Source organism: Streptomyces sp. NPDC058685 (genome assembly GCF_042714725.1).
In the GTDB taxonomy this organism is placed as follows: domain Bacteria; phylum Actinomycetota; class Actinomycetes; order Streptomycetales; family Streptomycetaceae; genus Streptomyces.
Genome location: NZ_JBHXSL010000042.1, coordinates 1 through 57671, shown reverse-complemented (window position 1 = coordinate 57671; position 57671 = coordinate 1). Strand labels below are relative to the sequence as shown.

General features: G+C 71.3%; 45 protein-coding genes (1 of these 45 running past the window's edge). 33 read left to right on the top strand and 12 right to left on the bottom strand.

Annotated elements, in window-relative coordinates:
- Positions 1–467 carry the 3' end of a cation diffusion facilitator family transporter gene (locus ACFWU3_RS27475; protein ID WP_384442996.1) on the top strand. Its footprint begins 673 nt before the window's first position, so the window shows 467 of its 1140 coding nt (coding positions 674–1140); its start codon lies off the left edge, out of view; the stop codon is at positions 465–467.
- Positions 468–928: 461 nt separating this feature from the next.
- On the opposite strand, the gene ACFWU3_RS27470 is transcribed toward ACFWU3_RS27475, so the two are convergent.
- Positions 929–1735, bottom strand: a complete 807-nt coding sequence (locus ACFWU3_RS27470) for an SDR family NAD(P)-dependent oxidoreductase (RefSeq protein WP_384442966.1) — start codon at positions 1733–1735, stop codon at positions 929–931.
- Positions 1736–1884: 149 nt separating this feature from the next.
- On the opposite strand from ACFWU3_RS27470, the gene ACFWU3_RS27465 reads away from it, so the two are divergent.
- From ACFWU3_RS27465 to ACFWU3_RS27455, 3 genes are all read left to right on the top strand, one after another.
- Positions 1885–2811, top strand: a complete 927-nt coding sequence (locus ACFWU3_RS27465) for an oxygenase MpaB family protein (protein WP_384442963.1) — start codon at positions 1885–1887, stop codon at positions 2809–2811.
- Positions 2793–5027: a tetratricopeptide repeat protein gene (locus ACFWU3_RS27460; protein ID WP_384442960.1), complete on the top strand. Its 2235-nt coding sequence runs from the start codon at positions 2793–2795 to the stop codon at positions 5025–5027. Before ACFWU3_RS27465 ends, ACFWU3_RS27460 begins: the two co-directional genes overlap by 19 nt.
- A 115-nt stretch (positions 5028–5142) precedes the next feature.
- Entirely contained in the window at positions 5143–6675 is a 1533-nt protein-coding gene (locus ACFWU3_RS27455; RefSeq protein WP_384442957.1) for a phytoene desaturase family protein, read from the top strand.
- 7 nt (positions 6676–6682) lie between these two features.
- Here ACFWU3_RS27455 and ACFWU3_RS27450 read toward each other — a convergent pair whose 3' ends face one another.
- On the bottom strand, positions 6683–8521 hold the full coding sequence (locus ACFWU3_RS27450; protein WP_384442954.1) for a serine hydrolase: 1839 nt from the start codon (positions 8519–8521) through the stop codon (positions 6683–6685).
- A gap of 155 nt (positions 8522–8676) precedes the next feature.
- Here ACFWU3_RS27450 and ACFWU3_RS27445 point away from each other — a divergent pair, with 155 nt between their 5' ends.
- From ACFWU3_RS27445 to ACFWU3_RS27435, 3 genes are all read left to right on the top strand, one after another.
- A complete protein-coding gene (locus ACFWU3_RS27445; RefSeq protein WP_384442951.1) occupies positions 8677–9783 on the top strand; it encodes a nitronate monooxygenase in 1107 nt (368 codons plus the stop codon).
- Complete coding sequence (locus ACFWU3_RS27440) at positions 9783–11324, top strand: acyl-CoA synthetase (protein WP_384442948.1); 1542 nt, start codon at positions 9783–9785, stop codon at positions 11322–11324. Before ACFWU3_RS27445 ends, ACFWU3_RS27440 begins: the two co-directional genes overlap by 1 nt.
- Positions 11325–11511: 187 nt before the next feature.
- Entirely contained in the window at positions 11512–12612 is a 1101-nt protein-coding gene (locus tag ACFWU3_RS27435) for a calcium:proton antiporter (RefSeq protein WP_384442945.1), read from the top strand.
- A gap of 28 nt (positions 12613–12640) precedes the next feature.
- Here ACFWU3_RS27435 and ACFWU3_RS27430 read toward each other — a convergent pair whose 3' ends face one another.
- Positions 12641–15022, bottom strand: coding sequence for a penicillin acylase family protein (locus tag ACFWU3_RS27430; RefSeq protein WP_384442942.1), 2382 nt, complete (start codon positions 15020–15022; stop codon positions 12641–12643).
- 148 nt (positions 15023–15170) lie between these two features.
- Here ACFWU3_RS27430 and ACFWU3_RS27425 point away from each other — a divergent pair, with 148 nt between their 5' ends.
- Complete coding sequence (locus ACFWU3_RS27425; RefSeq protein WP_384442939.1) at positions 15171–16670, top strand: acyl-CoA synthetase; 1500 nt, start codon at positions 15171–15173, stop codon at positions 16668–16670.
- A gap of 77 nt (positions 16671–16747) precedes the next feature.
- Here the strand turns inward: ACFWU3_RS27425 and ACFWU3_RS27420 are convergent, their stop codons facing one another.
- On the bottom strand, positions 16748–17542 hold the full coding sequence (locus ACFWU3_RS27420) for a PIG-L deacetylase family protein (protein ID WP_384442936.1): 795 nt from the start codon (positions 17540–17542) through the stop codon (positions 16748–16750).
- A 63-nt stretch (positions 17543–17605) separates the two neighbouring features.
- Positions 17606–18886 carry a phenylacetate--CoA ligase PaaK gene (gene paaK / locus ACFWU3_RS27415; protein ID WP_384442933.1) on the bottom strand — a complete coding sequence of 427 codons (1281 nt, stop codon included), beginning with the start codon at positions 18884–18886 and terminating at the stop codon, positions 17606–17608.
- Between the two features lie 244 nt (positions 18887–19130).
- Between paaK and ACFWU3_RS27410 the strand changes: the two genes are divergently transcribed.
- Entirely contained in the window at positions 19131–19661 is a 531-nt protein-coding gene (locus ACFWU3_RS27410) for a VOC family protein (protein WP_384442930.1), read from the top strand.
- A gap of 283 nt (positions 19662–19944) precedes the next feature.
- Here ACFWU3_RS27410 and ACFWU3_RS27405 read toward each other — a convergent pair whose 3' ends face one another.
- Complete coding sequence (locus tag ACFWU3_RS27405; RefSeq protein ID WP_384442927.1) at positions 19945–21567, bottom strand: acyl-CoA synthetase; 1623 nt, start codon at positions 21565–21567, stop codon at positions 19945–19947.
- A gap of 176 nt (positions 21568–21743) precedes the next feature.
- Between ACFWU3_RS27405 and ACFWU3_RS27400 the strand changes: the two genes are divergently transcribed.
- The 8 genes from ACFWU3_RS27400 to ACFWU3_RS27365 all read left to right on the top strand — a co-directional run bounded on the left by ACFWU3_RS27400 (position 21744) and on the right by ACFWU3_RS27365 (position 30622).
- Positions 21744–22553, top strand: coding sequence for a crotonase/enoyl-CoA hydratase family protein (locus ACFWU3_RS27400; RefSeq protein ID WP_384442924.1), 810 nt, complete (start codon positions 21744–21746; stop codon positions 22551–22553).
- Positions 22554–22571: 18 nt separating this feature from the next.
- Positions 22572–23516: a Zn-ribbon domain-containing OB-fold protein gene (locus ACFWU3_RS27395; protein ID WP_384442921.1), complete on the top strand. Its 945-nt coding sequence runs from the start codon at positions 22572–22574 to the stop codon at positions 23514–23516.
- The gene (locus ACFWU3_RS27390) at positions 23513–24565 is read left to right on the top strand and encodes a thiolase domain-containing protein (protein ID WP_384442918.1); all 1053 of its coding nucleotides are present in this window, start codon (positions 23513–23515) and stop codon (positions 24563–24565) included. Before ACFWU3_RS27395 ends, ACFWU3_RS27390 begins: the two co-directional genes overlap by 4 nt.
- Complete coding sequence (locus ACFWU3_RS27385) at positions 24558–25739, top strand: thiolase domain-containing protein (protein WP_384442915.1); 1182 nt, start codon at positions 24558–24560, stop codon at positions 25737–25739. The genes ACFWU3_RS27390 and ACFWU3_RS27385 overlap by 8 nt, the downstream gene beginning before the upstream one ends.
- A gap of 132 nt (positions 25740–25871) precedes the next feature.
- The gene (locus ACFWU3_RS27380; protein ID WP_383240041.1) at positions 25872–26087 is read left to right on the top strand and encodes a DUF397 domain-containing protein; all 216 of its coding nucleotides are present in this window, start codon (positions 25872–25874) and stop codon (positions 26085–26087) included.
- A 453-nt stretch (positions 26088–26540) separates the two neighbouring features.
- Positions 26541–26885 carry a hypothetical protein gene (locus tag ACFWU3_RS27375; protein WP_384442913.1) on the top strand — a complete coding sequence of 115 codons (345 nt, stop codon included), beginning with the start codon at positions 26541–26543 and terminating at the stop codon, positions 26883–26885.
- A 252-nt stretch (positions 26886–27137) separates the two neighbouring features.
- Positions 27138–30053 (top strand): ATP-binding protein, encoded by a 2916-nt coding sequence (locus tag ACFWU3_RS27370; RefSeq protein ID WP_384442910.1) that lies wholly within the window; start codon positions 27138–27140, stop codon positions 30051–30053.
- 68 nt (positions 30054–30121) lie between these two features.
- Complete coding sequence (locus ACFWU3_RS27365) at positions 30122–30622, top strand: hypothetical protein (protein ID WP_313948055.1); 501 nt, start codon at positions 30122–30124, stop codon at positions 30620–30622.
- Between the two features lie 145 nt (positions 30623–30767).
- Here ACFWU3_RS27365 and ACFWU3_RS27360 read toward each other — a convergent pair whose 3' ends face one another.
- From ACFWU3_RS27360 to ACFWU3_RS27350, 3 genes are all read right to left on the bottom strand, one after another.
- Positions 30768–32954: a germacradienol/geosmin synthase gene (locus ACFWU3_RS27360; protein WP_384442907.1), complete on the bottom strand. Its 2187-nt coding sequence runs from the start codon at positions 32952–32954 to the stop codon at positions 30768–30770.
- A 165-nt stretch (positions 32955–33119) separates the two neighbouring features.
- Complete coding sequence (locus ACFWU3_RS27355; protein ID WP_384442904.1) at positions 33120–35045, bottom strand: N-acetylmuramoyl-L-alanine amidase; 1926 nt, start codon at positions 35043–35045, stop codon at positions 33120–33122.
- A 733-nt stretch (positions 35046–35778) separates the two neighbouring features.
- Positions 35779–36903 carry an aminoglycoside phosphotransferase family protein gene (locus tag ACFWU3_RS27350; protein ID WP_384442901.1) on the bottom strand — a complete coding sequence of 375 codons (1125 nt, stop codon included), beginning with the start codon at positions 36901–36903 and terminating at the stop codon, positions 35779–35781.
- Positions 36904–37136: 233 nt separating this feature from the next.
- Between ACFWU3_RS27350 and ACFWU3_RS27345 the strand changes: the two genes are divergently transcribed.
- The gene (locus tag ACFWU3_RS27345) at positions 37137–38633 is read left to right on the top strand and encodes a hypothetical protein (RefSeq protein WP_384442898.1); all 1497 of its coding nucleotides are present in this window, start codon (positions 37137–37139) and stop codon (positions 38631–38633) included.
- 160 nt (positions 38634–38793) lie between these two features.
- Here the strand turns inward: ACFWU3_RS27345 and ACFWU3_RS27340 are convergent, their stop codons facing one another.
- Both ACFWU3_RS27340 and ACFWU3_RS27335 read right to left on the bottom strand, forming a co-directional pair.
- Positions 38794–40230: a PP2C family protein-serine/threonine phosphatase gene (locus tag ACFWU3_RS27340; RefSeq protein WP_384442895.1), complete on the bottom strand. Its 1437-nt coding sequence runs from the start codon at positions 40228–40230 to the stop codon at positions 38794–38796.
- Positions 40231–40361: 131 nt separating this feature from the next.
- The gene (locus ACFWU3_RS27335; protein ID WP_384442892.1) at positions 40362–41225 is read right to left on the bottom strand and encodes a DedA family protein; all 864 of its coding nucleotides are present in this window, start codon (positions 41223–41225) and stop codon (positions 40362–40364) included.
- 117 nt (positions 41226–41342) lie between these two features.
- Here ACFWU3_RS27335 and ligA point away from each other — a divergent pair, with 117 nt between their 5' ends.
- The 9 genes from ligA (at position 41343) to ACFWU3_RS27290 (ending at position 51113) form a co-directional block, all read left to right on the top strand.
- The gene (gene ligA, locus ACFWU3_RS27330) at positions 41343–43475 is read left to right on the top strand and encodes an NAD-dependent DNA ligase LigA (protein ID WP_384442890.1); all 2133 of its coding nucleotides are present in this window, start codon (positions 41343–41345) and stop codon (positions 43473–43475) included.
- Between the two features lie 376 nt (positions 43476–43851).
- Complete coding sequence (locus ACFWU3_RS27325; protein ID WP_384442887.1) at positions 43852–44934, top strand: hydrogenase expression protein HypE; 1083 nt, start codon at positions 43852–43854, stop codon at positions 44932–44934.
- A 49-nt stretch (positions 44935–44983) separates the two neighbouring features.
- Complete coding sequence (locus ACFWU3_RS27320; protein ID WP_313948064.1) at positions 44984–46771, top strand: nickel-dependent hydrogenase large subunit; 1788 nt, start codon at positions 44984–44986, stop codon at positions 46769–46771.
- A gap of 22 nt (positions 46772–46793) precedes the next feature.
- Positions 46794–47726, top strand: coding sequence for a NifU family protein (locus ACFWU3_RS27315; protein WP_384442883.1), 933 nt, complete (start codon positions 46794–46796; stop codon positions 47724–47726).
- Positions 47723–48406 carry a DUF5947 family protein gene (locus ACFWU3_RS27310; RefSeq protein ID WP_384442880.1) on the top strand — a complete coding sequence of 228 codons (684 nt, stop codon included), beginning with the start codon at positions 47723–47725 and terminating at the stop codon, positions 48404–48406. Before ACFWU3_RS27315 ends, ACFWU3_RS27310 begins: the two co-directional genes overlap by 4 nt.
- Positions 48403–49044, top strand: a complete 642-nt coding sequence (locus tag ACFWU3_RS27305; RefSeq protein WP_328859656.1) for a DUF6084 family protein — start codon at positions 48403–48405, stop codon at positions 49042–49044. Before ACFWU3_RS27310 ends, ACFWU3_RS27305 begins: the two co-directional genes overlap by 4 nt.
- A gap of 1 nt (position 49045) precedes the next feature.
- Positions 49046–50467: a hypothetical protein gene (locus ACFWU3_RS27300; protein WP_384442877.1), complete on the top strand. Its 1422-nt coding sequence runs from the start codon at positions 49046–49048 to the stop codon at positions 50465–50467.
- Positions 50464–50988, top strand: coding sequence for a hydrogenase maturation protease (locus ACFWU3_RS27295; protein WP_384442874.1), 525 nt, complete (start codon positions 50464–50466; stop codon positions 50986–50988). Before ACFWU3_RS27300 ends, ACFWU3_RS27295 begins: the two co-directional genes overlap by 4 nt.
- 5 nt (positions 50989–50993) lie before the next feature.
- Positions 50994–51113 carry a DUF6893 family small protein gene (locus ACFWU3_RS27290; protein WP_384442871.1) on the top strand — a complete coding sequence of 40 codons (120 nt, stop codon included), beginning with the start codon at positions 50994–50996 and terminating at the stop codon, positions 51111–51113.
- On the opposite strand, the gene ACFWU3_RS27285 is transcribed toward ACFWU3_RS27290, so the two are convergent.
- A complete protein-coding gene (locus tag ACFWU3_RS27285; protein WP_313948071.1) occupies positions 51089–51499 on the bottom strand; it encodes a helix-turn-helix transcriptional regulator in 411 nt (136 codons plus the stop codon). The two genes, ACFWU3_RS27290 and ACFWU3_RS27285, sit on opposite strands and share 25 nt — an antisense overlap.
- A gap of 77 nt (positions 51500–51576) precedes the next feature.
- Between ACFWU3_RS27285 and ACFWU3_RS27280 the strand changes: the two genes are divergently transcribed.
- The 6 genes from ACFWU3_RS27280 to hypE all read left to right on the top strand — a co-directional run bounded on the left by ACFWU3_RS27280 (position 51577) and on the right by hypE (position 57632).
- Positions 51577–51993, top strand: a complete 417-nt coding sequence (locus ACFWU3_RS27280; RefSeq protein ID WP_384442868.1) for a hydrogenase maturation nickel metallochaperone HypA — start codon at positions 51577–51579, stop codon at positions 51991–51993.
- On the top strand, positions 51977–52726 hold the full coding sequence (gene hypB / locus ACFWU3_RS27275) for a hydrogenase nickel incorporation protein HypB (RefSeq protein WP_384442865.1): 750 nt from the start codon (positions 51977–51979) through the stop codon (positions 52724–52726). The genes ACFWU3_RS27280 and hypB overlap by 17 nt, the downstream gene beginning before the upstream one ends.
- The gene (hypF, locus tag ACFWU3_RS27270) at positions 52723–55086 is read left to right on the top strand and encodes a carbamoyltransferase HypF (protein WP_384442862.1); all 2364 of its coding nucleotides are present in this window, start codon (positions 52723–52725) and stop codon (positions 55084–55086) included. The genes hypB and hypF overlap by 4 nt, the downstream gene beginning before the upstream one ends.
- Before the next feature lie 14 nt (positions 55087–55100).
- The gene (locus ACFWU3_RS27265) at positions 55101–55454 is read left to right on the top strand and encodes a HypC/HybG/HupF family hydrogenase formation chaperone (protein ID WP_384442859.1); all 354 of its coding nucleotides are present in this window, start codon (positions 55101–55103) and stop codon (positions 55452–55454) included.
- Positions 55451–56569 (top strand): hydrogenase formation protein HypD, encoded by a 1119-nt coding sequence (gene hypD, locus ACFWU3_RS27260; protein WP_313948076.1) that lies wholly within the window; start codon positions 55451–55453, stop codon positions 56567–56569. Before ACFWU3_RS27265 ends, hypD begins: the two co-directional genes overlap by 4 nt.
- A 73-nt stretch (positions 56570–56642) precedes the next feature.
- Positions 56643–57632, top strand: a complete 990-nt coding sequence (hypE, locus tag ACFWU3_RS27255) for a hydrogenase expression/formation protein HypE (RefSeq protein WP_384442993.1) — start codon at positions 56643–56645, stop codon at positions 57630–57632.
- The last annotated feature ends 39 nt before the right edge of the window (positions 57633–57671 follow it).

Below are 57671 nucleotides of genomic sequence, written 5' to 3'. Positions count from 1 at the left end.
CCGTGCTGTTGGGCGCGGGCTGCGCCGCGCTCGGCCTGCGCCTGGCGGATCCGGTCATCGGCCTGTTGATCACCGCCGCGATCCTGTTCGTCCTCAAGGACGCTGCCCGCGAGGTGTACCGGCGTCTGCTGGACAGCGTCGATCCCCGTCTCATCGAGACCGCGGAGACCGCGCTGCACGCGGTGGACGGCCTGCGAGGCGTCGGACCGGTGCGGATGCGATGGATCGGCCATACCCTGCGCGCCGAGGCCGACATCGTGGTCGACCCGCACCTGACCGTCGTCCAGGCCCACCGGCTGGCCGTCGCCGCGGAACACGCACTGATCCACGCGGTACCCCGGCTGACCGCCGCGACCGTCCACACGGATCACACGCCGTCGGACGGCGACCCGCACGAGCCCCTCGCGCATCACCTGGGCCAGGTGGATGTGGCCGCGGCGGACCGCGCTGGTGCCGGAGCGCCGTGACGGGCCCCGATACCGCGTCAGCCGGTCGACGGTTCCCGCGGCTGTCGGGGACCGCACAGCAGGACAGCGGCGTCTACGACTCTCAACCCGTGGCCCGCCACTCGCTCGTGGATCCGGGGGAGTGCGGGCACGGCGCTCGTCGCCCCCCTCATGAGGATGACCACGTGGTCGGTCCCCACGCCGAGCAAATCCGAGAGCCAGGGCGGTCTCGGATCGTCGCCGCAGGGGAGGAACGCTGGTTACTCGTACCGCCGTTGCTCGTAGAACTCCATGATCCGGTCGTGGAACGCGCCCTCGTCGTGGTTCTCGGCGAGGCACCCGGGGGGCCACGGCCGGGTGGGCGGCCACACCTCACCGGCTTCGCCCGCGTATGTCCGGGCGCGGGTGCCGCGCGCCCACGGCCCCTCACGAAGCGCCGGCTCCGCGAGACGCCGTGGTGCACACCCGAGGTCAGCCGGACGTCATTCGGCCTTCGCCTGCGCCGAGATACCCCCGTCCACCGGCATCGCCGTCCCGGTGACGAAAGAGGCACGCCCACTGCACAGCCACGCGGCCGCCTCCGCTATCTCCCGCGGATCCGCCATGCGCTTCTGGATCTGCGGGGCGATGAAGGCCTGTTCCAGGTGCGGGAACTGGCGGACCGCCTCGCCGATCATCTCGCTGCGGGTCGTGCCGACCACGAGGGCGTTGACGCGGATGCCCTGCGCGCCGTACTCGGCCGCCGCCGCGCGCGTGATCCCGAGGATCGCGTGCTTGGCCGCCACGTACGGCACGGACGCGCCCGTCGCGTAACGCCCCGCCGTACTACTGGTGTTGACCACCGAGCCACCCCTGCCCGATGCCAGCATCACGGGCAACTGGTGCTTCATGCAGTTCCACACCCCGCGGACGTTGACGTCCATCGTGCGGTCGAAGACCTCGTCCTCGGTCTCGTGCAGCAGCGTCCCGACCGTGGCGTAGCCCGCGTTGTTGAAGGCGCAGTCGAGCCCGCCGAACTGTTCGACGGCCGCCTCCACCACCCGGCGGACGTCGCCGGAATCGGCGACGTCACCGGGAACGGCGAGCGCGCGGCCGCCCTTGGCGGTGATCTCCTCGGCGATGGCGCGCAGCTTCTCGGCACGGCGTGCCATCAGGACGACGGCGGCCCCTTCCTGCGCGAACAGATGCGCGGCAGCGGCGCCGATCCCGCTGGACGCGCCCGTGATCATCGCCACCTGGCCCGTGAGCATGCCCTGGTGGTTCCCCTGTGTGATCTCTTCTCCGGTCATCGGACGAGCATAGGGAGATCACGGGTGTCGTCGCATCGGTGTTCGACCCGCAGGCGTACTCCTCATGACGGCCGCTGTGGGGCTACCGTCGTCGGCAGAAGCGCACGTCGCGAACGCCGCATGGTCCCCACGAGAAATCCTGGTCACACATGAGCGATGCCGACCCGGGGCTGTTCGGGCCCGACTCCGTCACCTGGCACCTGCACGGCGACCCGATGATGTGGGTGGCGGGTGTCCGCGCCCTGTACCTCCAGGCGCTGCACCCCCGCGCGGTCCGTGGCGTCATGGAGAACTCCGACTTCCGCAAGGACGCCTGGGGCAGGCTCCTGCGTACCGCCGACTTCGTCGGCACCATCAGCTACGGCACCACCGAGGCGGCCGAGAAGGCGGGCGCCCGGGTGCGGCGGATCCACTCGCGGCTGAAGGCCACCGACCCCGCCACCGGCGAGCGGTACGGCGTCGACGAACCGGACCTGCTGCTCTGGGTGCACTGCGCCGAGATCGCCTCCTACCTCCAGGTCGCCCGCCGCTCCGGCTTCCCCCTCAGCGACGCCCAGGCCGACCGCTACATCGACGAACACCGCGAGAGCGCACGCCTCATCGGCCTCGACCCCGAGGCCGTCCCCGCCACGGCCGCCCACCTCGTCGAGTACTTCCGCACGACACGGCCGCAGCTCGTGGCCGGGCCCGACGCACGGGACGTGGACGACTTCCTCCGGCGCCCGCCGACGCCCGCCCTGCTCGTGCCCGCGCGGGAACTGCTGTGGAGACGCGTGGCGAACCTCGCGTACAACGCTCTGCCGCCGTTCGCCCATGAGTTGTACGGCCGTCCCGCGCCCCCGCCGCCGCGCGTCACCCGTCAGCTGGCCGCCACCGGGCACCTGTTGCGCTGCATCCCCTCGCGTGTCCGCTGGCAGCTTCCGCCGGGTCACATCCTGAAAGCAATGGCCCGGCTCGGACCGGACACCCGCCCCGCCCCGTACAAACTCCGCAGACAGGAGGCCATACTGAACAGGCCGGGTGGGGCGCAGCAGAGCGACGGGGGCGACAGCACGCGATGGCGGAATCCAGGCTGATCCAAGGCCGCTACCGGCTGCTCGAACGCATCGGGCGCGGCGGCATGGGCGAGGTGTGGCGAGCCGTCGACGAGGCGCTCGGGCGTCATGTCGCGGTCAAGTGCCTCAAGCCGATGGGTCCGCAGCACGACGCCGGCTTCGCCACGGTCCTGCGCGAGCGCTTCCGCCGCGAGGCCCGCGTCGCGGCCGCCCTCCAGCACCGCGGGGTCACCGTCGTCCACGACTTCGGCGAGTACGACGGCGTGCTCTACCTGGTCATGGAGCTGCTCGAGGGCCGCAACCTCAGCCAGTTGCTGGAGGAGAACAGCCAGCGCCCGCTGCCGGTGCGGGACGTGCTCGACATCGCCGAGCAGGTCTCCGACGCCCTCGCGTACACCCACGGGCAGGGCATCGTCCACCGGGACCTGAAGCCCGCGAACATCATGCGGCTCACCGACGGCGCGGTGAAGATCTGCGACTTCGGTATCGCCCGGCTCGGCGAGGACATCGGGTTCACCTCCCGTCTCACCGGTACGGGCATCGCCATGGGCACACCGCACTACATGTCGCCCGAGCAGATCAGCGGCGGCCATGTCGACCACCGCAGCGACCTGTACTCGCTCGGGTGCGTGCTCTACGAGATCGCCACGGGCGTCCCGCCGTTCGATCATGACGACGCCTGGGCCGTACTCGTCGGCCACCGCGACACGACGCCGGAGCCGCTGCGTACGCACCGGTCCGAGATCCCCGACTCCTTCCAGGAGATCGTGCTGGACCTGCTGGCCAAACCGCCGGAGGACCGGCCCACCGACGCCAAGCACCTCACCCTCAGGATCGGCGCCGCGGCGCGCCCGGGCGTGGCGCACTCCCCGCCGCCGCCCGGCCCGGCCGAGGAGCCGGCGCCCGCGCCCCGTCTGCCGTCCTGGACCCGCGGAATGACCACCGGGCACAAGGCCACCGCGACCTCGGTGACGCGGACCTCGCTGCCCGACCACACCGCCGGGCTGACGGGGGAGTGGACCACACTCACCGACCCGCGCGGCGCTGCGGTGCTGCCGGCGTCCGCCGGACCCGAGCGGCCCACTCCGCCGCCCGAGCTGGTCGCCGTCCTCGCCGGCCGGCACAGCGCGGGCCTGAGTCTCGGCCGTCTCGGCCGCTGGGAGGAGGCGGGCGAGGTGCACCGCGCGGTCGCCGCCGAGCGCGAACACGCGCTGGGTCCGGACCATCCGGACACCCTCGCCAGCCGCTACGAGGTCGCGTTCACACTCAGCAGGACCGGGCGGGCCGCGGACGCGCTGCGCGAGTTCGACCGGGTGGCCGAGGGGCGCGAGCGGACCATGGGCGCCGACCATCCCGAGGCGCTGGCCGCGCGGCAGGAGACGGCGTACGTCCTCGGGCAGCTGGGCCGCCACTTCGAGGCGCACGACGTCTACGCCTCCGTGCTGGCCGCCCGCGAGCGCACCACGGGGCCCGACCACCCCGACACACTGCGCTGCCGGCACAACCTCGCCTTCAACCTCAGCAGGCTGGGACGGCTGGAGGACTCGTTCCGCATGGCCCAGGACGTCGCGGCGGCCCGCGCCCGGGTCCTCGGCGCCGACCATCCCGACACCCTGGTCACGCAGTACGAGGTCGCCTACGCGCTCGGCCGCCTGGGCCGCTGGTCGGAGGCGCTCCAGACGTACCGCGAGGTGGCCGTCGCCCGCGCCCGGGCGCTCGGTCCCGACCATCCCGACACCCTCGCCGCCCGCTACGAGGTCGGCATCAGCCTCGGCCGGCTGGGCCACAGCGCCGAGGCGCTGGAGCTGTACCGCTCCCTCGTCGCGGACCGCACCCGCATCCAGGGCCCCACCGACCCGGAAACCCTGCGCGCCCGGCACGGCGTCGGGGTGAACCTGGGCAGGCTCGCGCGCTGGGAAGAGGCGCTCGCGGAGGCCCAGGACGTCAGCGCGCTGCGCGAACGTGTCCTCGGCGCCGACCACCCGGACACCCTCGTCAGCCACCGCGAAGTGGCCGTCGGCCTCGGCTGGCTCGGCCGCTGGGCGGACGCGCTCACCACCCACCGGCACGTCGCGACGACCCGCGAAAGCATCTTCGGCCCGGACCACCCCGACGCCCTGGCCAGCCGGAACGACGAGGCGCACTGCCTGGAGCAACTCGGCCGCCAGGAGGAGGCGGTGGAGCTCTACCGCACGGTGGCCGCGCTCCGGGAACGGCGGGGCACGCACGGGCGGTAGGTGTTCGCGGGGTGGGCACCCACCGCCGCCGGCGACTGTCGTACTGATCCCAACGAGTCGGACCGGGTGTCCACAGGGCAGGACCCCGGCCCCCATCAGGGGATATCGTCCGCCCATGTCCGCACACACTGCGTATGACGTCGTGATCGTCGGTGGAGGCCACAACGGCCTGGTCGCCGCCGCCTACCTCGCCCGCGCCGGTCGCTCGGTGCTCGTACTGGAGCGCCGGGGGAACACCGGGGGAGCGGCCGTCTCCACGCGGCCCTTCGCCGGGGTCGACGCGCGGCTCTCCCGCTACTCCTACCTCGTGTCGCTGCTGCCGGAGAAGATCGTGAGCGAGCTCGGCCTGCGCTTCTCCGTGCGCAAGCGCACCGTCTCCTCCTACACCCCCAAGGGCACCGGCGGGCTCCTCGTCGGCGCCGGCCGGACCCGGGAGTCGTTCGCCGCGCTCACCGGTGGCGAGGGCGAGTACGCCGCCTGGGAGGACTTCTACGGCATGACCGCCCGCCTCGCCGAGCGTGTCTTCCCCACCCTCACGGAACCCCTGCCGACCCGGGACGCGCTGCGGGCCCGTATCGACGACGAGACCGCCTGGCGGATCCTCTTCGAGGAGCCCATCGGGGAGGCGATCGAGAAGCGGTTCAGCGACGACCTCGTCCGCGGTGTCGTCCTCACCGACGCCCTGATCGGGACGTTCGCCGACGCCCATGATCCGGGCCTCGCCCAGAACCGCTGCTTCCTGTACCACGTGATCGGCGGCGGGACGGGCGACTGGGACGTGCCCGTCGGCGGGATGGGCGCGCTGACCGACGCCCTGGCCGCGGCCGCCCGGGACGCAGGCGCGAAGATCGTGACCCTGCACGAGGCGACCCGCATCGAGACGGACGGCGAGCACGCCACCGTCACCTACCGCTCGCACGACGCCGAGGGAACGGTCGACGCGGGGCATGTGCTGGTGAACGCCTCACCGCGGGAGCTGGCGGCGCTGCTCGGCGACGAGGCGCCCGAGCCGGCCGAGGGCGCGCAGCTCAAGGTGAACATGCTGCTGCGGCGTCTGCCGCGGCTCAGGGACCGCTCCGTCGACCCGCGCGACGCGTTCTCCGGGACGTTCCACGTCTCCGAGGGGTACGGCCAACTGGCCACCGCCTACCGGGAAGCGGCTTCGGGCAGGCTGCCCAGCGCGCCGCCGTCGGAGATCTACTGCCACTCCCTGACCGACCCCTCCATCCTCGGCCCCGAACTCGCCGCGCAGGGCTACCAGACCCTGACCCTGTTCGGACTGCACACCCCGGCCAGGCTGTTCACCGCCGACAACGACGCCGCGCGCACGGAGTTGCTCGCCGCCACGATCGCCGAACTGGACACCTATCTCGACGAGCCGCTCGCGCGCTGTCTGGCGCTCGACGAGAACGGCGAGCCGTGCATCGAGGCCAAGACGCCGCTCGATCTGGACCGCGAACTGCTGCTCCCCGGCGGGAACATCTTCCACCGCGACCTGTCCTTCCCCTACGCGACGGAGTCCACCGGCCGGTGGGGCGTCGAGACCGCGCACGCCAACGTCCTGCTCTGCGGTGCGGGCGCGGTGCGTGGCGGAGGCGTGAGCGGGGTGCCCGGCCACAACGCCGCCATGGCGGTGCTCGGCCGGTGACACCGCGTCAGTCCGCGGACGGCGTCCAGCCCGTGGCCTCGATCCGGGCTGCGTCCCGGGGCGTGCCGTCGTCGAAGACGGTACGGCCCCGGTCCGTGACCGTGATCGCGTCCACGTAGACGCCGCGGCCCACATAGAGCTGGTCGGTGGCGTAACGCCAGCGCAGCCGCAGGGTGGTGCCGCGCCAGGCGGCGAGGTCCGCGGTCAGCCGGTGCCAGCGGCGCCCCGACCAGCCGGTCGCGGTGCCCGCCGGGTGCGACTGGGGCGCCGCACCGTCCCGTGCGGTCGTGAACGGCACCGGCTGCCAGCTCGCGCCGTCGTCCGACGACGCTTCGAGGAACAGGCCGTCGGAGCCCGGCTCGGTGTCCCACCACAGGGAGCATCCGAGCCGGGCAGACCCGGACCCGGAGCCCGAGGCAGGCGGGGACGACAGCGCGAGCCCGGGCAGGGTGAGCGTCGCCGACGAGGCGGCGGCCATGCCCGCGAACCAGGCCCTGCGGCCGTGGTCGGGACGTACGGGGACGGCACGCGCGAGGTTGTTGGCCGCGGCGGCCCGTGGCGCACTCCCGCTCCGCCAACTGCGCACCGGATGGACGGAGTTGCCGAGCACGATCAGGAACGAGTCGGAGCCGGGGTCCAGGACCAGGCTGGTGCCCGTGAATCCGGTGTGCCCGGCGGTGCGCGGGGTGGCCATGGCTCCCATGTACCAGTGCTGGTAGAGCTCGAAGCCGAGGCCGTGCTCGTCGCCCGGGAAGGCGGTGTTGAAGTCGGTGAACATCAACTCGACGGAGGACGGGAGCAGGATGCGGGACCGCCCGTAGACACCGCCGTTGAGGAGCGTCCGGGCCAGGACCGCGAGGTCCCAGGCGCAGGAGAAGACGCCGGCGTGACCGGCGACGCCGCCGAAGCCGAAGGCGTTCTCGTCGTGCACCTCTCCCCATACGAGTCCGCGGTCCAGGCCCGACCAGGGCAGCCGGGCGTCCTCGGTGGCGGCGATCTTGGGCCGCCAGGAGGCGGGCGGATTGAAGCGCGTGCGGTGCATCCCGAGTGGAGCGGTGATCTCCTCGCGGAGCAGTAGATCCAGTGCGCGTCCGGTGATCTTCTCCAGGATCAGCTGGAGGGAGATCAGATTGAGGTCGGAGTACAGGTAGGCGGTGCCGGGCGGCGTGACCGGGACCTCGTTCCACAGCAGCCGGAGCTTGCCCTCACGGGTGGGCTCCCTGAAGAGCGGGATCCAGGCCCGCAGCCCCGAGGTGTGGGTGAGCAGTTGGCGGACGGTGATGTCCTGCTTCCCTCCGGCTGCGAAATCCGGCAGATACGCGGCGACCGCCGCCTCCAGCCGCAGCGTGCCCCGCTCGATCTGCTGCACGGCGAGCAGCGAGGTGAACAGCTTGGAGACGGACGCCAGATCGAAGACCGTGTCCTCGGCCATGGGGATCTGCCGCTCGGGCGGGAACTCCACTCCGGTGTCGGTCTTCTCGTCGTACGCGGCGTAGCGCACCGCCTTGCCGATCGGCCGGTGCAGCGCCACGGTGCCGCCGCGCCCCGCGAGCAGTACCGCCCCCGCGTACCAGGGGTGCTTCGGAGACGGGCCGAGGAACGTGCGTGCGTCGGTGACGAGTTGCTCCAGGTGGCGGGGGATCAGACCGGCCTGCTCCGGGCTGCCGCGCCGCAGGGTCGGCCGCCCGCCGGCCGGACTCGCGCCCCCGCCGGAAGCCCCACCGCTCTCGGCGGCCGCCGCGTCGGCGAACGGGATCGGCCCCAGCGCGAGCGCTCCGCCCAGGGCCAGCACTCCGCTGCCCAGTCTCCGTCGGCTGATCCCTCTGCCCTCCGCGCCCTGTGTCATCCGGAACCTACCCTCTCCTGAAAGTATCTTTCGGGATCACGATCAGCAGTGAAACTTTCTTGCGGGGCTCGGGCGGTGTCAACCACCTCAAAGAATCTGACACAGCATCAGAAAATCTCTTCCCTCGTCTGTCCGGCTGCGGCATCCTGCCGCCCATGGAGACGGAGCTGAGCAAGAGACTGGGGATCGAACACGCCATCTTCGGCTTCACGCCGTTCCCCGCGGTGGCCGCCGCCATCACCAGGGCCGGCGGGTTCGGCGTCCTCGGGGCCGTCCGCTACACCGCCCCCGACGACCTCAGACGCGATCTCGACTGGATGCAGGAGCACAGCGACGGCAAGCCGTACGGACTCGACGTCGTCATGCCCGCCAAGAAGGTCGAAGGCGTCACCGAAGCCGATGTCGAGGCGATGATCCCGGAGGGGCACCGGCAGTTCGTCCGCGACACCCTGGCCAAGCACGGGGTGCCCGAACTCGCCGAGGGGGAGGCGGCGGGGTGGCGCATCACCGGATGGATGGAAGAAGTCGCCCGCACCCAGCTCGACGTCGCCTTCCAGTACCCGATCGGACTGCTCGCCAACGCCCTCGGTTCCCCGCCGGGCGACGTCGTGCAGCGGGCGCACGGTCAGGACGTCCTGGTCGCCGCACTCGCCGGCAGCGCACGCCACGCCGAGCGCCATGCCGAGGCAGGCATCGACATCGTAGTCGCCCAGGGCTACGAGGCGGGCGGCCACACCGGCGAGATCGCCTCCATGGTGCTCACTCCCGAAGTGGTCGACGCCGTCGATCCGTTGCCCGTACTCGCCGCCGGCGGCATCGGCAGCGGTGCACAGATCGCCGCGGCACTCGCGCTCGGCGCGCAGGGAGCCTGGCTCGGTTCGCTCTGGCTCACCACCACGGAGGCCGACCTGCACTCCCGCGCACTGACGGCCAAACTCCTCGCCGCCGGCTCCGGCGACACCGTCCGCTCGCGCGCCCTGACCGGCAAGCCCGCGCGCCAACTGCGGACGGAATGGACCGACGCCTGGGACGGCCCGGACGGACCCGGCACCCTGCCGATGCCGCTCCAGGGCCTGCTCGTCGCGGAGGCCGTCTCGCGTATCCAGAAGCACGAGGTGGTGCCTCTGCTCGGCACACCGGTCGGCCAGATCGTCGGACGGATGACGTCCGAGCGTGCTGTGCAGACCGTCTTCGACGATCTGACCCGCGGCTTCGAACGGGCCGTGGACCGCATCAACCGCATCGCCGGAAGGAGTCAGTGATGCCCAACGGCTTCTGGGCCCAGGCGGCGGCCGACCCCGGTCGCACGATCCTGACCGCGCCCGACGGTACGGCCTGGACCGCGGGCCGGCTGCACGCCGTCGTCAACCAGCTCGTCCACGGGCTGCGCGCCGCGGGTCTCGAGCGCGGTGACGCCTTTGCCGTCGTGCTCCCCAACGGCGTCGAACTCCTCACCGCCTACCTCGCCGCGTCCCAGGCCGGGCTGTATCTCGTCCCCGTCAACCACCACCTCGTCGGCCCCGAGATCGCCTGGATCGTCGCCGACTCCGGCGCCAAGGTCCTCATCGCGCACGAGCGGTTCGGCGACGCGGCGACGGCGGCGGCCGACGAGGCGAAGCTGCCCGCGAGCCACCGGTATGCCGTCGGCGCCGTCGACGGCTTCCGCCCCTACGCCGAACTCCTCGACGGACAACGGGAGTCCGCCCCCGACGGCCGCACGCTCGGTTGGGTCATGAACTACACCTCGGGCACCACCGGACGGCCGCGCGGCATCCGCCGGCCGCTGTCCGGCAAGGCTCCGGAGGAGACCTATCTCGGCGGGTTCCTCGGCATCTTCGGCATCACGCCCTTCGACGGCAACGTCCATCTCGTCTGCTCCCCGCTGTACCACACGGCCGTGCTCCAGTTCGCCGGCGCGGCCCTGCACATCGGGCATCCGCTGGTCCTGATGGACAAGTGGACGCCCGAGGAGATGCTGCGGCTGATCGACCGACACAGGTGTACGCACACGCACATGGTGCCGACGCAGTTCCACCGGTTGCTCGCGCTGCCCGACGACGTCAAGGCGCGGTACGACGTGACGTCGATGCGGCACGCGATCCACGGTGCGGCCCCCTGCCCCGACCACGTGAAGCGGGCGATGATCGACTGGTGGGGGACCTGCGTCGAGGAGTACTACGCGGCGAGTGAGGGAGGCGGTGCCTTCGCCACCGCCGAGGACTGGCTGAAGAAGCCCGGAACCGTCGGCAAGGCCTGGCCCATCAGCGAACTCGCCGTCTTCGACGACGACGGCAACCGCCTGGAGCCCGGTGAACTGGGCACCGTCTACATGAAGATGTCCACCGGTGGCTTCAGCTACCACAAGGACGAGGCCAAGACGCGGAAGAACCGGATCGGCGACTTCTTCACGGTCGGCGACCTCGGCGTCCTCGACGAGGACGGCTATCTCTTCCTCCGTGACCGCAAGATCGACATGATCATCTCGGGCGGCGTCAACATCTACCCGGCCGAGATCGAATCCGCGCTGCTCACCCATCCGGCGGTCGCCGACGCGGCTGCCTTCGGGATACCGCACGCCGACTGGGGAGAAGAGGTCAAGGCCGTCGTCGAACCCGCCGACGGTCACGAGGCCGGCGACGCACTCGCCGCCGACATCCTCGACCACTGCGAGCAGCACCTCGCCGCGTACAAGCGGCCGAAGACGGTGGACTTCATCGAGGTCATGCCGCGGGACCCGAACGGCAAGCTCTACAAGCGCCGGCTGCGCGAGCCGTACTGGGAGGGCCACGAACGCGCGATGTGACGCGCCCGGCCGGGTGGTCGGCGTCCCGGCTTCTCCCGTGAGGTCTGCCGACCGGGTACCGGCGCTCGGCCGGTCGCGGGTCGGCGCACGCGCCACGTTCCCGGCGGGACTTGCCGGAAGGCGCGCCGGGACCCCGTTGGCGGAGCACCACGCGCGTCCCGCCCGTGCCCCTGGCAGCGTGGCCGTCATGAAGACCGGCACCGCACCGCTCGCGGCTCAGTGGACCACCTGGGTGCCGGTCGTCGCCGTGGTCGCGCTCGTACTGGCCTGGGGCCGCGAGCTGCCCGGGTTCGTCGTCGCCCTCGTCGGGCTCTGTCTGGTGGGGGCCGTCCTCGCCGCCGTGCACCACGCCGAGGTCATCGCGCACCGCGTCGGCGAACCCTTCGGCTCCCTGGTGCTCGCCGTGGCGGTCACTGTCATCGAGGTGGGACTGATCGTCACCCTCATGGCGGGCGGCGGGGACAAGGTGTCGACGTACGCCAGGGACACCGTCTTCGCCGCCGTCATGATCACCTGCAACGGCATCGTGGGACTGTGTGTGCTGGTCGGCGCTCTGCGCAACCGTGTCGTCGTCTTCAACGCCGAGGGCTCCGGCGGCGCTCTCGCGACCGTCTGCACCCTCGCGACCATGACCCTGGTGCTGCCCACGTTCACCACGAGTCAGCCGGGCCCGGAGTTCACCGGGGCGCAGCTGACCTTCGCCGCCGTCGCCTCGATCTGTCTGTACGGCATCTTCGTCGCCGTCCAGACCGTGCGGCACCGGGACTACTTCCTGCCCGTCGAACGCGACGGCCAGGAGCCCGCCGCCGACGAGCACGCGCCCCCGCCCACCGACAGGCAGACGGCGGCGAGCCTCGGCCTGCTGATGGTCGCGCTCGTCGCCGTCGTCGGAAACGCCAAGCTCGTCTCGCCGACCATCGAGAACGCCGTGGAGTCGGCCGGGCTCCCCACGGCGGTCGTCGGCGTCGTCATCGCCCTGATGGTGCTGGCGCCCGAGACCCTCGCCGCGGTCCGCGCCGCGCGCCGGAACCGGGTGCAGACGAGCCTGAACCTCGCGTACGGGTCCGCCATCGCCAGCATCGGTCTCACGATTCCGGCCATCGCGCTCGCGTCGATCTGGCTGTCCGGGCCCCTGGTCCTCGGTGAGGACGCCACCCATATGGTGCTCCTCGTGCTCACGGCGGTGGTGAGCGCGCTGACCGTGGTGCCCGGACGAGCCACTCTGCTCCAGGGCGGCGTCCATCTGGCGCTGTTCGCCGCGTTCGTCTTCCTCTCCTTCAGCCCGTGACGCGTTCAGCCCCTTCCTGTCAGTCCTGTCAGTGATCCCGTACCTTCACGATCCTCAGCTGCGGCGAGCGGAGGATGTCCTTCTCGCAGAACCGGGACGTCACCCACCGCTCGCCCGAGAACAGCACGGTCTGGTCGCTGTAGTGCTGCGATGTCGGATTCGACGACTGGGAGTACGTCAGCAGGGTGCGGGCCACCGGGCAGCGGCCGCCGTCCCAGCCGACCGCCTGGATGTGGCTGGAGCCCGTCGAGACCTCCGTGTAGCCGCCGCCGGCCGCGTTCCACACCGGCTCGACCTTGTTCCACACACCCAGCGCCTCCGTACCGCCGTGGACCGGGATGCGCTTGCCGTTGCGTACCACGAACTGGTGGGCACCGAGCGGGGCGTCGAGAGGGATGCCCGCGGCCCGCAGTTCGGCGACGGCGCCCGTCAGGGCCTTGGCGAAGCCGGGTGACGCCGTGTTGAGCGTGTTCGGCGTGTGCACCGGATCGGCCGCGGAGAACGGCACCTTCCACTGTTCGGCGAGCGGCAGCGTGGCGAACGCACGCCAGAAGCGATCGAACAGCAGCGCGCCGCGGCTGTCCGTGTCGGCCCGGCGGTCCCACGCCGCGAGCGCCGCGCATGCCGCGGTGTCACCGGGCAGTACGGCAGGGCAGGCGCGCGCCGCGTCGGTCGCCGCCAGATCGGCCGCGGGCACCCGGTTGGCGAACTGCTGCCGCTGGAGGTCGGCCACGGTCAGCCCACGCCGGTCGGCCATCGCCGCCACGTCCTGGATCGCGCCCCGGGTGCGCAGCGAACGTGGCGTGGCGAGGTTCCCGAAGACCCGTTCGTAGCCGGTCAGCGGACGGTCGGCGTTGGCGAGCCAGGCGCTGTCGTTGGAGTTCTCCGCGTACGGAGCGTCCCGGAGCGTCGGCATCCTCGACGGCCCGAAGATGCCGGGCTGCACGGCGTCCTTGTCCGAGCCGAGTGCGCAGTCCGTCCGCGAACCGTCCAGCACGGCCACACCCGAGGCCGGATAGGTGACCTTGCCCAGCGGGGTGGAACAGCGCTGTGCGAGGTCGTCCGTGATCCGGGGCAGCACCTGGGACTGGGTGAACAGCGAGTGTCCCTGGGCGTCGGCGGCGATGGTGTTGATCCAGGGCAGTCCCTGCGTTCGCCGCAGGGCTCGCACCATGTCGTCGGTCGAGCGGGCCTTGCCGAACGCGAGCGCGGTGTCGGACGCCCGCAGATTCGCGGCGTTGGGGTCGTTCAGCGCGTACGCGGTGGTCGCCGACCACGGCAGCGGCAGCGACGGACCGAGCGAGGTGACGACCGGTCCGTACCGGGTCCACCACTGCGTACGCGTCACGGGCTCCCCGCCCTTGACCCGTACGGTCACCGTCCGCTTCCGCATCCGCTCCGGACTGCCGTCCACCAGGTACGTCGTGGGATCGGCCGGGTCCAGGACGAGCTGGTGCAGATTGAGCGTGACGCCGGTCGCGACGGTGTGGCTCCAGGCCACCTTGTCGTTGAAACCGATGTTGACGACCGCGGTGCCCAGCAGGGAGGCGCCGGAGACGTTCAGCTCGCCGGGAATGGTCTGCTGCGACTGCCAGAAGCGGCGGCCGCCCTGCCACGGGTAGTGCGGGTTGCCGAGCAGCAGACCGCGCCTGTTCGCGGTCGTGGCGCCGCTGAACGCGACGGCGTTGGAGCCCATGGCGGCGCTGTCGGGGGAGAAGAGGTCGCGCGCCGCCCGCGCCGTAGCCGCGGCATCGGGGGCGGCGACCGGCGCGGCGCCCGGGGGCCCGGCCGCGATGATGCCCTCGATGCCACGGCCCTGACCGCCGAGCACCGAGACCGCGAAGCCGCGCCTGGCCACGTCCAGCGTGCTGACGGGCCGCACCCAGTCGGCGCCGCGGCAGGCCGGATCGGTGACGCGGTTCTGCTTCAGCCAGGCGTTGTAGCCGGCCGCCCAGCCGCGCATCAGCTCCTTGACCTGACGTCCGGGGCCCGCGGGTGCCGGGGTGGCCAGCAGCTTCTCCACGGTGCGGGCGTCCCGCACACCGGCGAAGTAGAGGTCGCTGGAGAGGTTCTTCGTCGCGGACGACAGTGAGCCGTCCGGGGCCGCGTCCGGTCCGAAGTGACGGGAGCGCTCCCCGCGCACCGTCACGAAGCCGTCGGCGAGGACGCAGACCTGGTCGGCGGCCTGCGCCCAGCCGGTGCCGAAGCCGAGATTCGCGTAGTCCTTGGCCACGATGTGCGGAATGCCGTGCTCGGTGTAGCGGACGACGGCGGAGAGCCCGCCGCCGGAGGGGTGCCGGTCGTGCCGGTCCCCGGAATCGGCGACGGCCGCCGACGGCAGCGCGGCCGCCGCGGTCACGAGCGCGACACCGGCGAGTCCGAGGCGTCTCAGGCGGGTGCGGAAGAGCAACGTGCCTCCCAACAAGGTCAGTTCGAACTCCCAACAGGGTCAGTTCGAAGCAGGATGGTCCATGCATTCAGTCGTGGCGCACGGTGTCAACATCCCGTTCGGTATCCGCGGACTTGACCGTCCATCGGGCACCGCACAGGATCGCGCCATGACAGCTGTACGCAGCAACACCGTCGACTCCGTCCTGCGGAGCAGCGCCCGGCGCACCCCCGATCGCACGGCCGTGCACTACGCGGACCGGACCTGGAGCTACGCGGAGCTGGACGCCGCGGTCACCACGGCGGCCGCCGTCCTGACCGGCCACGGTCTGCGGCCCGGGGACCGGGTCGCCTCCTACGGCCACAACTCCGACGCGTACCTCATCGCCTTCCTGGCCTGCTCGCGGGCGGGCTTCGTGCACGTACCGGTCAACCAGAACCTCACCGGCGACGATCTGACGTACATCATCGAGCAGTCGGGCAGCGCCCTCGTGCTGGCCGACCCCGACCTGGCGCCCCGGCTCCCGGACGGGCCCGCCGTCAGGTTCCTGCGCGACGCCGACGACTCGCTGCTGGCCGAGCTGTCCACGCCCCGCGACTTCACGCCCCAGCGGGAGCCGGAGACGGAGGACCTGGTCCAGCTGCTGTACACCTCCGGGACCACCGCGCTGCCCAAGGGCGCGATGATGACCCACCGGGCGCTGTCCCACGAGTACGTCAGCGCGATCGCGGCCCTCGATCTCAACGAGAACGACCGGCCGGTGCACTCGCTGCCGCTGTACCACTCCGCCCAGATGCATGTGTTCCTGCTGCCGTACCTCGCGGTCGGCGCGGAGAACATCATCCTGGACGGACCGGACGCCGCCGCGATCTTCGACCTGGTGGAGGCGGGCCGCGCGACCAGCCTCTTCGCCCCGCCGACCGTGTGGATCGCGCTGGCGAACCACCCGGACTTCGCCACCCGCGACCTCGGCGGGCTGCGCAAGGCGTTCTACGGCGCCTCGATCATGCCGGTGCCGGTCCTCGAACGGCTCCGGGAACACCTGCCCGACCTCGGCTTCTTCAACTGCTTCGGCCAGAGCGAGATCGGCCCGCTCGCCACCGTCCTCGGCCCGGCCGAACACGAGGGACGGATGGACTCCTGCGGTCGCCCGGTGCTGTTCGTGGACGCGAAGGTGGTCGACGAGGACGGCAAGGACGTCCCCGACGGCACGGCCGGCGAGGTCGTCTACCGCTCCCCGCAGCTGTGCGAGGGCTACTGGGACAAACCGGAGGAGACGGCCGAGGCGTTCCGCGACGGCTGGTTCCGCTCGGGCGACCTCGCCGTACGGGACGCCGAGGGCTACTTCACGGTCGTCGACCGGGTGAAGGACGTCATCAACTCCGGAGGCGTGCTGGTGGCTTCACGTCAGGTCGAGGACGCGCTCTACACCCACCCGGCCGTCGCGGAGACCGCGGTCATCGGCCTCCCGGACGACCGCTGGATCGAGGCGGTCACGGCGGTGGTGGTGACCCGGGACGAGGTCACGGAGACCGAGCTGATCGACCACGCACGCGAGAAGCTCCCCCACTTCAAGGCCCCGAAGAAGGTCCTGTTCGTGGAGGAACTCCCGCGCAACGCGAGCGGAAAGATCCTCAAGCGGGAACTGCGGGACCGGTTCGCCGAGTAGGCAGACCGCGGGCTCCCGCTTCCGGTGCGCCGGTCACACCCGCTTGCGGTGGCCGCTCACCCGGGCCGGCGCGCCCGTCACACCCACGGTGGCGGCCCCTGGGGGATCAGTTCGTGGACGTCCAGCAGCAGCGCCGCCTCCACGCCGAGTGCCGGACCGGCCGTCCTGGCCGTCCAGGTCAGGAACGGTCGCGGTTCGAAGCCGTTCGTCCCGAGGCCCTTGGTGTACTCCGCGTGGGCGGCGAGTGAGGCGATGCCCCTCTCCAGCGGATCACCCGTCACATCCACACCGTGGGTGGGTTCGGCGGCGCCGGCGAAGCACACGAGGCGCACCCCGCCCCACGGCTCCAGGCCCTCGTCGGCGAGTTCGGGGAAGATCCAGCGGTTGCCCGCGTCCCTTGCCGCGTCGAGCGCCGCGAGGCCCACCACCCGGTGGTCCGCCTGGTTGGTGAGGCCGCCGATCATGCGCACGGTGAACGCGCCCGACACGATGACCTCGGGCCGGTGCCGGCGGATCGCCCGGACGATGTCGCGGCGCAGCGCGGGGCCGTATTCGACGACGCCGTCGCGGTGGCCGAGGAACTCCACCACGTCCACGCCGACGGCGCGGGCGCCCGCGCGCTCCTCCGCCTCGCGCAGGAGGCCCGCCTGATCCGGATGCATCCCGTCGATGCCGGCCTCCCCGCGCGTGGCCAGGAGGTAGGTGAAGCTCTTGCCCTGCGCGGTCCAGCGTGCGACCGCCGAAGCCGCCCCGTACTCGATGTCGTCGGGGTGCGCCGCGATCGCCATGCCCCGCTGCCAGTCCTCGGGCAGCGGAGGCAGTTGAGCGGATCCTCTGCCGGTGTCGCCGTCTGTGTCCTCGAAGGAGCTCATGAGCTCATGATGGCCGCGCGGGGACCTCGCGGCAGCCGCAAGGACAGAACCGGCGGCAAGCGGTCAGCGGAGGTCGACGATGCGCTTGATCTTGCCGACCGAGCGCTCCAGTGTCTCCGGATCCACGACGTCGACCGAGACCGACACCCCGATGCCGTCCTTCACGGCCGCGGCGATCGCCCTGCCTGCCTCCGCCCGCTGGTCGGGAGTCGCTCCGTTGCGGGCCTCGGCGCGGACGGTGAGCGCGTCCAGCCGCCCGTCGCGGGTCAGCCGCAGCTGGAAGTGGGGAGCGACATGCGGTGTCCGCAGCACGATCTCCTCGATCTGGGTGGGGAAGAGGTTCACCCCGCGGAGGATCACCATGTCGTCGCTGCGGCCGGTCACCTTCTCCATCCGGCGGAACACCCGGGCCGTGCCCGGCAGGAGGCGGGTCAGGTCCCGGGTCCGGTACCGGATCACTGGCATGGCTTCCTTGGTGAGCGAGGTGAAGACCAGTTCCCCGGGTTCGCCGTCCGGCAGCACCTCGCCGGTGAACGGGTCGACGACCTCGGGATAGAAGTGGTCCTCCCAGATGTGCAGACCGTCCTTGGTCTCCACGCACTCCTGGGCCACGCCCGGCCCCATGACCTCGGAGAGCCCGTATATGTCGACGGCGTCGATGGCGAAGCGCTCCTCGATCTCCCGCCGCATCTCCTCCGTCCACGGCTCGGCGCCGAAGATCCCCACCTTCAGGGAGGTCGACCGCGGATCGACACCCTGCTTCTCGAACTCGTCGAGCAGCGTGAGCATGTAGGAGGGCGTCACCATGATGATCTCGGGACGGAAGTCCTGGATGAGCTGCACCTGACGGGCGGTCATGCCACCGGAGGCCGGGATGACGGTGCAGCCGAGGCGCTCGGCTCCGTAGTGCGCGCCGAGGCCGCCGGTGAACAGCCCGTATCCGTACGCCACATGCACCTTGTGACCGGGTCGGCCGCCGGCCGCACGGATCGAGCGGGCCACCACATCGGCCCAGGTGTCCAGGTCGCGCTCGGTGTAGCCGACGACGGTCGGACGGCCGGTGGTGCCGCTGGAGGCGTGGATGCGCCGGACCTCGGACTGCTCCACCGCGAACATGCCGAACGGGTAGTTGTCCCGCAGATCGGTCTTGGCGGTGAAGGGGAAGCGGCCGAGATCGGCGAGGCGGCGGCAGTCCTCGGGACGCAGACCTGCCTTGTCGAAGGAGCGGCGGTAGAAGTCCACATGGTCGTACGCATGACGCAGGGTCGCCCGCAGCCGTTCGAGCTGCAGCGCCTCGAGCTCATCGCGGCTCAGCCGCTCCGCCGCGTCCAGCAGGTCCGTCATGCCGGATTCTCCCGTCCCAAATCGGACGACCGATCATTCGGTCGTGGTGCGTCGGGATCAGTAATTCAGCCCCGCGGCCGGGCGTCAAGGGATGTGGATGGCTCGGACGGACGGCACGGGGATTCTCTGCGGTGGCTCGTCACCGGGTGAAGTGGAGGGGTGCCTCCGGGGTGATCGCGGCCGGACGGGGGAGGATGCGGGAAGGAAGTTGAATCCCGCATGCATCTTGACGAAGGAGACCGCGATGCCGCAGCCCGAGGGCGCCGAACTGGAAGCCGTGCAGGCACGCCGGGAACTGCTGAAGCAGCGGTATCTGCGCGCGCCGGAAGACCGGCCTCCGACGGCGGTCCGCGGCATCCACCACGTGGCCTTCATCTGCCGCGATGTCGAGGAGACCATCCGCTTCTACCAGGAGTTCCTGGGCTTCCCGCTGGTGGAGATCGTGGAGAACCGCGACTACCGCGGCTCCACCCACTTCTTCTTCGACATCGGCCACGGGAATCTGCTGGGATTCTTCGACTTCCCCGGACACGACCACCCGCCCATCGAGGAGACGATCGGCGGCGTACAGCATCTGGCGCTGTCCGTGGACGCGGAACGGTTCACCGCGGCACGCACGAGGTTCGACGACGCGGGCGTCGAGTATCTCGGCCCGGACCGCGGGGTCGAGGACAGCCTCTATCTCCGGGACCCCAACGGGGTTCCCCTGGAGCTCTATCAGGAGCGGCTCGGCGTCTTCAACGGTGAGCAGATCCTGGGGGCGGACCCCGCCTGAGGGCCGGCCCGCCTCCGGGGCCTGCGAACAGGGCCTGGCCCAGGCCGTCCTCGCCTCGCGCGGGGTGCCCGGACCGAGTGGTTCCGGCACGCCTGCGCCGAGGGCGAGTCGACCGAGTGGCTGACCCCGGCTGACGGACATGTCAGGCCGGGCGGACCGGCTGTACGTCCTGTTCAACGGCGGCCGCGGCGATGCGGCCGTCCGGGCCGCCGAGTCCATGAAGCGGCTTCTCGCCGGGGCGTCCTGAAGGAAGCGCCCCGGCGAGGCATCCGGGTCCGGGCGCTCACTGCCCGGCGGCCTCCGTCGCCACCGTGCGCGCCCAGCGGTAGTCCGCCTTGCCGCTCGGAGAACGCTGGATCTCCTTCGCGATCAGCAGCTGGCGCGGAATCTTGTAGCCGGCCAGCCGGGTGCGGCAGTGCGACTGGATCTCCTCCAGACCGGGTTCCGCCGCTCCCTCGCGCACCTGCACCACCGCGGCCACATGGTTTCCCCAGGTGGCGTCGGGCACCCCGGCCACCAGTGCGTCGTAGACATCGGGGTGGGACTTCAGCGCCTGCTCGACCTCTTCGGGATACACCTTCTCGCCACCGGTGTTGATGCACTGCGAGCCGCGGCCGAGGACGGTGACGATGCCCTCCTCGTCGACCGTCGCCATGTCACCGAGCAGGACCCAGCGTTCGTCGCCGCGCTGGAAGAAGGTCTCCGCGGTCTTCTCGGGGTCGTTGTAGTAGCCGAGGGGCACATGCCCGCGCTGGGCGATCCGCCCCGGCTCGCCCACCGCGACCGGTTCGTACGTCGCTGGGTCGACCACCTCCGTACGGGAGTTGACCCGGAGCCGGAAGCCCTTCTCGGGGCCGGAGTCCTCCGTCGCGGTGCCGTTGAAACCGGATTCGGACGAGCCGAAGTTGTTCAGCAGCATCACGTTCGGCGCGAGGGCGGTGAACTGCGCCCTCACCGTCTCGGACATGATCGCGCCGGACGAGGAGACGCTGAACAGCGCGGACAGGTCGGTGCCCTTCAGGGGCCCGTTCAGCGCGTCGATCAGCGGTCGCAGCATCGCGTCGCCGACCAGCGAGACGCTGGAGACCTTCTCCTTCTCGATCGTCCGGAGCACCTCCTCCGGCACGTACTTGCGGTGGACCACGATCCGCTGGCCGAAGTTGAAGCCGATGAACGCGGTGAGGGTGGACGTGCCGTGCATCAGCGGGGGAGTGGGGAAGAAGGTGATCCCCTCACCGCCCGCGGCCACCCGATCCGCGAGCTCCTCGGGCGAAGAGACCGGCTCGCCGGTCGGCGCACCGCCGCCCAGTCCGGAGAAGAACAGATCCTCCTGACGCCACATCACCCCCTTGGGCATACCGGTGGTGCCCCCGGTGTAGATGATGAACTGGTCGTCGGCGGAACGCTGTCCGAAGCCGCGCCCGGGTGACGCGCCGGCCGTCGCGTCGGCGAAGGACACGGCGTCCAGCGGCGGTGCGTCCTGCGGGGGCGTGCCCACGCGTACGAGATGCCGCAGCTTCTGCGTCTTCGGCAGCGCGGCCGCGACCCGGCGGGTGAACTCCGCGTCGAAGACCAGGGCCGCGAGGTCGGCGTCGCGGTAGAGGTAGACCAGTTCCTCTTCCACATAGCGGTAGTTGACGTTGACCGGTACGACTCTCGCCTTGAGGCAGCCGAGCACGGTCTGCAGATACTCGATGCCGTTGTAGAGGTGCAGTCCGAGATGCTCGCCGGGTTCGATGCCCGCTTCGACCAGATGGTGGGCGACACGGTTGGCCGCGGCGTCGAGCTCCGCGTAGGTGAGCCTGCGTTCCGCGCCGGTCCCGGGGTGGTCGAGGTACACAAGCGCCTCGCGGTCGGGGACCACGTCGACGACCGACTCGAACAGGTCGGCAAGGTTGTACTCCACCGTTCCTCCTGACCGCGGTGCGTCCCCGGCGAACTCCGGCTCGGCGGTCATTAGAGCGCCGGGGGACACAACTGGGAAGGGGCGCCGCAGAAGAAATCTGACTGAGTGTCAGAAAACTATTGAACTGGGCCTCCGCCTCCTGCAACCTGTTCCAGGTCGAGACGGGAGGTCCGCACATGGACGAACGAGGTGGAACCGAGCACCTCACCGTGCGGCGCGAAGGCGCCACACTCGTGCTCACCCTGAACAGGCCCGAGGCGAAGAACGCCCTCTCGCTGCCGATGCTGGTCGGCCTCCACGACGGCTGGATGGAGGCCGACGAGGACGACTCCGTACGCTCCGTCGTGCTCACCGGCGCGGGCGGCGCCTTCTGCGCCGGCATGGACCTCAAGGCGCTCGCCGGCCGCGGGATGGACGGACAGCAGTACCGCGACCGGATGAAGGCCGATCCGGATCTGCACTGGAAGGCCATGCTCCGCCACCACCGGCCCCGAAAACCCGTGATCGCCGCGGTCGAGGGCGCCTGCGTGGCCGGCGGTACCGAGATCCTTCAGGGCACCGACATCAGGGTCGCGGGCCGCGGCGCCACCTTCGGACTGTTCGAGGTGAAGCGGGGACTGTTCCCCATCGGCGGCTCGACCGTACGGCTCCAGCGCCAGATCCCGCGTACCCACGCCCTGGAGATGCTGTTGACCGGCCGGCCCTACAGCGCCGAGGAGGCGCGGGACATCGGGCTCATCGGCCACGTCGTCCCCGACGGGACGGCACTCGACAAGGCCCTCGCCGTCGCCGAGCAGATCAACGCCTGCGGGCCGCTCGCCGTCGAGGCGGTGAAGGCATCCGTCTACGAGACGGCCGAGATGACCGAGACCGAAGGACTCGCCGCCGAACTCAAGCGCGGCTGGCCGGTCTTCGACACCGAGGACGCCAAGGAAGGCGCGCGCGCCTTCGCCGAGAAGCGCGACCCCGTGTACCGCCGCGCCTGACCGAGGGAGAGACCCCGGATGCCCGAGCTGCTGAGCGCCCCGCTGGTCGTCGAGTTCCCCTTCACCCGCTCACTCGGCCCCGTACAGAGCGCCTTTCTCACCGGACTGCGCGAGCGGACGGTCCTCGGCGTGCGGACGGAGGACGGCCGGGTGCTCGTACCGCCCGTCGAGTACGACCCGGTCACCGCCGAGGAGATCCGCGACCTCGTCGAGGTCGGCTCCTGCGGGACCGTCACCACGTGGGCCTGGAACCCGGCCCCCCGGCGCGGTCAGCCCCTCACCGAGCCGTTCGCGTGGGTGCTGGTTCGGCTCGACGGCGCCGACACCTCCCTCCTGCACGCCCTCGACGCACCCGGGCCCGAGGCCGTCCGCACGGGGATGCGGGTGCGTGTCCGCTGGGCCGGGGAGCGGACCGGCGCCATCACCGACATCGCCTGCTTCGAGCCGTACGACGGCGAGGGCGAGGCCCACGGCACGGCGCACGACGGGCAGTTCGACGACGCCGTCACCGGCATCGTGGCGCCCGCCCGGCTCGACTACGTCTACTCGCCCGGCCGCGCCCAGACCGCGCACATCGCCGCGCTGGCCGACCACCGGACCGTCGGCGAGCGCTGCCCCTCCTGCCACAAGGTCTATGTGCCGCCCCGCGGCGCCTGCCCCACCTGCGGCGTCGCCACCACGGACCGCGTCGAGGTCGGCCCGCGCGGCACCGTCACCACCTACTGCATCGTCAACATCAAGGCCAAGAACCTCGACATCGAGGTCCCGTACGTCTACGCCCACATCGCCCTCGACGGCGCCGACCTCGCCCTGCACGGACGCATCGCCGGAATGCCCTACGACCAGGTGCGCATGGGGCTCCGGGTCGAGCCCGTATGGAAACCGGGCGGCCGCCACCCCGACCACTACCGCCCCACCGGCGAACCCGACGCCGACTACGACACCTACAAGGAGCTGCTGTGACGCACGACGTGGCGATCGTCGCCTTCGCGCAGACGGACCACCGGCGCCGCAGCGACGACCTCTCCGAGGTCGAGATGCTGATGCCGGTCCTCCACGACGTCCTCGCGCGCACCGGCCTGAAGACCGGCGACATCGGCTTCACCTGCTCGGGATCCTCCGACTATCTCGCCGGGCGGGCCTTCTCGTTCACCATGGCCCTCGACGGCGTCGGCGCCTGGCCGCCCATCTCCGAGTCCCATGTGGAGATGGACGGCGCCTGGGCCCTGTACGAAGCCTGGGTCAAGATCCTCACCGGTGAGGCCGACACCGCACTCGTCTACTCCTACGGCAAGTCGTCCCCCGGCCAGGTGCGGGACGTCCTCACCCGCCAGCTCGACCCCTACTACCTGGCACCGCTCTGGCCCGACTCGGTATCGCTCGCCGCACTCCAGGCGCAGGCGCTCATCGACGCGGGAACCGTGGACGAGCCGGAGCTGGCCGCCGTCGCCGCCCGCAGCCGCGACGACGCCCGGACCAACCCGCACGCCCAGCTCACCGGGTCGGTCCCGCAGGGCGAGTACATCGTCCAGCCGTTGCGGGCCGGGGACTGTTCCCCGATCGGGGACGGCGCGGCCGCCGTGATCCTCGCCGCCGGGGACCGTGCCCGCGACCTGTGCGAACGGCCTGCCTGGATCCGGGGCATGGACCACCGCATCGAGGCCCACAGTCTCGGCGTACGCGATCTGACCGACTCGCCCTCCACCCGGCTCGCCGCACAGCGCGCCGGAGCGTTCGAGCGGCCTGTCGACACCGCCGAGCTCCACGCGCCCTTCAGCTCCCAGGAAATCGTCCTGCGGCGAGCCCTCGACCTCGACGACAGCGTGAGAGTCAACCCGTCCGGCGGGGCGCTCGCCGCCAACCCGGTCATGGCAACCGGCCTCGTCCGGCTCGGCGAGGCGGCCGCCCGTATCCACCGCGGCGAGTCCGACCGGGCACTCGCCCATGCCACCTCCGGCCCCTGCCTCCAGCAGAACCTGGTCGCCGTACTGGAAGGGGAGGACCGTGCCTGACGCCGCCCGAGGCAAGGAACCCGTCGCCGTCGTCGGCGTCGGCCAGACCAAACACGTCGCCGCACGCCAGGACGTCTCGATCGCGGGCCTCGTGCGCGAAGCCGCCCGCAGAGCGCTCGACGACGCCGAGCTCACCTGGGCGGACATCGACGCCGTGGTGATCGGCAAGGCCCCCGACTTCTTCGAGGGCGTCATGATGCCGGAGTTGTACCTCGCCGACGCGCTCGGTGCCGTCGGCAAACCGATGCTGCGGGTGCACACCGCGGGTTCGGTCGGCGGCTCCACCGCCCTCGTCGCCTCCAACCTGGTGGCCTCCCGGGTGCACGGCACGGTGCTCACCCTCGCCTTCGAGAAGCAGTCCGAGTCGAACGCCATGTGGGGCCTGTCCCTCCCGGTCCCCTTCCAGCAGCCCCTGCTCGCGGGCGCCGGCGGCTTCTTCGCCCCGCACGTACGCGCCTATATGCGGCGCACCGGAGCCCCCGACGCGGTCGGCTCCCTGGTGGCCTACAAGGACCGCCGCAACGCGCTGAAGAATCCGTACGCCCATCTCCACGAGCACGACATCACGCTGGAGAAGGTCCAGGCCTCCCCGATGCTGTGGGACCCGATCCGCTACTCCGAGACCTGCCCCTCGTCCGACGGTGCCTGCGCGATGGTCCTCACCGACCGGGCCGGCGCCTCGCGGGCACCGAACCCGCCGGCCTGGGTGCACGGTGGAGCGATGCGCAGCGAACCGACGATGTTCGCCGGCAAGGACTTCGTGTCCCCGCAGGCCGGCAAGGACTGCGCCGCCGACGTCTACCGGCAGGCCGGCGTCACCGACCCGCGCCGGGAGATCGACGCCGTCGAGATGTACGTCCCCTTCTCCTGGTACGAGCCGATGTGGCTGGAGAACCTGGGCTTCGCCGCCGAGGGCGAGGGCTGGAAACTCACCGAGTCCGGCGTCACCGAACTCGACGGGGACCTGCCCGTGAACCCGTCGGGCGGGGTGCTGTCCACCAATCCCATCGGCGCCTCCGGCATGATCCGCTTCGCCGAAGCCGCACTTCAGGTACGCGGCCGGGCGGGCGAGCACCAGGTCGACGGAGCCCGCAGAGCGCTCGGGCACGCGTATGGCGGAGGGTCGCAGTTCTTCTCGATGTGGCTCGTCGGCGCGGAGCCGCCCCGCACCTGACGCGTTCTTCCGCCCCCGGTGGCTCCCGGCCTTCCTCCGCGGCCTGTCGGTGACCGGGGACGATCGCTAGTCTGAGGCCGGAGACAATGCGGGAGGAGCACGGACGTGGCCGAGAGCACGACCACCACGCAGATGTTTTCGGGCTGGGACAAGCCTGAACTCGACCTCACCAACGCCGACTGGCAGTCCGGCAGTCAGGGAACGGGGGATGTCCAGATCGCCTTCGTGGAGGGCTTCATCGCGATGCGCAACGGCGGACGGCCGGAGAGCCCGTCCCTGATCTTCACACCGGCCGAATGGCGAGCCTTTGTGCTGAACGCCCGCGGTGGGGAGTTCGACCTCACCTGACGGCTCGCGCTGTCCTTTTCCCACTCCCGCCCGCCCTCGATCCCGGTCGCCGTGGCCGCGACGGTCCGACCGCTGCGGCCACCGAAGCGATGCCGTGTGGACCCCTCGGGGCGCGTGGCGACTCGGGACGAGGCCGGGGGAGGCGCCTGCCCCGGCCACCCGCGCGGGCCGTGAACCCCGTCCGCCTGCTTGCCATCCGCGGGCTGCGGTGCGGGCGACCGATCACGCCGCCGTGCGCGCGCCTCACGTCCCGTACGGCCCGTCCGCCGTCCGCACCACGGGTCGCTCGCGCACTCGGGCGGCAGCCGCCGACGGCCTCACTCGTACACCCGTACGTGCCTACACGTGTGAGTGAACGCTGCGCGGACTTCTCCCGTATGACTCTGCATGCCCCGCACGCCGGGGTGCGCAGCGTCCCGCGAGGATTCCGTTCCAACAGCGTGAGGATCAGCCATGAATGACGCCATCAACCCGTCTCTCCAAGCCCTCCCTGACGGGGAGGCCGAACTCCGCCTGGTGGTCCGTCTGCAATGGGAGGACGTCGCCGCGCTGGGTCAGGAGGCGGGTCGGCTGTCAGCCCAGATGCAGCGCCCCGTGAGCCTCGACGAGGCCGTCGGCCACCGGCTCCGCTCGCGGACCACCGCGAGCCATGCCAGGCCCGCGGCGACCCAGCAGGCCGCGCCGTCGTCCGTCTCCTCGCTCACCGGACGATCACCCGGCGAACACGCACGGCAGGCGATAGAGAAGATCAACGGAACCGTCGGCCCCGGAATGAGCCCCACCCAGACTTCCGCCTAGTAGGCGCGGTCCTGCGCCCACGGGGGACGCACGTCACCAGGCGGCCCCGGCCCACCGCACGCGATCGCGCGTATGTGCGGCGGGCCGGGCCGCAGAACTCCCCACGTCCCGACAACTGCCCTTCCGGACGCCCACGTTTCGCAAGGACAGGTCCCTGAGAGCGCGCGCGGGCGTACGCTGAGGTGCCTCAAGGACGTGTGTCCGGCGGCCCCTTCACCGCGCCGGGAGCACGCCCGGCCGTGGGGGTTACAGATGACGCGACGTGCCGGCGGAACAAGACGCCGACTCTTCGAGCGTGAGGCCGAACTGGCCGCTGTCGACGAAGCTCTCGACGAGCTCACCGGCTTCCGGACGGACGACCTCGACCCGCCCGAGCGGCCGCGCGGCGCGCTGCTCGCCTTCGCCGGCCCCGCGGGACTCGGCAAGACGACGCTGCTCAACGAGGTGCGCCGACGGGCGGCCGCAAAGGGCTGCACCGTGCTCTCCGCCCGTGGTGGCGAGCAGGAGCAGCAGGTCGCGTTCCACGTCGCCCGCCAGCTGATCCAGCCCCAGCTGGCCGGCACCTCCGAGGCCGCCCTGCGCATGCAACTGGGCAGCTGGTACGCCATCGTGGGCCCCGCGCTCGGACTGTGCACCGCGGACGCGGGCGCCCCGCCCGACCCCCAGGGCCTGCGCGACGGGCTCGACTGGGTCCTCACCCACCTCGCCGTGCAGCGCGCCCCGCTCGTCCTGGTCCTCGACGACGCCCACTGGGCCGACCCCGAGTCGCTGAGCTGGCTCGCCGCGTACGCGCCGCGCGCCGAAGAACTGCCGATGCTGCTCGTCGTCGCCTACCGCCCCGACGAACTCCCCGACCACGCGCAGCAGTTCCGGGGGATCACCGGGCGGGCCGGACAACGCCCCATCGACCTCGCACCGCTGACCGCCCCCGCCGTGGGCCGGCTCGTACGCGACCGGCTCGGCGCGCACGCCGACGACGCCTTCTGCCGCGAGTGCTGGGCCGTCACCGCGGGCAATCCCTTCGAGGCCGTCGAGCTCACCGCCAAGGTGAGCGACCGCGGCATCGAACCCCTCGAAGCCGGCGCCCACCTGCTGCGCGACCTCGCCGCCGCGGTCAAGGGAAGCGGCCTCGTCTCCCGGATGGAGCGTCTCGGCACCTCCACCGTCCGCTTCGCCTGGGCCGGAGCCGTCCTCGGCACCGAGATCCAGCCGTCGCTCGCCGCGGCCGTCGCCGGCCTCGGCAGTGAGGCGGCGGCCGACGCCGCGGACCGGCTGCGCGACGCCCGTATCCTCACCGGCTCGGACACCCTCGAATTCGTCCACCCGCTGATCGCCACCGCCGTCTACCGGGCCATTCCCGATGCCGTGCGCGTCGCGCTGCACGGCTTGGCCGCATGGGCGGTCGTCGACGCAGGGCTCGGCTCGACCGCCGCCGCCCGCCACTTGATGGAGGCCCATCCCGACGGCGATCCCTGGGTCGTCCAGCATCTGCGCCGGGCGGCGGGAGAGACCCTGCGCGCAGGTGCTCCGGACGCCGCCCGCCGCTTCCTTGCCCGCGCCCTGCGCGAGCCGCCGGCCTTCGACGACCGGGCCGCAGTCCTGTACGAGCTGGGCTGCGCCTCCCTGCTCACGGAACCCGCCACCACGGTCAACCATCTGCGGGCCGCACTCGAAGAACCCATCACCGACCCCGCCCTGCGGCAGGCCATCGTCTACCGCCTCTCCCAGGTCCTCGCCCACTCCGACCGCCTCGCCGAAGCCTGCGACACGCTCGCGCGCGAGACCCGGCGCTCGACCGACCCCCGCACCCGGCTGCGGATGCAGTCCGAGAAGTTCATGTGGGACGCCTTCCGCGCGGACGAACCCGACTCCCCGGCCCGCTCCCGGCGGCTGGCCCGCCTCGCCGACCGCCTCCCCGGCACCGATCTCACCGAGCGGTACATCATCGGGCTGCGCGCCTGGGACGCCACGCTGCGTGCCGAACCCGCCTCCGTCGCGCTCCACCACGCCGAACGCGCACTGGAGGGCGGCCTGAGCTGGGCCGTCGAGGACCGCGGCTTCGAAGTCCCGGTGCTCGTCGCCCTCGCGTTCCTCTACGCGGACCGGCCCGGCCGCGCCGAGGAACTGTTCGCGGCCGGTACGGCGGAGTTCGAGCGCCAGGGCTGGCGCGGCGCCCACCTCTCCTTCGCCTACACCCTGCTGGCGTACATTCGCTACCGGCGCGGGCGGCTCGCCGAGGCCGAGGACTTCGTCCGGGCCGGACTGCGCCTCGCCGAGCGCGTCGGTCCCCGCACCCCGGCCGCGTGGTACGCCGTCGGCACCCTCATCGAGGTCCTGCTGGCCCGCGGCCGCACCGACGAGGCGATCACCGTCGCGCAGGACCACGGCTTCGGCGAGCCCTTCCCCGCGGCCGTCACCTTCCCCGACTCGCAGTCCGTGTACGGCGAACTGCTGCTTGCCAGGGGCCGGACCAAGGAGGCGGCGGTCGAGCTCGCCGCCGTGGGCCGCCGGCTCGACCCGCGCGGTATGCGCAACCCCGCCTGGTGCCCCTGGCAGCTCCATCTCGCCCTCGCCGAGGCCCACGACGCACCGGGGAGAGCGCGGACCATCGCCCTCGACGCCGTCCAGCGCGCCCGTCGCTACGCCACCGCCTCCGGTATCGGGCAGGCACTGCGGGTCGCCGCCGAGGTGTGCGACGGCAGCGAGCGCACCGCCTTCCTGCGGGAAGCCGTCACCTGCCTCGAACGCTCACCGGCCGCGTACGAACTGGCCCGCGCCCTCGTCGGACTCGGCGCCCATCTGCGCCGCACCGGCCACCCGAAGGAGGCCGCGGAGTACCTCTACCGAGGGCTGGAGGCCGCCGGGCAGTGCGACGCCGACGGTCTCGCGGACACCGCGCGCGACGAGCTCGCCGCCGCGGGACTGCGGCCCCGACGGCTGCGCGCCATAGAGACGGACGCCCTCACCACCCGGGAGCGGACCGCGGCCCTGCTGACCGTGAAGGGTGACGACGCGGCGGCCGTGGCCGCCGCTCTGCACCTCGACGAACCCGCGGTGATCAAGCTGCTCTCGGCCGTCTACCGCAAGGTCGGCACCGACGAGGCGGGACTCGCCGCGGCACTCGGCGAGGACACCGAGGAGGCGACGGTCGGCGGGCGCGGAAGGTGACCGAACAGTAGCCCGAAGGCACCCGGCCCCGGCTCTGGCGCACCCCCGCGGACACGTACCATGGCGGTATGTCCTTCCTCCGCCGCCGCAGCGCCGCCACTCCCGCGGGCCCGGACTTCGACGTCCTGGCCATGGACCCGGGAGACTGGCCCGGCAACCTCGGTGCGGGCCTCCTTCCCGCTCCCGACGGTTCCTGTCAGGGTGTCTTTCTGCGGTACGACCTGTTCGGCGGCCGCGGCCCGGCGATGATCATCGGCAACCTCCCTGAGGGCTCGCCCGCCCGCGAGGTCGACGAGGGACAGGTCCCGTTCGAGGTGGCTCAGCTGCTGCTGGCGCTGGAGAACGAGGAGCCCGTCGAGGTCGTCGAGACCGAGGACCTCCCGGTGATGCAGGGGGACAATCTGCTGATCGTCCGCCGGCTCAAGCTCTCCGAGAGCCGTATCTCCTGCGTCCAGTTCGACCGCAGCGACAATGTGCTGGTCACCATCGCCAGCTGGGACCGTCCGATCACGGACGATCTCTACGCGCTGCTCAAGCCGCTGCCCGCGGAACTCTTCCAGCAGGGCTGATCCCCCGCTCCGGCAGGACCGACCCTCCGGCTCCGGCAAGGGCCGAGCGAGCCTCTGGCTCCGGCAAGGGCCGACCCTCTCGTTCCCTTCCGGTGCGGGGCCGCGAAACCCGTCCGGCTCCGCGGCCCGCCTCCCTCGGCCGCCGCTATCGCGTGAGCATCGCGGCCACCCGCATCGCCGAGGTGCCGAGCCCCGTCGGCTCCTTCAACAGCGTCGTGCCCGCGCCCCTGCGCAGATCCTCCGCCTGGTAACGGCGCACCCCCCGGTGCCAGTTGAGGATGCCAGCCAGCCAGTCCTCCAGCTCGTGCACATAGGCATCGAGTGCGGCCCTTCCCGCCTTGTCGAGCGCGAAGTCCTCGTACAGCAGCGGCAGTTCCCGCTCCTTGACGTGAAGGAACTGGCGGAGCCGGCCGCGCATCAGATCGTCGACGATGGAGACCGCGGCCGGATAGTCGCAGTCGAAGAACGTCTGCACCACCAGGACCGCGTTGTGCACCTCACCCTCGACCTCGATCTCCTTCTGGTAGGAGAAGAGATCGTTGATCAGAAAGGCGTAGTCCGCGGCAGCGTTCTCCAGGCTCCGCACCGTCCCGCTGCGCGTCACCTCCGGTGGCAACTCCCCCTCGTGCCGCAGCCGGCACAGGCTCATCGTCAGGTCCGACCCGAAGGTCAGCCGCCGCATCTCGATGTAGTCGACCGGGTCGGGGACGCGGTGCTGCGCCTGGTTGTGCAGCTCCCACAACCAGCTCTCGATCATCACCTCGATCGACCGGCGCAGTCGCACCCGGGCCCCGGCTTCCATCGGGCCGGCCGTGCGCGCCCACAGATCGGCGAGCGCTCGTTCCATCGGGCTGACGGCAAGGGCCGAGGCAGCGGCCGGTTCGTCGACGGGCATACAGGCCAACAGCCGCTCGTTGCACAGCTTCGCCCCGACGAGATTGCGCGGACGGCCGAAGACGAGCGGGTAGTAGTCGTCGCCGTAGGTGCCCCAGGTCAGCCACTCGGCGCTGAGCTCCAGTTCCTCGGCCGTCGCGTCCGGATCCAGGCCGGCCGAGCACAACGCGAAGTCGAAACCCCGCAGCATGGGCCCGTCCCAGATGTCCCCCAGCAGGCCCATCCGGTCCGCCCAGGCGACCGACTTGTCGAGCGCGTCCCGGTGGTGCGGACTGATCGAGAGAGGGAACGGCAGGTCGAAGTCGGGCAGCAGCGAGGGCCCGACGCGCTGGTGCGGAAGGTGGGCGAGCCCGCGCAGCCGCGAGGCCGCCGGGCGGCCGAAGAGGGTCGCGATGTCGAGGGCCGAGGTGCCGAGGACCCCGCCGACGTGTGAAGGCCCGGTGTCCACCCCCTCGTTCATATAGCGGCTGGAGCGCATGTGCCATTCGTGACCACCGGACTGCCAGTCCTGAAGTCCCTTGGTGTACGCGGCGATCGCGGCGCAGTCGACCGGAGACAGGCCCTTCTCCACACAGAGACCGGGGACTTCGGTCAGCGCGGTGTTCTCGAACTGCTGGACCCGCGAGGTCAGCAGGTCGTTGACCGCTTCGGCCGCCTCCTGCGTCGTACACCCCAGGAACGTCTCCAGCACGAGCACGCCGTTGCTCAGCTCACCCTCGTCCTCCACCTCGCGCTGGTAGGAGAACAGGTCGTTGCGCAGATGGACACCGTCCGAGAACGCGTCCCGCAGCACCCGCAGCGGACGTGAGTCCGCGACCGCCTCGGGCACTTCGGCGCCCGCCGCGTACTCCACGAGCCCCGCCGACCAGGGGGCGCCGCCGACCTTCCGGCGCATCTCGATGTACTCGACGGGGTTGGAGATCCGCCCCTCGTTGATGTTGGTGAGCTCCCACATCGACTCGTTGAGGAGGTTCGCCGTGGACTCGGCGAACCTGGCCCGCCAGCCGTCGGACATGCTCGGGACGGTCCGCGCCCACAGATCGGCCAGTCCCGCCTCCACCGGGTTCCGCGGCTCCGGGATGCCGGCCGTGGAGCCCATCGGCATGAAGGCCGGCAGCCGGTCCAGATACGCCTTGCCGCCCTCGCGGTCCTGGCTGCGCTTGAAGACCTCGAGGAAATGGTCGTCGAAGAAGAAGACCCACACATACCAGTCGGTCACCAGGGACAGCGCCTCGGCGTCGCAGTCGGGGTGCGTGTAGGCGCACAGCAGGGCGTAGTCGTGCGCGTCGAGGTCGTGCTCCTCCCAGATGCCGGACCCCTCCAGCATCCCCATGCCGCGGGCCCACTCCTTGGTGTGCCGCCGTGCCTCCTCGACATGGGGGTTGAGCCGTGCCGGATACGGGACGTAGAAGTCCGGCAGAACGAAGGGCTGTGCCATCTGTGCGTGGGCCTTTCGGTGAGCATCCGCGCCAGCGCGGACCGGGTGGACGGGCAAGCCCTACCCGTCCCTCGGACGGCCCACGCACTACGGCCTATTAGTCACACAAGCCCACAAAGGGGAGACGGTGCGCCACCGGACCCCTCGACCGGTGGCGCCCGCCGGCTACCTCAGGACGCGCACATCCGCGGCCTTCACAAAGGCCACCCGGTGCCCGAACTGGATCTCGTAGTAGAGCTCCTTGCCCCGCACGACGCGATGCCCCGCCGTATCGAAGGTCGTCGCGTACAGGTACTCGCCCGGGACCCGGTCGCCCACCACGTACTTCTGCCCGGCGAGCAGCTTGTACGGCAGCGGCGACACCGGCTGTACCGGCACACCCTCGGGATAGGCGGCCGCCTCCGGATAGGCGCGCCCGTACACCGGGATCTCCGCCAGGCCGGCCCTCGGGGTCAGCAGGGCCTCCCGCGCGCCCACAGCGGTCGGCTGCCTGCGCGGATTGTGGAACCAGGCCTTCTGTCCGAGGTACCAGATGGCCGTCCACTCGCCGCGACGCTCCGCCACGGCGTACTGCTGGCCCGTCGAGGCCCGCGCGCCCGTGTCGTTGACGCCGGTGGTCGAGTCCTGCCCGCCGGGCCGCAGACCGATGTCCTTGACCAGCGGCGCGTCGTCCGCCGGGGCGGTGTGCAGCCGGACCGCGCCCGAGCCGTGCGGTGCGCACGCCTCGGCGGGCTTCACACAGCCCGTGTAGAGGGGCTGGTTGCGGACGTAGTCGGGACGGATGGTCACCACGTCGCTGCGGGGACCCGCACCCGGCGCGAACGGCTGGCCGAGCAGCGTGAAGTAGTGCGCCCAGTCCCAGTACGGGCCGGGGTCGGTGTGCATGCCGGCGATCGTCGCCGTGGTGGTGCCCGGCACCGTGTCGTGCCCGAGGATGTGCTGCCGGTCCAGTGGGATGTCGTACCGCTGCGCCAGATACCGCACCAGCCGCGCCGAGGTGCGGTACATCGCCTCCGTGTACCAGGCGTCCGGCGAGACCAGGAAGCCCTCGTGCTCCAGGCCCACCGACTTCGCGTTCACGTACCAGTTGCCGGCGTGCCAGGCGACGTCCTTGAGCGGCACGTGCTGGGCGATGTGCCCGTCGGAGGACCGCAGGGTGTACTGCCACGACACGTACGTCGGGTCCTGCACCAGCTTCAGGGTGGTGTCCCAGGAACCCTCGGTGTCGTGGATGACGATGTACTTCACCGACTGCGACGCGGGCCGGTTCGCCAGGTCGTGGTTGCCGTACTCGCCCTCGCCGAACTCCTCGTACGGCGCCGGGATCCACTCGCAGGCCACCGTCCGCGGGCACTCGGTCTTCACCGCGTCCGCCGTGCGCAGCCCGAGCCGGGCCGTCTGCGCGGCGTCGGGGACCGCCGACGGGTCGGCGGTCAGTGCGACGCGCTCGCCGCTGTCGGTGGTGCGGGACCGGCCGGAGCGGATCACGTCGAAGACGTCGCCCGCGTAGACCGTGGCGGTGGCCGTGTCGTCGGCGCCGGAGAAGCGGGCGACGGCGCCGAACCAGTCGGACGGCCGGTCGCTCAGCGGACGGCCCAGCTTCTTCTGTGCGTCGGCGAGGAGGGCCGCGCCGCCGCGCACATTGGCCGCGGCGTTGTCGCGCAGCTGCGCCGCGCTGTAGCCCGACAGCTCGGCCGCGCGGTCCAGCGTCCTCAGGCGGACCGGGAGTTCGGCGGGGTCCGGCAGCGCCGCCTCCGCCGGCCGCAGGGTCTCGCGGGCGCCGTCGCCGCGTGGGTCCTCGCTGCCGTGGGAGTGGTGCGGAGCCTCGGCCAGTGCCGTGCGGGCGTCCGTGAGATGCATCGGCCCGTAGCCGCCGGTGACGCTGGCCGCGCCCCCGTGCGTGTCCCACCGGGACTGGAGGTACGACACACCGAGCAGGACGCTCTGCGGTACGTGGTACTGCGCGGAGGCCGCGGCGAACTCGCGCTGGAGCGACGCGGATCCGCCCTGCTCGGCGGTGGCGGACGGGCCGGCCGAGACCAGCGGCAGCAGCAGGGCTGCGGACGCCACCGCGCCCCCTGCCCTCAGCATGCGACGGCGGGTGCTTCGCGGGCGCACGGGGACGGAACGTTGCAAGGCAGCCTCCATGGGCGGATGGTGCGTGGCGGGGCCTGCGGGGTGGGTCTCGACTACAGGGGTATCGGCTGCCGGACGATCCGTCAATCGCACTCAGGTGGAGGAAATTTGCACGTCAGGGCAGGTTCCGGGGAGTTTCGCGGTGAGGGGCCGCGGGCCTGCGGTGCGTCAGTGGTCTGGGCCAATTCCGGTTCACGGAACGGGCGTTGTCGGCGAGACGGAGACGTTCGGTTCCTGGGCCCGGGGGAGCGGCTCAGTTCACCTGAACGGCAAGCGGACAGGCGTCACCGTGGGCCGAGCGGGTAGTCCGCGGTGATCCGTTCGAGCCTCTCGCAGGGGAGCGCCCGGGGTTCTCCACCAGGTTCCGCGCAAGCCCGGCCGGTCGTGAACACCTCGGTGGGCGCGGCCGGCAGCCCCCTGGCGGCGGCGCCGGGGCACCCGGAGGAAGAGCTGTTGCCGGGCGTCCGGCACATCGCCCCCGACCGGGAGGGGGGTGGGCGACATCCGGCCGCGGGACGCTCTTCGGCGGTGCGCCGGATGCCCGCGCGAGCTCGTACGGCCGGTCGGCTGACGGTCGTCCGGAAGGGTGACGGGCGGTCGAGAACACCGGACATCACGCGCACAGCGCGCTGCGCGCCCAGTGTGTCGGCACTGGGCGCGCAGCGCGCTTCCCCCTCTGTGGCGGCGGTCAGCGCGTGCCGACCGCCGCACGCACGGCCCGACGGGCCAGTGCGCAGTCGTCGTGCAGCCGCCTGAGCAGCAGCCGCTGTTCCTCGCCGGCCGACAGACCGCCGGCGGCGGGTGCGGTGGCACCGGTCGGGGGAGCGGCCTCCCGCATCGTGCGCTGCACCGCCGTCTCGTAGGTGCGGATCTCCCGGGTCAGCACCAGCATCAGATTCACCAGGAAGGCGTCCCTGGCCGCGGGCCCCTGCTGCTGGGCGAGCTGGCTGATCTGCCGCCTGGCCACCGGCGCGTCGCCGAGCACCGACCACAGGGTGGCCAGGTCGTAGCCGGGCAGATACCAGCCGGCGTGCTCCCAGTCGACCAGCACGGGACCCGTCGGCGACAACAGGATGTTGGACAGTAAGGCGTCACCGTGGCAGAACTGGCCCATGCCCTGCTTGCCGCCGGCGTGCGCCAGACCGTGCAGCAGCTTCTGCAGGTCTCCGAGGTCACGGTCGGTGAACAGTCCCAGTTCGTGGTAGCGGGAGATACGGGACGCATAGTCGAGGGGGGCGTCGAACATGCCGGCCGGCGGGCGCCAGGTGTTGAGCCGCGCGATCGCGCCGAGGGCGGCCCGCACGTCGGCACGGGGCGGAGCCTCGGCCGGGTGCCGCGCGAGAGCCGCCGCCCGGCCCGGCATCCGCTCGATCACCAGGGTGCAGTTGTCGGGATCCGCGGCGACCAGCCGCGGGACCCGCACCGGTGGGCGGTGCCGGACGAAGGCGCGGTAGGCAGCTATTTCGTGCCGGAACCGTTCGGACCAGGCGGGTGAGTGGTCGAGCAGACACTTGGCCACCGCCGTCATCCGCCCCGTCGTTCCGACGAGCAGGACCGAACGTCCGCTGCGGCGCAGTACCTGGACCGGATTGAACTCCGGGCAGATGCGGTGCACCGACGCGACAGCCATACGCAGCTGCGCGCCCTGAGGGCCGGACAAGTCGATTCTCCCGCTGAGGGGTTGGCCGACCGCCCCCACCGGCCGTCGAGCCCGGCCGGCGTTGGTGGGGTCGAGATACGGTCCGGAGCCGGCCGGTACGGCGGAGCGCTGCGGCCGGTGTGGGGCGGACACGGAGGACGATGCTGTGTACATGGGGGTGACAGATCCCTTCGTGCGCCGACAGTTTGCGTGCGCGGCCCCGCCCCGACAGCCGGTCAACACCCTGGGGAGTGCGATCGGCTGCCGGGCCGGGGTGGCGCGTTCCTACGTCACACCAGCCCGCGGGTGGCACACCATCTGGCGCACCCTGGCGAACCCTGGCGAATAGTCGCCCCGCATCTGACAGGGGGTTACTGTCAACTCAGCCGAGAACCTGGGGGCTTGACGTGACCGGAGAACCCAACACCCGCCTCTGCGACCTGTTCCGCCTCGCCGGCTGGTCCAAAGGGGAACTCGCAAGACTCGTGAACCGGCAGGCGGCGGCCATGGGCCACCCGCAGCTGGCGACCGACACCTCGCGGGTGCGGCGCTGGATCGACATGGGGGAGACCCCGCGCGATCCCGTGCCACGCGTGCTGGCAGCTCTGTTCACCGAGCGACTCGGTCGTGTCGTGACCATCGAGGACCTCGGGTTCGTACGAAGCGGGCGTGCAGGAAAGCGGAAGGACGCGCAGGGAAGTGACACCAACCCTGACGGCCTCCCGTGGGCGCCCGAACGCACCGCGGCGGTCCTCACCGAATTCACGGGAATGGACCTCATGCTCAACCGACGCGGCTTGGTGGGCGCGGGCGCCGCGCTCGCCGCAGGCTCCGCACTCAGCAGCGCCATGCACGACTGGCTGCACACCGACCCCGCACTCGCCAAGAACGCACCACATTTCGAGAACGCCCTGCAGGCCGACTCCGTCGGGTTCGACCGCTACGAGGCGGCGCCCATCGGATCGCAGGAGATCGAAGCTCTGGAACGTTCCGTCGAAGTGTTCCGCGCCTGGGACGCCGCCCGTGGCGGCGGCCTCCAGCGCAAGGCCGTGGTGGGCCAGTTGAACGAGGTGGGCGGCATGCTCGCCTACCGTCACCCGGACCACCTCCAGCGGCGCCTGTGGGGCGTCGCCGCCAACCTCGCCGTACTCGCCGGCTGGATGTCGCACGACGTCGGCCTCGAACCCACCGCCCAGAAGTACTTCGTCATCGCCGCGCACGCGGCGCGCGAGGGCGGCGACCGTCCCCGGGCCGGCGAAGCGCTCTCCCGTGCCGCCCGGCAGATGGTCCATCTGGGCCGTCCCGACGACGCACTCGACCTGATGAAGCTCGCCAAGACCGGCTCGGGTGAACAGACCCTGCCGCGCACCCGGGCGATGCTGCACACCATCGAGGCCTGGGCACAGGCATCCATGGGGCGCGGCCAGGCCATGCGCCGCACCCTCGGTGAGGCCGAGGACCTGTTCGTCTCCGACAAGGGAGACGTGCCGGCGCCCAGTTGGATGCAGATGTTCGACGAGGCGGATCTGCACGGCATGGAGGCGCTCGCCTACCGCACGCTGGCCGAGCACGACCCGTCGGCCGCGAACATCGCGCAGAACCACGCCCGGCAGGCGCTGCAACTGCGTGAGGGCGGACGGCAGCGGTCGAAGATCTTCGACTACATCTCCCTGGCCTCGGCCTGCTTCATCGCGGACGACCCCGAACAGGCCGACCGCTATGCGCGGCTGGCGCTCGTCTCGATGGGGGAGACCTCCTCGCACCGGACATGGGACCGGCTGCGGGAGATGTACCGGCTCACCGGGCAGTACTCGGGCTACGCCCGGATCGAGGACCTGCGCCAGGAGATCCAGCAGGCCCTGCCCGCGGGCCCGTCGAAGAAGGCGAGGAGCACGGACATCTAGTGCCGCTCCCGGCACACTTCGCCCAGTCGCGCCGCCCGGCACTCACCCTCCGCGCCAGGGACCCACGTGCCCACACCCAGGACCCACGTGGCCCTACCCAGGACGCTCGCGCCCGCGCACAGCACCCCCGTGCGATCGGGCCCGGTGGACCGCAGGCCTCCTAGGCGCCGAACTTCACCACCATCACGCAGGCGTCGTCCTCACGGCTGCCCTCACCGAACACCTCGAGGACCGCCCGAACGCACTCCTGCGCATCCCGGGCCGCGGTGAAACGTGGCGCCAGGGCGAGCAGTCGGCCGGTATCGCCGTCCCCTGCGGCGCTGGTGCGCGTCAGACCGTCCGTGTGCAGCAGCAACAGGTCACCCGGGAGCAGAGGTACTTCGGCCTGCTCGTACGCGGCGCCGGAGGTGGCACCGAGCAGCACACCCTCGGGGGGCGTGAGGACCTGCCCCGTCCCGTTGCGGAACAGCAGCGGGGCGGGGTGTCCCGCCTGCGCCCAGGAGAGGGTGCGGTTCGCCGGGTCGAAGCGGCAGCACACCGCGCTGCCCAGGGCCGGCTGGACGGATGTCTCCAGCAACTGGTTGAGGTGTGCCATCAGCGGTCCGGGCTCGATACCCGCGACGGCCATACCCCGCAGCGCGCCGAGCAGCATCGCCATGGCCGATGTGGCGCTCACACCGTGACCGGTGAGGTCGCCGACGCTCAACAGCGAGCCGCCATGGGGCAGTTGCAGGGCGTCGTACCAGTCGCCGCCGATCAGGGCGCTGTTGGTGGACGGCAGATAGTGCGCGGCGACGTCGAGCTCGGCCGGGCCGTCGAGCGGGAACTGCAGGGAGCCACGCCACGGCGGAAGCACCGCTTCCTGGAGTTCGACCGCGAGCCGGCGCTCCGTCTGCTCGAAATGCTGCTTGCGCTGAGCGTGGTCGCGGCTCTCGCGGAGCGCGCGCTCACTGCGGCGCAGCTCGCTCACGTCCCTGAGGACCGCCCACATGGAGGCGGTGGACCCGTCGGAGTCGAGGACGGGCTCTCCCATCATGTGCACCGTACGGACGCGGCCGTCGGCGCGGACCATGCGGAACTCGCCGTCGATGGGGCGTCCGTCGACCAGACAGTCCGTCACCATCGAGGTGAGCAGGGCCTGGTCCTCCGCGAACACGATCGACGGAAGCTCGTCCAGGGTCATGGGCCCGCTCTGCGGGGAGCGTCCGAGGATCTGATAGAGCTCGTCGGACCAGCTCACCTCGTCGGTGAGGAGGTTCCACTCGGCGCTGCCGACCCGGCTGAGGAGCGATCCGGTGCTCTGCGCGCTGTCGGCCTCGTACTCCGCGAGTTCGTCCTCGAAGAGACCGAGGGACTCGGCGGGCAGGCCTTCCTTCAGCTGTCCGAGGTGGGCGCCGAGGTCGTCCAGGTGATGGACGGCGAGGTCGCACAGCGCCCTCTGCCAGCGGCCCTGGGGGTCGTCATCCTCCAGCACGGCGTCGCGGCGCACGGCATCCACGTCTCCGCGCAGCCGGCGCGTCCGGGTGATCAGAGCATCGACGGTGCCACGCTCCGGCGGCTGTGGTGCGGGATGGTCCGCGAACACATGGGAGGGCATGACGTACTCCGATACAGGCGTGGCCACGGCCAGTCTGAGACACGGTCTGAACAATGGACCAGTTACGACTGTTGCACAGGGAGCGATGGCTCGTAAGGCATTTGGCAACACTCGATACGGTGGTGCCTCTGTCATATGCCACAGGCCGGGCAATTGGATGGCCCGGCCGGGGGTTGAGCGATGAGTTCAGGGGGCAGCAGGGGTCTAACCGATGGAGAGAGCATGCGGCAAAGGCGCCGCACGCGCCACAAGTTGGAGGTCCACCATGTGTACGCACCAGTCACAGGTGGAATCTTCTCCTCACCGGTCCGACGCGTACGAAGCCGTTGCGGCTTGAGAGGGTGAGTCCGATGGCCAAGGCCGCTCAGATCCGTATCCGAAAGCCCGCTCCGCAGAGGCCCGCCCGTGAGCTGGACCTGCGTACCCCGTCGGGCCGGGTGCTTCCCTACTGACAGCGCGCGTGCCAGGCACGCGCCGATGACGACCGTGGCCGTCACGGAGACGGCGAAGCCCAGCCAGGAAGCATCGAACCAGAGGCTGTTGAGCTGTCCCAGGCCGGTGAGATAGCCGGCCCACAACGCCCCTCCCGCCACCGACCAGAACAGATGGCGACGCCGTGACACCCCGGTGGTGCCCACGGCGACCGCCAGCACGGTGCGGCCGCCCGGTACGAAGCGGGCGGCAACCGTCGTACGCCCCAGCCGGCCGGCGAGCGCCGTCTCCAGCCTGGCCGCCGCGGATGTCAGGGCCGGGCGTCTGAGCGGGCGGCTGCGCGCCAGCGTCACCACGAGCAGGTCCCCGAGCACGGAAGCGGCCGCCACCGGCACGGCGACGGCCAGCAGTCCGACCTCCTGGGTGGTCGCCCACAGGGAGGCGGCCAGCACGAGCGTGCCGCTCGGCATCACCGGCACCAGCGCGTCGAGGAAGACCGCGAGCAGGGCGACGGCGAGTATCAGCGGAGAACCGATGAGCTCGGCGGTCAGGTCGGACAGCATGCCGTTCAGCCTGGTGCGACGGCCGCTCCACGGCAACTCCTTTTGTCACTCGGCGTGTTGATCCGGTCGCCGCTTTCACGAGGGGGCGTTGTCAGTGGTGGGCGGCAGGATGGACCCATGACGACGACCTCACCCGCCGCCCCTGCCGCGGCCGCATCGATCGCCGACTCCGCCGCGTACGCCGAGGCGGTCGAAACCGCCTCCCGAGCCGCCGCCGCGTACTACGCGACGGGGGAGAGCGCCCTCGACGACGACGCGTACGACCGGCTCGCCCGCGGGATAGCCGCGTACGAGGAGACGCATCCCGACGAGGTCTCGGCGTCCTCGCCGACGGGCAAGGTCGCGGGCGGCGCGGCCGTGGGGGACGTGCCGCACACCGTGCCGATGCTGTCCCTGGACAACGTCTTCTCCGCCGAGCAGCTGGTGTCCTGGACCGCGTCGGTGGAGCGGCGCATCGGCAGACCCGTCGAACAGTGGAGCGTCGAGCCGAAGCTGGACGGCCTCGCGGTGGCCGCGCGCTACGAGGAGGGCATGCTCGTCCGGCTGATCACCCGCGGCGACGGCACCGCCGGTGAGGACGTCTCGCACGCGATCGGCACGATCACCGGCCTCCCCGACCGGCTCGCCGAGCCGGTCACCCTCGAGGTGCGCGGTGAGGTTCTGATGACGAACGAGCAGTTCGAAGCGGCCAACACCGTGCGTACGGCCCATGGCGGCGCCCCTTTCGCCAACCCGCGCAACGGCGCCGCCGGCACCCTGCGCGCCCGGGACCGGGCCTACCGCGTCGAGATGACCTTCTTCGGCTACGGGGCGATGCCGACGTCAGGGACCGGCACCGACCTCGCCGACCAGCTCGCGCAGTGGCCCCACAGCACTCTCATGTCCCATGTCGCCTCGCTGGGTGTGCACACCGCGGAGGACACCGCCGTCGCGCCCCGCACGCCGGCGACGGCCGACGAGATCATGGCCCGCATCGAGGAGATCGCCGCGCTGCGCGCGGATCTGCCGTTCGGGATCGACGGCATCGTCATCAAGGCCGACCGGGCGGCCGACCAGGCCGCGGCCGGATCCGGCTCGCGGGCCCCGCGCTGGGCCATCGCCTACAAGCTCCCCGCCGTGGAGAAGGTCACCACCCTGCTGGACGTCGAGTGGAACGTGGGCCGGACCGGGACGATCGCGCCCCGCGCCGTCCTGGAGCCGGTGGAGATAGACGGCACGACCGTCACCTACGCCACGCTGCACAACCCCGCCGACATCACCCGTCGTGACCTGCGGCTGGGCGACCGCGTGATGGTCTACAAGGCGGGCGACATCATTCCCCGGATCGAGGCCCCGGTCGTCCATCTGCGGACCGGCGAGGAGAAGGCGATCGTCTTTCCCGAGGTCTGCCCGCAGTGCGGTTCCGGCATCGACACCTCCGAGCAGCGCTGGCGCTGTGTGCGCGGACGCGACTGCCGGCTGGTGGCCTCCGTCTCGTACGCCGCGGGACGCGACCAGCTCGACATCGAGGGACTCGGCGACACCCGGGTCGTTCAGCTGGTCGAAGCGGGCCTGGTCGGCGACATCGCCGACCTGTTCACGCTGACCCGCGAGCAGCTGCTCGGCCTGGAGCGTATGGGCGAGACCAGCACGGACAACCTCCTCGCGGCCATCGGGACGGCCAGGTCCCGACCCCTGTCGAGGGTGTTCTGCGCCCTCGGCGTGCGCGGCACCGGACGCTCGATGTCGCGTCGGATCGCCCGGCACTTCGCGACCATGGAGCACATACGCGCGGCGGGCCCCGACACGCTTCAGCAGGTCGACGGCATCGGGGTGGAGAAGGCGACGGTCGTCGTCGCCGAGCTCGAGGAGCTGTCCTCGCTGATCGACAAACTGATCGCCGCGGGGGTCAACATGACGGAGCCGGGCGCGGTCCCGCCCGCCGTCGGCGAGGACACCGGCGCGGTCGGAGGAGAGTCCGCGGACGGAAGCGGGCCGGCCCCGCAAGCCCGTCCGCTGGACGGCATGACCGTGGTCGTGACGGGTGCCATGACGGGCCCGCTCGAGAAGCTGTCCCGCAACGAGATGAACGAACTCGTCGAGCGGGCCGGCGGGCGGTCCTCGTCCAGTGTGTCGGGGCGGACCTCGCTCCTGGTCGCGGGCGAGGGCGCGGGTTCCAAGCGCGACAAGGCGGAGAAGCTGAGGGCGCGGATCGTCTCGCCGGAGGAGTTCGCGGATCTTGTGTCCGGCCATCTCGGCGGTGAGAGCTGAGTTTCTCGGCGACCGGGCGAACAGGACCGAGGGGGGAGCCGGCCGGGCGGGACCGCTGAGCGGGCCGGCTTCCCGAGCAGCCCGGCCGCCTGACCGGGCCGCCTGACCGGGCCGCCTGACCGGGCCGCCCGAGCGGGCCGCCCGAGCGGGCCGTCTGATCACGCCGGATCGGCCGACGCGACCGGCCGGCCGGGCCCGCCTCCTGACGGGCCCGGCCTCATGCCGGGGCGCAGTCTTCCGGGGGTCGCCTGGCGGGAGGCAGTGCACGGCGGCAATAGGGCCGCTGTGCACTTACCCCGCGAGAAGTGGGCGCGTATCCAGGAATCAGAGGCTGCTGATCAGGTGCCTGGAGCAGGGCTGATCCCGAGGAGGGCTCATGGACGCCCCGACCGCCACGACGGCCGACACGGACCTCTTGGAAGAACCCCAGGAGGACCCGACCGTACACATTCTCTGGATCAACGCGGGCCTGAGTTGCGACGGGGACTCGGTGGCGTTGACCGCCGCGACCCAGCCGACGATCGAGGAACTGGCGCTGGGTGCCCTGCCCGGACTGCCCAAGGTGGCGGTCCACTGGCCGCTCATCGACTTCGAGTGCGGCCCCGTCCAGGGCGCCGACAACTTCATCGAGTGGTTCTTCAAGGCCGAGCGCGGCGAGCTGGACCCCTTCGTCCTGATCGTCGAGGGCTCGATCCCGAACGAGCGCATCAAGCCCGAGGGCTACTGGTGCGGCTTCGGTGACGACCCCGAGACGGGCCAGCCGATCACCACCAGCGAGTGGCTCGACCGGCTCACCCCCAAGGCCCTGGCCGTCGTGGCCATCGGGACCTGCGCCACCTACGGCGGCATCCACGCGATGGCCGGCAACCCGACGGGTGCGATGGGCGTTCCGGACTATCTCGGCTGGGAGTGGAAGTCCCAGGCGGGCATCCCGATCGTGTGCATCCCCGGATGCCCGGTCCACCCCGACAACGCCTCCGAGACGCTGCTGTACCTGCTCTACCAGGCGGTGGGCGCCGCGCCCATGATCCCGCTGGACGAGGAGCTGCGGCCGACCTGGCTGTTCGGCGCCACCGTCCACGAGGGCTGCGACCGTGCCGGCTACTACGAGCAGGGCCAGTTCGCCGAGGAGTACGGATCCCCCCAGTGCCTGGTCAAGCTCGGCTGCTGGGGCCCGGTGGTCAAGTGCAACGTGCCCAAGCGCGGCTGGATCAACGGAGTGGGCGGCTGCCCCAACGTCGGCGGCATCTGCATCGCCTGCACCATGCCGGGTTTCCCGGACAAGTTCATGCCCTTCATGGACGAGCCACCGGGCGGCCATGTGTCGACGGCGGCGAGCGGTATGTACGGCACGGTGATCCGACGGCTGCGGGGCATCACCGCGAGGACCGTCGACAAGGAACCGAAGTGGCGCACCAAGAGCGAAACGCTCAAGACCGGCTACCGGCCGCCGTGGTGACCCGAGTTCTCCGCTGAGCAGGACACTCAACAGGAAGGTGGCGCGCACCATGGCGACGGCGACGAACAAGCCCGCCGGTGACGGCGACGGCCTCATGGAGATGTCGTGGGACCCGATCACCCGCATCGTGGGCAGCCTGGGTATCCACACGAAGATCGACTTCGCCGCGAAACGCGTCGCGGAGTGTTACAGCACCTCGTCCATCTTCCGCGGGTACAGCGTGTTCATGCGCGGCAAGGACCCGAGGGACGCGCACTTCATCACCAGCAGGATCTGCGGCATCTGCGGCGACAACCACGCCACGTGCTCGGTGTACGCGCAGAACATGGCCTACGGGGTGGCGCCGCCGCACCTCGGCGAGTGGATCATGAACCTCGGCGAGGCCGCGGAGTACATGTTCGACCACAACATCTTCCAGGAGAACCTGGTCGGGGTGGACTACTGCGAAAAGATGGTCCGCGAGACCAACCCGGGCGTGCTCGAACTCGCCGAGCGGACGGAAGCACCGCACGCCGGCGACCACGGCTACCGCACCATCGCCGACATCATGCGCTCGCTGAACCCTCTGGAGGGTGAGTTCTACCGCGAGGCCCTCCAGGTCAGCCGCTACACGCGGGAGATGTTCTGCCTGATGGAGGGCCGCCATGTGCACCCCTCCACGCTCTACCCCGGAGGCGTCGGCACCGTAGCGACCATCCAGCTCTTCACCGACTATCTGACCCGGCTCACGCGCTATGTGGAGTTCATGAAGCGGGTCGTCCCGCTCCACGACGACCTCTTCGACTTCTTCTACGAGGCGCTGCCCGGATACGAGGAGGTCGGCAGGCGCCGTGTCCTGCTCGGCTGCTGGGGCGCGCTCAACGACCCGGAGTACTGCGACTTCACCTACGCCAACATGGCCGAATGGGGCCGGCGGATGTTCGTCACCCCCGGCGTCGTCGTGGACGGCAAGCTGGTCACCAACAACCTCGTCGACATCAACCTCGGCATCCGGATCCTGCTCGGCAGTTCGTACTACGAGGACTGGGCGGGCATGGAGAAGTTCGTCGAACGCGACCCTCTGGGCAACCCCGTCGACGAGCGCCACCCGTGGAACCAGCACACGATTCCCGCCCCGCAGAAGCGCGACTTCGACGACAAGTACAGCTGGGTCATGTCGCCGCGCTGGTTCGACGGCAAGGACCACCTCGCCCTGGACACCGGCGGCGGCCCCATCGCACGCCTGTGGTCCACGGCCCTGTCCGGCCTGGTCGACAACGGCTACGTCAAGGCCACCGGACACAGCGTCGAGATCAATCTGCCCCGGACCATGACCAAGCCCGAGATGGCGCTCGAGTGGAAGATCCCGGAGTGGAGCAACGCCCTCGAACGCAACCGGGCCCGCACCTACTTCCAGGCCTACGCGGCCGCTTCGGCACTCCACTTCGCCGAGATGGCGATGGAGGAGGTACGCGCCGGACGCACCCAGACCTGGGAGAAGTTCGACGTGCCGGACGAGTCCATCGGCTGCGGATTCACCGAGGCCGTCCGCGGTGTGCTGTCCCACCACATGGTGATCAGGGACGGCAAGATCGCGAACTACCACCCCTACCCGCCGACTCCGTGGAACGGAAGCGTCCGTGATGTCTACGGCACCCCCGGGCCGTACGAGGACGCGGTGCAGAACACACCGATCTTCGAGGAGAACCCGCCGGAGAACTTCAAGGGCATCGACATCATGCGGGCCGTCCGCAGCTTCGACCCGTGTCTGCCGTGCGGCGTGCACATGTACGTCGGCGGAGGCCGGACGGTCGAGCAGACCCATCTGCCGACGGGACTGAGCGGACTGGCCTTCTGAACCTCAGGAGAGGGGCTTGCCGATGGCCGGACAGGACACGGGCGAGCGCATCGCCGCGCTGCTCGACGAGCTGGGGGAGAAGGCAGGACCCGAGGTACGCGACACGGCCGACGAACTGGTGCGCTGCGTCGTGGAGTTCTACGGCGAGGGGCTCGCCCGGACCGTGCGCCTGCTGCGCGCGGCACCGGGCGGGGCCGACCCGATCGAGGTGCTGACGGCCGACGAACTCGTCAGCGATCTGCTGATCCTGCACGACCTGCATCCCGAGGACACCCTGACCCGGGTGGGCCGGGCGCTCGACAAGGTCCGCCCCTATCTCGGCTCCCACGCGGGGGACGTCGAGGTCGCGGGCCTCGACACCGAGCCGGCGGAGGGCCCCACGCTGCGGCTCCGCCTGCGCGGCAGCTGCGACGGCTGTCCCTCCTCCACCCAGACCGTGCGGTGGACCATCGAGGAGGCGGTCTCCCGGCTGGCGCCGGAGATCGCGCTCATCGAGGTCGAGGGCGTGGCCGAGGAACCCCCCCAGGAGCAGCCGCTGCTCCAGATCCTGCCCCACCGCCCGGACGACGCACCGGGCGTGCCACCCGGCGACGACGGGCGCGTGTCGGTCAACGGCGAAGGGGACGCGGCGCACTGGCACACCGTGGCCCGGCAGACACTTCCCGTCCACGACCGCGACACCGGCGTCACCGATGTCGCGGGGCACGCGCTGCTGCTCGTCCGCCTGCCGGGCAACCTGTACGCCTATCGCGACCAGTGCCCCGGATGCGGCGGCAGCCTCCACGAGGCGCTGCTGGAGGCGGAGTCGCTGCGGTGCGCCCGGTGCGCCGCAACCTTCGACGTACGCCGGGCAGGGCGGGGCGAGCGCGGACATCTGGAACCGGTACCGCTCCTGGAGGAGGACGGATCGGTGCGGGTCGCGCTGCCCGGTGAGCTGCTGGGGGCGGGGCCATGAGCGCGGACGTACTGAAGCAGTTCACCCGGCGGCCCCCGCCGCCGGGGGAGCGCTGCGAACTGTGCGGGGAGCCGCTGGCGTCGGAGCACCGGCATCTGGTGGACACCTCACGGCGTTCCCTGAAGTGCGCCTGCATGCCCTGCCACATGCTCTTCACCCGTCCCGGCGCCGGGCAGGGCCGCTTCCGGGCCGTGCCCGACCGCTATCTGACCGACCCCGACTTCACTCTCGACGAATCCGGCTGGAACCGGCTCCAGATACCCGTCGGCCTCGCCTTCTTCTTCCGCAACTCCTCGCTCGACCGGCTGGCGGCCTTCTACCCCAGCCCGGCGGGCGCCACCGAGAGCGAACTGGACCCCGAGACCTGGGACGCCGTCCTCGGGCGCACCCGGCTCGCGGAACTTCTCGAACCCGATGTGGAGGCGCTGCTGTTGCACCAGGAGCGCGGCTCCCCGGCGACCTGCACCCTCGTGCCGGTCGACGTCTGCTACGAGCTCGTCGGCCGGATGCGGCTCCACTGGAAGGGCTTCGACGGCGGGGCAGAGGCGCGTGAGGATCTCGCCGAGTTCTTCCGACGCGTCACGGCGGCGGCCCGTCCGCTGGACGCCCGCGCCGAGCGCCCGAAGACCACCGCGGAAAGGGAGCCCCAGCCCGCTCCGGAGCCGGGGGGCACCCCATGACCGACCTCCACTTCGAGTGCACCGGCGCGCGGCCCGAACCCTTCGGAGCGAGCCCCACCCTGCTGTTCGGGCTGCGGATAGAGGAGTCGGACCACCAGCCCGTCCACGCGATCGCGCTGCGCTGCCAGATCCGGATCGAGCCCGTCCGCCGGCAGTACGAGCCCGAGGAAGTGGGCATGCTGGGCGATCTGTTCGGCGAGCCGAGCCGATGGAGCAGCACCCTCAAGCCGATGCAGTTCGCGCACTCCTCGATCACCGTGCCCGGCTTCACCGGCACGACGAACATCGATCTTCCGGTGCCCTGCACCTACGACACGGAGGTCGCTTCCGCGTCGTACTTCCGGGCCCTGTCCCGCGGCGAGATACCCCTGCTGTTCCTCTTCTCCGGCACGGTCTTCACCGGCAGGAACGGCTTCCGTGCCGAACCCATCCCCTGGCACAAGGAGTCGAGCTATCTGATGCCCGTGGACGTGTGGCAGCAGATGATCGAGGAGTACTTCCCCAACTCGGGATGGCTGAGGCTCCGCAAGGACTGCCTCGAATCGCTCCGGCGCTACCGCTCGCAGCGCGCCCTGTCGTCGTGGGAGCAGGTCTTCCAGGAACTGCTCGCCACCGCCGGCGCGAAGGGGGGCGACTGAGATGAAGAACCCTGTCGAGGAGGCCTTCGACCAGGCCCGCGCGGTCGCGGACGCGGTCCTGTTCGAGGGCTATGTCCTCTACCCCTACCGTGCCTCCTCCGCCAAGAACCGGATGCGCTGGCAGTTCGGCGTCCTGGTGCCTCCCGCCTGGGCCGTCACCGGTGGCGAACACTCCGTACAGCGCACCGAATGCCTCCTGGAGCCCCGCGACGGCGACCGGCTGCACGCGGAGTTGCGCTTCCTGCACGTCCGGCGGCGCACCGTCGAACAGCTCGGACCGGACGGCTCCTACACCGAGGTGCCCGAACTCGAGCTCGCGGACCGGGTCGTCGTGCCCTGGGACGAGGGCGCCGAGGAACGCGTCCTCATCCATGCGCCCCTCATCGAACTGACGGAAGATCAGGCGCACGCGCGCGCCGTCCGGTTCGATCTGCCGCCCGCCACCACGTACGAACCGGTGCTGGACGAGGACGGCACCACGCTGGGCCGGCTCGTCCGCCGCAGGGAGCGGCTGACCGGCGAACTGCGCCCGCAGATCGAGGAACTGCCCGGCCCCTACCGGGTCTCGCGGCTCACGGTGACCGTGCACAACACCACCGAGGACGCCGGTCCCGAGAGCGGCGGCCGGGAGGCGGCCCTCGCCCACAGCATGATCGGTACCCATCTGCTGCTCGGAGTGCCCGGCGGGCGCTTCCTCTCGATGACGGACCCGCCCGAATGGGCGCGACCGGCCGTCGCCGACTGCCACAACGACCACACCTGGCCCGTCCTGGCCGGCACGGACGGCCGGGAGGACATCATGCTCTCCTCGCCGATCATTCTGGAGGACCACCCCGTCCTCGCGGACGAGAGCCCGGGACCTCTCTACGACGCCACCGAGATCGACGAGATCCTCTCGCTGCGCACCGCCGCCCTCACCGATCAGGAGAAGCGCGAGGCCCGCGGCACGGACGTCCGTGCGTCCGAGGTCATCGATCTGGTCGACACCATGCCGGAAGCGGTGATGGAGCGGCTGCACGGGGCGATCCGCGGACTGCGCGAGGTGACGGGCGAGGAACCGGCGGGGCAGGCGCCGGCGCCCGCGGCCGGGCTGAGCCTGCCCGACGGCGCCGGACACCCCTGGTGGGACCCGGCGCAGGACGCCGAAGCGATGGACGTGCCCGCCACCGTGACCATCGACGGCGAGGCCGTGGGTGCGGGAAGCAGGGTCCTGCTCACCCCCGGCGCCCGTCGCTCCGACGCACAGGACGCCTTTCTCCTCGGCCGGCACGCCACCGTCGAGGCGGTGGTCAGCGACCTGGACGGCGAGACCCACCTGGCGGTCGTCGTCGACGACGACCCGGGCACCGATGTGCGCCGGCAACAGGGCCGCTTCCTCTACTTCAAGCCCGACGAGGTGTCCCCGCTGAAGGAGGAGCCATGACCGCAGCGGAGACAGCACGCCGTGTCCTCGTCGCCGGGGTGGGCAACGTCTTCCTCCAGGACGACGGATTCGGTGTGGAGACCGTCCGGTGGCTCGGCCGCGACCCCTCCCGACTGCCGCCCGGCGTCGAGCTGATGGACGCCGGTATCCGCGGTGTGCACCTCGCCTACCGGCTGCTGGAGGGTTATCGCACGCTCGTCCTCGTCGACATCGTCGACCGGGGCGGCGCGCCCGGCACGCTCTACACGATCGACGTCGGGCCCGAGCCACCTCGGGCGCGCCCGCCAGGGCCGCTGGACACCCACGCCATGGATCCCGCCACCGTGCTGGGCCTGCTGCACGACCTGCACGCGGGCGCGGGCGGCACCCTTCCCGACGAGGTCTACGTCGTCGGATGCCAACCCCAGGACACGGACGAGGGCATGGGCCTGACCCCGCCGGTCGCGGACGCCGTGGAGCCGGCAGCGGGACTCGTGCTCGGCCTCGTGCGCCGCGCGACCTCCGTACCCCAAAGGAGCTGAACACGATGGAGGCACACATGGAATGGACCTGGGCCGGACTGGCGGCCGTGGGACTCGCGATGGTCTACGGCGTCGCCAGGGTCGTGCCGGACGTACGGCGTTACCTGCGCATCCGGCGCATGTGATCCGGATGGTGCGGACCGGGGTCCGGGGCTTCCCCGCCCCCGCCCGCGACGTCCTCGAGCTGCACATACCGCTCGAGGAAGAGGTGGAGGGTGCTGTGCAGCTCACCGAGGCGTACGAACCACAGGGCGAGGTCCATCGCGCCCTGCTGGGTGATGGAGTACACCCTGCGCGCGGGACCCGTGGCCGAGGCGTGCCAGTGCGAGGAGACCTCGCCGCAGCTCTCCATGCCCCTCAGCAGCCGGTACACGTGCGCCGATTCGGCCTCGGCCCAGCCGAAAGCCCCCAGTCGCTGCACCAGCTCGTAGCCGTGACCCCGACGTTCGGCGAGCAGCAGGAGCAGGACCGGGGTGAGCAGAGCCCGTCGCTCGACCTCGTGACCAGCCATCGTTCTTTCAGAGTAGCCAGGCAGGCCGGGTCCGCCCACCGGGGCGGGGCGGACCGCGGTGCGGGCAGGTGAGCGCCGTGCACGAACTCTCCATCGCGATGGCCGTCATCGACCAGGTCCGAGGCGCCGTCCCGGACGAGCGGGTCGCATCGCTGACCCTGCGGATCGGCGAGCTCGTCGCGGTGGTCCCCGAGGCTCTGGACTTCTCCTTCGGTCTGGCCGCCGACGGCACTCTGCTCGCGGGGGCCCGGCTGGTGATCGAGACTGTTGACGGAGAGGCCCACTGCGACGGCTGCGGCCGGGACACACCGACGGGGATGCCCCCGGTGCTGTGGTGCGGCGACTGCGAGCGCCCGCTGACCCTGGTCGCCGGCCGGGAACTGGAGATCGTCCGGGTGGTCGTGGCCGACGAGGGCCCGGCCGGGACCGCGGTGGGTGACACCGCCCGGGACACGACACGCGACGAGGAGACGAGCCATGTGCCGCACCGTTGACCTCCACCAGGCCGTGCTCGCGAAGAACGACGAGAACGCCCTGGCGCTGAGGCGCTTTCTGGCGTCGCGCGGCACGGTCGCCGTGAACCTGATGTCCAGCCCCGGCAGCGGCAAGACCGCCCTGCTCGAACAACTTCTGACCCGCGCGGTCGCGGCGGGCACACCGGCCGCCGCCGTCACCGCCGACCTGGCCACCGAGAACGACGCCACGCGGCTCGCCCGCTCCGGCGCTCCCGTGCAGCAGATCCTCACCGACGGCCTGTGCCATCTGGAGGCGGGCATGCTCCAGGCCCGGCTGGAGGACTGGCTGCCCGACGGCACCCGTCTGCTGTTCGTGGAGAACGTCGGCAACCTCGTCTGTCCCGCCTCCTACGACCTCGGCGAGACACTGCGGATCGCACTCGCCTCGGTGACCGAGGGTGAGGACAAGCCGGTCAAGTACCCGGCTGCCTTCGGTCTCGCTCAGCTGGTGGTCGTCACCAAGACCGATCTCGCGGATGCCGTGGGCTTCGCACGCGAGACGTTCCTCGGCGGAGTCCAGCAGGTCAACCCCGGTGTTCCGGTCCTGGAGACCTCCGCCCGCACCGGAGAGGGCGTCGACGCGCTCCTCGCCCACATCCTGCGCGGCGCCGAGGGCGGGGAGACGCACACCCCGGTGCTGGCGCGGCAGCACGAGAAGCATCTGCACAGCCACGCGAACGGCACGGTGCGGGAACCGGGGCCGGTGTCATGACCGGCGACCGGAGCCGAGAGCGCAGGCAGGTCACCGTCCGCGGTGTCGTGCAGGGCGTCGGCTTCCGGCCCTTCGTCTACACCCTCGCCGACGAACTCGGCCTGACGGGATGGGTCACCAACAACGCGGACGGAGTCGTCGCCGAGGTGGAAGGCCCGGGGCGGGCCGTCGCGGACTTCTGTACGCGTATCGCCGCCGAGCCCCCGCCGCTCGCGGTCGTCGAGTCCGTCGAGCACCGCGCCGTACCCCCACAGAGCGGTGACCACGGGTTCACCATCCGGCCCTCCGCCGGCGGACCCGGCCGCACCCTGGTCTCCCCGGACACCGCCACCTGCGACGACTGCCTGCGCGAGCTCGCCGATCCCGCCGACCGGCGCCACCGGCACCCGTTCATCACCTGCACGCACTGCGGTCCGCGCTTCACCGTGGTGACCTCGCTGCCGTACGACCGGGACCGGACCACCATGGCCGCGTTCCCGATGTGCGCCGGCTGCCGGCGCGAGTACACCGCGCCCGGCGACCGGCGCTTCCACGCGCAGCCCATCGCCTGTCCCTCCTGCGGTCCCCGGCTCACCCTGCGCCGCGGATCCGCGGACACCGCTCCGCGCCGGGACGCCGCCGCGCTCGCCGAGGCCCGCAGCCTGCTCGCTCAGGGCGCCGTCCTGGCCGTGAAGGGTCTCGGCGGCTACCACCTGGCCTGCGACGCGAGCGATCCCACGGCCGTTCGGACGTTGCGCAAGCGCAAGAACCGTGGCGACAAGCCCTTCGCCGTGCTGGCGGACTCACTGGAGACGGTCGAGCGGCTCGCCGAAGTCAGTGTGGAGGAAAGGGAGTTGCTCCTGGGTCCGCGCAAGCCCGTCGTACTGTTGCGGCGTCACCGGACCGAGCCCGCCGCCGACGTGGCGCCCGGTGTCGCACCCGGCAGCCCCGACCTCGGCGTGATGCTGCCGTACACCCCCCTGCACCGATTGCTCCTCGGACTGCCCGGTGATCCGCCCGGTCCCGACGTCCTCGTCATGACCAGCGGGAACCGCGCAGGCGAGCCCATCGCCACCGACGACACCGAGGCCCTCACGCGCCTCGACGGACTGGCCGACGCCTGGCTGATGCACGACCGCCCCATCCACGTGCCCTGCGACGACTCGGTCGTCCGGATCTGCGCCGGTGCCGAACTGCCGGTGCGCCGTTCACGCGGCTACGCCCCCTTCCCGGTCGCCCTGCCGGTGCCCGTGGTTCCCGCGCTCGCCGTGGGCGGCGATCTGAAGAACACTTTCTGCGCGGGCGACGACCGCTACGCCTGGATGTCCGCGCACGTCGGGGACATGGACGATCTGGCCACCCTCACCGCGTTCGAACGCGCCACCGCGCATCTGACGGACCTCACCTCCGTCACCCCGCGGATGCTGATCGCCGACCGGCACCCCGGCTACCGCTCCACCCACTGGGCGCGACGCGCGGCCGAGACCTCCGGACTGCCCCTGCGCCAGGTCCAGCACCACCACGCCCACGTCGCCTCCGCGATGGCCGAACACGGCCTGGACGGCACGGCGCCGGTCATCGGGATCGCCTTCGACGGCACGGGGTACGGCGATGACGGCACGGTCTGGGGCGGTGAGGTGCTCATCGCCGACTACGACGGATACCGGCGGTTCGCGCACCTGGCCCCTGTGCCGCTGCCGGGCGGCGACGCGGCCGTCCGCAACCCCTACCGGATGGCCCTGTCCCATCTGAGGGCCGCGGGGCTGCCGTGGTCGGACGACCTGCCGTGCACCGCGGTCGCCACACCGGGGGAGCGCCGGCTGCTCGAACGCCAACTGGAGCGCGATCTCGCCTGTGTGCCCACGTCCAGCATGGGGCGCCTGTTCGACGCGGTGTCCTCGCTGGCGGGGGTCTGCCACCGGGTGGAGTACGAGGCGCAGGCCGCCATGGAGCTGGAGAACGCCGCCCTGTCCGATGTCACCGGCAGTGTCGGCGACGACGCGCGGAATGACGCGTACCGGTTCATCCTGGGAGCGGAGACCGAGGACCCCGAGGCACCGCTGATCGCCGATCCGGCGCCGGTTCTCGCGGCCGCCGTCGCGGACATCCGCGCGGGGGCACATGCCGGGCCCGTGGCCCGTCGTTTCCACCAGGGCGTGATCGCCCTGGTCCAGGAGGTGTGTGAGGTGGCCCGACACCGTACGGGCATCGAGACGGTGGCTCTGAGCGGCGGGGTTTTCTGCAACGCCCTGCTGACACAGGGCTGCTGCGACGTCCTCGAAGGGGACGGCTTCACCGTGCTGCGGCACCGCCGGGTGCCGCCCAACGACGGCGGTCTGGCCCTCGGACAGCTGATCGTCGCCGCCCGAGCCGAGGAGTGAGGGAGGAACGCATCATGTGTCTGGCCGTACCCGGCAGAGTGCTGGAGATCGAGGAACGCGACGCGACGCGGATGGCCAAGGTGGACTTCGGCGGTGTCGTCAAGGACGTGTGTCTGGAATACGTGCCGGACATGCAGGTCGGGGACTACGCGATCGTCCATGTGGGCTTCGCGCTGCAACGCCTGGACGAGGAATCGGCCAAGCAGACTCTCGAACTCTTCGAGAACCTGGGCGTGCTGGAGGAGGAGTTCGGCGACGCCTGGGGCAAGGCCGCCCGGGACGCGGGCGCGGAACGCCCGGCCGGTACCGAAATCCCCGGCGCCGGGGACACCCCCGTGGAACCCGCCGACAAGGAGGCGCGGTCATGAAGTATCTGGACGAGTTCAGCGACCCGGTCCTCGCCAAGCGGCTCTTCGACGACATCCGGGCCGTCACCACCCAGCCCTGGTCGCTCATGGAGGTCTGCGGCGGGCAGACGCACTCGATCATCCGGCACGGCATCGACCAGCTGCTGCCCGAGGAGATCCAGCTGATCCACGGACCGGGCTGCCCCGTGTGCGTCACCCCGCTGGAGATCATCGACAAGGCGCTGGAGATCGCCTCCCGCCCGGACGTGATCTTCTGCTCCTTCGGCGACATGCTGCGCGTGCCCGGCAGCGGCCGCGACCTCTTCAAGGTCAAGAGCGAGGGCGCTGACGTTCGCGTGGTGTACTCGCCCCTGGACTCGCTGCGGATCGCCCAGGAGAACCCGGACCGTCAGGTCGTCTTCTTCGGCATCGGCTTCGAGACCACGGCACCCCCGAACGCGATGACCGTGTACCAGGCCAAGAAGCTCGGCATCTCCAACTTCAGCCTGCTGGTCTCCCATGTCCGGGTGCCCCCCGCCATCGACGCGATCATGAACTCCCCGGACTGCCGGGTGGAGGCGTTCCTCGCCGCCGGCCATGTGTGCACCGTCATGGGCACCGGCGAGTACCCCGGTCTCGCCGAGAAGCACCGGGTGCCGATCGTGGTCACCGGTTTCGAGCCCCTGGACATCCTGGAGGGCATCCGCCGCGCCGTGCGGCAACTGGAGTCCGGACAGCACACGCTGGAGAACGCCTACCCCCGCGCCGTGCAGGCCGGCGGCAGTCCGGCCGCCCAGGCCATGCTGGCCGACGTCTTCGAGGTCACCGACCGGTCGTGGCGCGGCATCGGCATGATTCCGCAGAGCGGCTGGCGCCTGTCGCCCAAGTACCGGGAGTACGACGCCGAGTACCGCTTCTCGGTGACCGGCATCGACACCGAGGAGTCCACGGTCTGCCGCAGCGGCGAGGTGCTTCAGGGCCTCATCAAGCCGCACGAGTGCGCCGCCTTCGGCAAGGAGTGCACACCGCGCAACCCGCTCGGCGCCACCATGGTCTCCAGCGAGGGCGCCTGCGCCGCGTACTACCTGTACCGGCGGCTGGAGGCACCGAACAAGGAGGCGAGTTCCGTTGGCTGACTCCGCTTCGGCACCCGTCGACTTCTCCGGGTGGACCTGCCCGGCGCCCCTGCGCGATCACGAGCGGATCGTGATGGGGCACGGCGGCGGGGGGACGCTCTCCGCCGAGCTGGTGGAGCATCTGTTCGCGCCGGCGTTCGGCAGCGACGTCCTCGCCGAACTGGGCGACTCCGCGCATCTGATCCTCGGCGGCGCCCGTCTCGCGTTCTCGACCGACTCGTTCGTGGTGCGGCCCCTGTTCTTCCCCGGCGGCAGTATCGGTGACCTCGCGGTCAACGGGACGGTCAACGACCTGGCGATGGTGGGGGCCGTGCCCGCCTACCTCTCCTGCGGTTTCATCCTGGAGGAGGGCGTCGAACTCGCCCTCGTCGGGCGGGTGGCCGAAGCACTCGGAGAAGCCGCCAGGACCGCCGGGGTGGTCATCGCGACCGGGGACACGAAGGTCGTCGACGCGGGCCACGGCGACGGCATCTTCATCAACACCGCGGGCATCGGCCTGATCCCGGACGGCATCGACATCCGTCCGCAGCGCGCGGCGCCGGGGGACGTGGTTCTCGTCAGCGGACCGATCGGCGTGCACGGTGTGGCGATCATGAGCGTGCGCGAAGGGCTGGAGTTCGGCGTCGAGATCCAGAGCGACACCGCGTGCCTGGCCGGACTGGTGGCGGACATGCTGGCGGTGTGCCCGGACATCCACGTCCTGCGCGACCCAACCCGCGGTGGTCTGGCCACCTCCCTCAACGAGATCGCGGCGGCCGGCGGCGTGGGCGTCACGCTCGACGAGCGGTCCCTGCCCGTCCCCGACACGGTCGCCAACGCCTGTGCCTTCCTCGGCCTCGACCCGCTGTACGTCGCCAACGAGGGCAAGCTGGTGGCCTTCGTCCCGCCGGATCACGCGGACGCGGTTCTCGCGGCCATGCGCGCGCACACCCTGGGCAAGGAGTCCGTGGCGATCGGCCACTGCGTCGAGGAGCACGCCGGGATGGTGGTCGCGGCCACCGGTCTCGGCGGGACACGTGTGGTGGACATGCCGCTCGGCGAGCAACTGCCGCGCATCTGCTGACCAACAGCCCGGGCCGCCGCCGCGGGGTGAGCCGCGGCG

Excerpts from the sequence above, each read along its gene's own strand:
- ACFWU3_RS27470 (WP_384442966.1), bottom strand. The coding sequence starts at position 1,735 with ATGACCGGAGAAGAGATCACACAGGGGAACCACCAGGGCATGCTCACG.
- ACFWU3_RS27465 (WP_384442963.1), top strand. The coding sequence starts at position 1,885 with ATGAGCGATGCCGACCCGGGGCTGTTCGGGCCCGACTCCGTCACCTGG.
- ACFWU3_RS27460 (WP_384442960.1), top strand. The coding sequence starts at position 2,793 with ATGGCGGAATCCAGGCTGATCCAAGGCCGCTACCGGCTGCTCGAACGC.
- ACFWU3_RS27455 (WP_384442957.1), top strand. The coding sequence starts at position 5,143 with ATGTCCGCACACACTGCGTATGACGTCGTGATCGTCGGTGGAGGCCAC.
- ACFWU3_RS27450 (WP_384442954.1), bottom strand. The coding sequence starts at position 8,521 with ATGACACAGGGCGCGGAGGGCAGAGGGATCAGCCGACGGAGACTGGGC.
- ACFWU3_RS27445 (WP_384442951.1), top strand. The coding sequence starts at position 8,677 with ATGGAGACGGAGCTGAGCAAGAGACTGGGGATCGAACACGCCATCTTC.
- ACFWU3_RS27440 (WP_384442948.1), top strand. The coding sequence starts at position 9,783 with ATGCCCAACGGCTTCTGGGCCCAGGCGGCGGCCGACCCCGGTCGCACG.
- ACFWU3_RS27435 (WP_384442945.1), top strand. The coding sequence starts at position 11,512 with ATGAAGACCGGCACCGCACCGCTCGCGGCTCAGTGGACCACCTGGGTG.
- ACFWU3_RS27425 (WP_384442939.1), top strand. The coding sequence starts at position 15,171 with ATGACAGCTGTACGCAGCAACACCGTCGACTCCGTCCTGCGGAGCAGC.
- ACFWU3_RS27420 (WP_384442936.1), bottom strand. The coding sequence starts at position 17,542 with ATGAGCTCCTTCGAGGACACAGACGGCGACACCGGCAGAGGATCCGCT.
- paaK (WP_384442933.1), bottom strand. The coding sequence starts at position 18,886 with ATGACGGACCTGCTGGACGCGGCGGAGCGGCTGAGCCGCGATGAGCTC.
- ACFWU3_RS27410 (WP_384442930.1), top strand. The coding sequence starts at position 19,131 with ATGCCGCAGCCCGAGGGCGCCGAACTGGAAGCCGTGCAGGCACGCCGG.
- ACFWU3_RS27400 (WP_384442924.1), top strand. The coding sequence starts at position 21,744 with ATGGACGAACGAGGTGGAACCGAGCACCTCACCGTGCGGCGCGAAGGC.
- ACFWU3_RS27395 (WP_384442921.1), top strand. The coding sequence starts at position 22,572 with ATGCCCGAGCTGCTGAGCGCCCCGCTGGTCGTCGAGTTCCCCTTCACC.
- ACFWU3_RS27380 (WP_383240041.1), top strand. The coding sequence starts at position 25,872 with ATGTTTTCGGGCTGGGACAAGCCTGAACTCGACCTCACCAACGCCGAC.
- ACFWU3_RS27375 (WP_384442913.1), top strand. The coding sequence starts at position 26,541 with ATGAATGACGCCATCAACCCGTCTCTCCAAGCCCTCCCTGACGGGGAG.
- ACFWU3_RS27370 (WP_384442910.1), top strand. The coding sequence starts at position 27,138 with ATGACGCGACGTGCCGGCGGAACAAGACGCCGACTCTTCGAGCGTGAG.
- ACFWU3_RS27365 (WP_313948055.1), top strand. The coding sequence starts at position 30,122 with ATGTCCTTCCTCCGCCGCCGCAGCGCCGCCACTCCCGCGGGCCCGGAC.
- ACFWU3_RS27360 (WP_384442907.1), bottom strand. The coding sequence starts at position 32,954 with ATGGCACAGCCCTTCGTTCTGCCGGACTTCTACGTCCCGTATCCGGCA.
- ACFWU3_RS27355 (WP_384442904.1), bottom strand. The coding sequence starts at position 35,045 with ATGCTGAGGGCAGGGGGCGCGGTGGCGTCCGCAGCCCTGCTGCTGCCG.
- ACFWU3_RS27350 (WP_384442901.1), bottom strand. The coding sequence starts at position 36,903 with ATGTACACAGCATCGTCCTCCGTGTCCGCCCCACACCGGCCGCAGCGC.
- ACFWU3_RS27340 (WP_384442895.1), bottom strand. The coding sequence starts at position 40,230 with ATGCCCTCCCATGTGTTCGCGGACCATCCCGCACCACAGCCGCCGGAG.
- ACFWU3_RS27335 (WP_384442892.1), bottom strand. The coding sequence starts at position 41,225 with ATGCTGTCCGACCTGACCGCCGAGCTCATCGGTTCTCCGCTGATACTC.
- ligA (WP_384442890.1), top strand. The coding sequence starts at position 41,343 with ATGACGACGACCTCACCCGCCGCCCCTGCCGCGGCCGCATCGATCGCC.
- ACFWU3_RS27325 (WP_384442887.1), top strand. The coding sequence starts at position 43,852 with ATGGACGCCCCGACCGCCACGACGGCCGACACGGACCTCTTGGAAGAA.
- ACFWU3_RS27320 (WP_313948064.1), top strand. The coding sequence starts at position 44,984 with ATGGCGACGGCGACGAACAAGCCCGCCGGTGACGGCGACGGCCTCATG.
- ACFWU3_RS27315 (WP_384442883.1), top strand. The coding sequence starts at position 46,794 with ATGGCCGGACAGGACACGGGCGAGCGCATCGCCGCGCTGCTCGACGAG.
- ACFWU3_RS27310 (WP_384442880.1), top strand. The coding sequence starts at position 47,723 with ATGAGCGCGGACGTACTGAAGCAGTTCACCCGGCGGCCCCCGCCGCCG.
- ACFWU3_RS27305 (WP_328859656.1), top strand. The coding sequence starts at position 48,403 with ATGACCGACCTCCACTTCGAGTGCACCGGCGCGCGGCCCGAACCCTTC.
- ACFWU3_RS27300 (WP_384442877.1), top strand. The coding sequence starts at position 49,046 with ATGAAGAACCCTGTCGAGGAGGCCTTCGACCAGGCCCGCGCGGTCGCG.
- ACFWU3_RS27295 (WP_384442874.1), top strand. The coding sequence starts at position 50,464 with ATGACCGCAGCGGAGACAGCACGCCGTGTCCTCGTCGCCGGGGTGGGC.
- ACFWU3_RS27290 (WP_384442871.1), top strand. The coding sequence starts at position 50,994 with ATGGAGGCACACATGGAATGGACCTGGGCCGGACTGGCGGCCGTGGGA.
- ACFWU3_RS27285 (WP_313948071.1), bottom strand. The coding sequence starts at position 51,499 with ATGGCTGGTCACGAGGTCGAGCGACGGGCTCTGCTCACCCCGGTCCTG.
- hypB (WP_384442865.1), top strand. The coding sequence starts at position 51,977 with ATGTGCCGCACCGTTGACCTCCACCAGGCCGTGCTCGCGAAGAACGAC.
- hypF (WP_384442862.1), top strand. The coding sequence starts at position 52,723 with ATGACCGGCGACCGGAGCCGAGAGCGCAGGCAGGTCACCGTCCGCGGT.
- ACFWU3_RS27265 (WP_384442859.1), top strand. The coding sequence starts at position 55,101 with ATGTGTCTGGCCGTACCCGGCAGAGTGCTGGAGATCGAGGAACGCGAC.
- hypD (WP_313948076.1), top strand. The coding sequence starts at position 55,451 with ATGAAGTATCTGGACGAGTTCAGCGACCCGGTCCTCGCCAAGCGGCTC.
- hypE (WP_384442993.1), top strand. The coding sequence starts at position 56,643 with ATGGGGCACGGCGGCGGGGGGACGCTCTCCGCCGAGCTGGTGGAGCAT.